General features: G+C 42.1%; 63 protein-coding genes and 1 other RNA gene (2 of these 64 running past the window's edge). 5 read left to right on the top strand and 59 right to left on the bottom strand.

All coding sequences use genetic code 11. From position 1 onward, the window contains the following. The 3 genes in view from ACFODW_RS08355 to ACFODW_RS08345 are tightly spaced (at most 56 nt apart) and all read right to left on the bottom strand, a layout consistent with a single transcriptional unit that may run on beyond the window. Positions 1 to 341 carry the 5' portion of a dihydrofolate reductase gene (locus tag ACFODW_RS08355; protein ID WP_390305203.1) on the bottom strand. 148 nt of this gene lie to the left of the window's left edge, so 341 of the gene's 489 nt are visible here — the first part of the coding sequence; its start codon is at positions 339 to 341; the stop codon falls past the left edge of the window. 50 nt (positions 342 to 391) lie between these two features. After that, positions 392 to 1,348 (bottom strand): thymidylate synthase, encoded by a 957-nt coding sequence (locus tag ACFODW_RS08350; RefSeq protein WP_390305202.1) that lies wholly within the window; start codon positions 1,346 to 1,348, stop codon positions 392 to 394. A gap of 56 nt (positions 1,349 to 1,404) precedes the next feature. Then, positions 1,405 to 2,004, bottom strand: coding sequence for an HD domain-containing protein (locus ACFODW_RS08345; RefSeq protein WP_390305200.1), 600 nt, complete (start codon positions 2,002 to 2,004; stop codon positions 1,405 to 1,407). 320 nt (positions 2,005 to 2,324) lie between these two features. On the opposite strand from ACFODW_RS08345, the gene ACFODW_RS08340 reads away from it, so the two are divergent. After that, a complete protein-coding gene (locus tag ACFODW_RS08340) occupies positions 2,325 to 2,525 on the top strand; it encodes a cold-shock protein (protein WP_375053123.1) in 201 nt (66 codons plus the stop codon). A 184-nt stretch (positions 2,526 to 2,709) separates the two neighbouring features. On the opposite strand, the gene ACFODW_RS08335 is transcribed toward ACFODW_RS08340, so the two are convergent. The 8 genes from ACFODW_RS08335 to ACFODW_RS08300 form a co-directional block, all read right to left on the bottom strand. Further along, positions 2,710 to 3,225 carry an isoprenylcysteine carboxyl methyltransferase family protein gene (locus ACFODW_RS08335; RefSeq protein WP_390305198.1) on the bottom strand — a complete coding sequence of 172 codons (516 nt, stop codon included), beginning with the start codon at positions 3,223 to 3,225 and terminating at the stop codon, positions 2,710 to 2,712. 1 nt (position 3,226) lies between these two features. Then, positions 3,227 to 4,312 carry a type III polyketide synthase gene (locus ACFODW_RS08330; protein ID WP_390305196.1) on the bottom strand — a complete coding sequence of 362 codons (1,086 nt, stop codon included), beginning with the start codon at positions 4,310 to 4,312 and terminating at the stop codon, positions 3,227 to 3,229. A gap of 411 nt (positions 4,313 to 4,723) precedes the next feature. Next, positions 4,724 to 5,860 carry a THUMP domain-containing class I SAM-dependent RNA methyltransferase gene (locus ACFODW_RS08325; RefSeq protein ID WP_390305193.1) on the bottom strand — a complete coding sequence of 379 codons (1,137 nt, stop codon included), beginning with the start codon at positions 5,858 to 5,860 and terminating at the stop codon, positions 4,724 to 4,726. Positions 5,861 to 6,010: 150 nt separating this feature from the next. Next, an RNA gene (rnpB, locus tag ACFODW_RS08320) (RNase P RNA component class B) lies at positions 6,011 to 6,388 on the bottom strand. A 73-nt stretch (positions 6,389 to 6,461) separates the two neighbouring features. Beyond that, positions 6,462 to 6,785: a cell division regulator GpsB gene (gene gpsB / locus ACFODW_RS08315; RefSeq protein ID WP_390305191.1), complete on the bottom strand. Its 324-nt coding sequence runs from the start codon at positions 6,783 to 6,785 to the stop codon at positions 6,462 to 6,464. Between the two features lie 103 nt (positions 6,786 to 6,888). Beyond that, a complete protein-coding gene (locus tag ACFODW_RS08310) occupies positions 6,889 to 7,296 on the bottom strand; it encodes a cytidine deaminase (RefSeq protein ID WP_390305189.1) in 408 nt (135 codons plus the stop codon). 27 nt (positions 7,297 to 7,323) lie between these two features. After that, on the bottom strand, positions 7,324 to 7,677 hold the full coding sequence (locus ACFODW_RS08305; protein WP_390305187.1) for a DUF1798 family protein: 354 nt from the start codon (positions 7,675 to 7,677) through the stop codon (positions 7,324 to 7,326). A gap of 22 nt (positions 7,678 to 7,699) precedes the next feature. Then, on the bottom strand, positions 7,700 to 7,939 hold the full coding sequence (locus tag ACFODW_RS08300; protein ID WP_390305184.1) for a hypothetical protein: 240 nt from the start codon (positions 7,937 to 7,939) through the stop codon (positions 7,700 to 7,702). A gap of 654 nt (positions 7,940 to 8,593) precedes the next feature. On the opposite strand from ACFODW_RS08300, the gene recU reads away from it, so the two are divergent. Continuing rightward, entirely contained in the window at positions 8,594 to 9,190 is a 597-nt protein-coding gene (recU, locus tag ACFODW_RS08295; protein WP_390305182.1) for a Holliday junction resolvase RecU, read from the top strand. Between the two features lie 18 nt (positions 9,191 to 9,208). After that, positions 9,209 to 12,085 (top strand): PBP1A family penicillin-binding protein, encoded by a 2,877-nt coding sequence (locus ACFODW_RS08290; protein ID WP_390305180.1) that lies wholly within the window; start codon positions 9,209 to 9,211, stop codon positions 12,083 to 12,085. 44 nt (positions 12,086 to 12,129) lie between these two features. On the opposite strand, the gene nth is transcribed toward ACFODW_RS08290, so the two are convergent. The 10 genes from nth to ACFODW_RS08240 all read right to left on the bottom strand — a co-directional run bounded on the left by nth (position 12,130) and on the right by ACFODW_RS08240 (position 22,973). Then, entirely contained in the window at positions 12,130 to 12,789 is a 660-nt protein-coding gene (gene nth / locus ACFODW_RS08285) for an endonuclease III (protein ID WP_390305178.1), read from the bottom strand. Positions 12,790 to 12,791: 2 nt separating this feature from the next. After that, entirely contained in the window at positions 12,792 to 13,472 is a 681-nt protein-coding gene (locus ACFODW_RS08280; protein WP_390305176.1) for a DnaD domain-containing protein, read from the bottom strand. A gap of 102 nt (positions 13,473 to 13,574) precedes the next feature. Next, positions 13,575 to 14,867: an asparagine--tRNA ligase gene (asnS, locus tag ACFODW_RS08275; RefSeq protein ID WP_390305174.1), complete on the bottom strand. Its 1,293-nt coding sequence runs from the start codon at positions 14,865 to 14,867 to the stop codon at positions 13,575 to 13,577. A gap of 39 nt (positions 14,868 to 14,906) precedes the next feature. Then, on the bottom strand, positions 14,907 to 15,428 hold the full coding sequence (locus ACFODW_RS08270; protein ID WP_390305172.1) for a cell wall elongation regulator TseB-like domain-containing protein: 522 nt from the start codon (positions 15,426 to 15,428) through the stop codon (positions 14,907 to 14,909). 224 nt (positions 15,429 to 15,652) lie between these two features. Continuing rightward, positions 15,653 to 18,454, bottom strand: coding sequence for an ATP-dependent DNA helicase DinG (dinG, locus tag ACFODW_RS08265; RefSeq protein ID WP_390305170.1), 2,802 nt, complete (start codon positions 18,452 to 18,454; stop codon positions 15,653 to 15,655). Between the two features lie 50 nt (positions 18,455 to 18,504). Next, positions 18,505 to 19,497 carry a biotin--[acetyl-CoA-carboxylase] ligase gene (locus tag ACFODW_RS08260; protein WP_390305168.1) on the bottom strand — a complete coding sequence of 331 codons (993 nt, stop codon included), beginning with the start codon at positions 19,495 to 19,497 and terminating at the stop codon, positions 18,505 to 18,507. After that, entirely contained in the window at positions 19,473 to 20,675 is a 1,203-nt protein-coding gene (locus ACFODW_RS08255; protein ID WP_390305166.1) for a CCA tRNA nucleotidyltransferase, read from the bottom strand. Before ACFODW_RS08255 ends, ACFODW_RS08260 begins: the two co-directional genes overlap by 25 nt. A 19-nt stretch (positions 20,676 to 20,694) precedes the next feature. Further along, a complete protein-coding gene (gene bshA, locus ACFODW_RS08250) occupies positions 20,695 to 21,816 on the bottom strand; it encodes an N-acetyl-alpha-D-glucosaminyl L-malate synthase BshA (RefSeq protein WP_390305164.1) in 1,122 nt (373 codons plus the stop codon). 12 nt (positions 21,817 to 21,828) lie between these two features. Beyond that, positions 21,829 to 22,620: a 4-hydroxy-tetrahydrodipicolinate reductase gene (gene dapB, locus ACFODW_RS08245; protein WP_390305162.1), complete on the bottom strand. Its 792-nt coding sequence runs from the start codon at positions 22,618 to 22,620 to the stop codon at positions 21,829 to 21,831. A gap of 29 nt (positions 22,621 to 22,649) precedes the next feature. Beyond that, positions 22,650 to 22,973, bottom strand: a complete 324-nt coding sequence (locus ACFODW_RS08240) for a nucleotide pyrophosphohydrolase (protein WP_390305236.1) — start codon at positions 22,971 to 22,973, stop codon at positions 22,650 to 22,652. Between the two features lie 146 nt (positions 22,974 to 23,119). Here ACFODW_RS08240 and ACFODW_RS08235 point away from each other — a divergent pair, with 146 nt between their 5' ends. Beyond that, on the top strand, positions 23,120 to 23,992 hold the full coding sequence (locus ACFODW_RS08235) for a YitT family protein (protein WP_390305160.1): 873 nt from the start codon (positions 23,120 to 23,122) through the stop codon (positions 23,990 to 23,992). A 69-nt stretch (positions 23,993 to 24,061) separates the two neighbouring features. Here ACFODW_RS08235 and ACFODW_RS08230 read toward each other — a convergent pair whose 3' ends face one another. The 36 genes from ACFODW_RS08230 to prsW form a co-directional block, all read right to left on the bottom strand. Beyond that, the gene (locus ACFODW_RS08230; RefSeq protein WP_390305158.1) at positions 24,062 to 24,748 is read right to left on the bottom strand and encodes a zinc metallopeptidase; all 687 of its coding nucleotides are present in this window, start codon (positions 24,746 to 24,748) and stop codon (positions 24,062 to 24,064) included. Between the two features lie 61 nt (positions 24,749 to 24,809). Continuing rightward, positions 24,810 to 25,073: a sporulation protein YpjB gene (locus ACFODW_RS08225; RefSeq protein ID WP_390305156.1), complete on the bottom strand. Its 264-nt coding sequence runs from the start codon at positions 25,071 to 25,073 to the stop codon at positions 24,810 to 24,812. Between the two features lie 67 nt (positions 25,074 to 25,140). Beyond that, complete coding sequence (locus ACFODW_RS08220) at positions 25,141 to 25,722, bottom strand: DUF1405 domain-containing protein (RefSeq protein ID WP_390305154.1); 582 nt, start codon at positions 25,720 to 25,722, stop codon at positions 25,141 to 25,143. Between the two features lie 81 nt (positions 25,723 to 25,803). Continuing rightward, positions 25,804 to 26,586 (bottom strand): menaquinol-cytochrome c reductase cytochrome b/c subunit, encoded by a 783-nt coding sequence (locus ACFODW_RS08215; protein ID WP_390305152.1) that lies wholly within the window; start codon positions 26,584 to 26,586, stop codon positions 25,804 to 25,806. 15 nt (positions 26,587 to 26,601) lie between these two features. Continuing rightward, a complete protein-coding gene (qcrB, locus tag ACFODW_RS08210) occupies positions 26,602 to 27,276 on the bottom strand; it encodes a menaquinol-cytochrome c reductase cytochrome b subunit (protein WP_390305150.1) in 675 nt (224 codons plus the stop codon). Between the two features lie 6 nt (positions 27,277 to 27,282). Then, entirely contained in the window at positions 27,283 to 27,795 is a 513-nt protein-coding gene (locus ACFODW_RS08205; RefSeq protein WP_390305148.1) for a QcrA and Rieske domain-containing protein, read from the bottom strand. Between the two features lie 158 nt (positions 27,796 to 27,953). Continuing rightward, positions 27,954 to 28,415 carry a YpiF family protein gene (locus tag ACFODW_RS08200; protein WP_390305146.1) on the bottom strand — a complete coding sequence of 154 codons (462 nt, stop codon included), beginning with the start codon at positions 28,413 to 28,415 and terminating at the stop codon, positions 27,954 to 27,956. Between the two features lie 89 nt (positions 28,416 to 28,504). Continuing rightward, entirely contained in the window at positions 28,505 to 29,080 is a 576-nt protein-coding gene (locus ACFODW_RS08195; protein WP_390305144.1) for a ReoY family proteolytic degradation factor, read from the bottom strand. Positions 29,081 to 29,122: 42 nt separating this feature from the next. Beyond that, the gene (locus ACFODW_RS08190; protein WP_390305142.1) at positions 29,123 to 30,388 is read right to left on the bottom strand and encodes a tetratricopeptide repeat protein; all 1,266 of its coding nucleotides are present in this window, start codon (positions 30,386 to 30,388) and stop codon (positions 29,123 to 29,125) included. Positions 30,389 to 30,535: 147 nt separating this feature from the next. Next, on the bottom strand, positions 30,536 to 31,825 hold the full coding sequence (gene aroA, locus ACFODW_RS08185) for a 3-phosphoshikimate 1-carboxyvinyltransferase (RefSeq protein WP_390305140.1): 1,290 nt from the start codon (positions 31,823 to 31,825) through the stop codon (positions 30,536 to 30,538). 26 nt (positions 31,826 to 31,851) lie between these two features. Continuing rightward, positions 31,852 to 32,949, bottom strand: coding sequence for a prephenate dehydrogenase (locus tag ACFODW_RS08180; protein WP_390305138.1), 1,098 nt, complete (start codon positions 32,947 to 32,949; stop codon positions 31,852 to 31,854). A gap of 49 nt (positions 32,950 to 32,998) precedes the next feature. Next, positions 32,999 to 33,364 carry a chorismate mutase gene (gene aroH / locus ACFODW_RS08175; RefSeq protein ID WP_390305234.1) on the bottom strand — a complete coding sequence of 122 codons (366 nt, stop codon included), beginning with the start codon at positions 33,362 to 33,364 and terminating at the stop codon, positions 32,999 to 33,001. A gap of 5 nt (positions 33,365 to 33,369) precedes the next feature. Continuing rightward, positions 33,370 to 34,437, bottom strand: coding sequence for a 3-dehydroquinate synthase (gene aroB / locus ACFODW_RS08170; protein ID WP_390305232.1), 1,068 nt, complete (start codon positions 34,435 to 34,437; stop codon positions 33,370 to 33,372). Continuing rightward, the gene (aroC, locus tag ACFODW_RS08165) at positions 34,437 to 35,606 is read right to left on the bottom strand and encodes a chorismate synthase (protein WP_390305136.1); all 1,170 of its coding nucleotides are present in this window, start codon (positions 35,604 to 35,606) and stop codon (positions 34,437 to 34,439) included. The genes aroB and aroC overlap by 1 nt, the downstream gene beginning before the upstream one ends. A gap of 419 nt (positions 35,607 to 36,025) precedes the next feature. Next, positions 36,026 to 36,472 carry a nucleoside-diphosphate kinase gene (gene ndk / locus ACFODW_RS08160; RefSeq protein WP_390305134.1) on the bottom strand — a complete coding sequence of 149 codons (447 nt, stop codon included), beginning with the start codon at positions 36,470 to 36,472 and terminating at the stop codon, positions 36,026 to 36,028. 74 nt (positions 36,473 to 36,546) lie between these two features. Then, a complete protein-coding gene (hepT, locus tag ACFODW_RS08155) occupies positions 36,547 to 37,518 on the bottom strand; it encodes a heptaprenyl diphosphate synthase component II (RefSeq protein ID WP_390305132.1) in 972 nt (323 codons plus the stop codon). Positions 37,519 to 37,545: 27 nt separating this feature from the next. Continuing rightward, a complete protein-coding gene (gene menG, locus ACFODW_RS08150; protein WP_390305130.1) occupies positions 37,546 to 38,250 on the bottom strand; it encodes a demethylmenaquinone methyltransferase in 705 nt (234 codons plus the stop codon). Between the two features lie 16 nt (positions 38,251 to 38,266). Further along, the gene (locus ACFODW_RS08145) at positions 38,267 to 39,040 is read right to left on the bottom strand and encodes a heptaprenyl diphosphate synthase component 1 (protein WP_390305128.1); all 774 of its coding nucleotides are present in this window, start codon (positions 39,038 to 39,040) and stop codon (positions 38,267 to 38,269) included. Positions 39,041 to 39,161: 121 nt separating this feature from the next. Next, positions 39,162 to 39,383, bottom strand: coding sequence for a trp RNA-binding attenuation protein MtrB (gene mtrB / locus ACFODW_RS08140; RefSeq protein WP_390305126.1), 222 nt, complete (start codon positions 39,381 to 39,383; stop codon positions 39,162 to 39,164). Between the two features lie 111 nt (positions 39,384 to 39,494). Continuing rightward, positions 39,495 to 39,767 (bottom strand): HU family DNA-binding protein, encoded by a 273-nt coding sequence (locus tag ACFODW_RS08135; RefSeq protein WP_390305124.1) that lies wholly within the window; start codon positions 39,765 to 39,767, stop codon positions 39,495 to 39,497. A gap of 386 nt (positions 39,768 to 40,153) precedes the next feature. After that, complete coding sequence (spoIVA, locus tag ACFODW_RS08130) at positions 40,154 to 41,632, bottom strand: stage IV sporulation protein A (RefSeq protein ID WP_390305122.1); 1,479 nt, start codon at positions 41,630 to 41,632, stop codon at positions 40,154 to 40,156. Between the two features lie 180 nt (positions 41,633 to 41,812). Then, positions 41,813 to 42,547, bottom strand: coding sequence for a hypothetical protein (locus tag ACFODW_RS08125; RefSeq protein WP_390305120.1), 735 nt, complete (start codon positions 42,545 to 42,547; stop codon positions 41,813 to 41,815). Between the two features lie 18 nt (positions 42,548 to 42,565). Beyond that, entirely contained in the window at positions 42,566 to 42,760 is a 195-nt protein-coding gene (locus ACFODW_RS08120; protein ID WP_390305118.1) for a DUF2768 domain-containing protein, read from the bottom strand. A gap of 354 nt (positions 42,761 to 43,114) precedes the next feature. Next, complete coding sequence (locus ACFODW_RS08115; protein ID WP_390305116.1) at positions 43,115 to 43,375, bottom strand: stage VI sporulation protein F; 261 nt, start codon at positions 43,373 to 43,375, stop codon at positions 43,115 to 43,117. Between the two features lie 59 nt (positions 43,376 to 43,434). Next, positions 43,435 to 44,472 carry an NAD(P)H-dependent glycerol-3-phosphate dehydrogenase gene (locus ACFODW_RS08110; protein WP_390305114.1) on the bottom strand — a complete coding sequence of 346 codons (1,038 nt, stop codon included), beginning with the start codon at positions 44,470 to 44,472 and terminating at the stop codon, positions 43,435 to 43,437. A 12-nt stretch (positions 44,473 to 44,484) separates the two neighbouring features. Next, on the bottom strand, positions 44,485 to 45,795 hold the full coding sequence (gene der, locus ACFODW_RS08105; protein ID WP_390305112.1) for a ribosome biogenesis GTPase Der: 1,311 nt from the start codon (positions 45,793 to 45,795) through the stop codon (positions 44,485 to 44,487). A gap of 86 nt (positions 45,796 to 45,881) precedes the next feature. Beyond that, positions 45,882 to 46,067 (bottom strand): capping complex subunit for YIEGIA, encoded by a 186-nt coding sequence (locus ACFODW_RS08100; RefSeq protein WP_390305110.1) that lies wholly within the window; start codon positions 46,065 to 46,067, stop codon positions 45,882 to 45,884. Beyond that, entirely contained in the window at positions 46,064 to 46,960 is an 897-nt protein-coding gene (locus ACFODW_RS08095; protein WP_390305107.1) for a YIEGIA family protein, read from the bottom strand. The genes ACFODW_RS08100 and ACFODW_RS08095 overlap by 4 nt, the downstream gene beginning before the upstream one ends. Next, the gene (locus tag ACFODW_RS08090) at positions 46,957 to 47,559 is read right to left on the bottom strand and encodes a YphA family membrane protein (protein ID WP_449366047.1); all 603 of its coding nucleotides are present in this window, start codon (positions 47,557 to 47,559) and stop codon (positions 46,957 to 46,959) included. Before ACFODW_RS08090 ends, ACFODW_RS08095 begins: the two co-directional genes overlap by 4 nt. Positions 47,560 to 47,832: 273 nt before the next feature. Next, a complete protein-coding gene (gene rpsA / locus ACFODW_RS08085) occupies positions 47,833 to 48,966 on the bottom strand; it encodes a 30S ribosomal protein S1 (protein WP_390305103.1) in 1,134 nt (377 codons plus the stop codon). Positions 48,967 to 49,085: 119 nt separating this feature from the next. After that, entirely contained in the window at positions 49,086 to 49,670 is a 585-nt protein-coding gene (locus tag ACFODW_RS08080) for a lysophospholipid acyltransferase family protein (RefSeq protein WP_390305101.1), read from the bottom strand. A 33-nt stretch (positions 49,671 to 49,703) separates the two neighbouring features. Continuing rightward, entirely contained in the window at positions 49,704 to 50,393 is a 690-nt protein-coding gene (gene cmk / locus ACFODW_RS08075; protein WP_390305099.1) for a (d)CMP kinase, read from the bottom strand. Between the two features lie 176 nt (positions 50,394 to 50,569). Further along, positions 50,570 to 51,217, bottom strand: coding sequence for a flagellar brake protein (locus ACFODW_RS08070; RefSeq protein WP_390305096.1), 648 nt, complete (start codon positions 51,215 to 51,217; stop codon positions 50,570 to 50,572). Positions 51,218 to 51,475: 258 nt separating this feature from the next. After that, entirely contained in the window at positions 51,476 to 52,867 is a 1,392-nt protein-coding gene (gene ypeB, locus ACFODW_RS08065) for a germination protein YpeB (protein ID WP_390305092.1), read from the bottom strand. Between the two features lie 15 nt (positions 52,868 to 52,882). Further along, complete coding sequence (gene sleB, locus ACFODW_RS08060; RefSeq protein WP_390305089.1) at positions 52,883 to 53,716, bottom strand: spore cortex-lytic enzyme; 834 nt, start codon at positions 53,714 to 53,716, stop codon at positions 52,883 to 52,885. A 148-nt stretch (positions 53,717 to 53,864) separates the two neighbouring features. Next, positions 53,865 to 54,533, bottom strand: coding sequence for a glutamic-type intramembrane protease PrsW (prsW, locus tag ACFODW_RS08055; RefSeq protein WP_390305087.1), 669 nt, complete (start codon positions 54,531 to 54,533; stop codon positions 53,865 to 53,867). 87 nt (positions 54,534 to 54,620) lie between these two features. Between prsW and ACFODW_RS08050 the strand changes: the two genes are divergently transcribed. Next, a complete protein-coding gene (locus ACFODW_RS08050) occupies positions 54,621 to 55,586 on the top strand; it encodes an asparaginase (RefSeq protein ID WP_390305230.1) in 966 nt (321 codons plus the stop codon). Positions 55,587 to 55,619: 33 nt separating this feature from the next. On the opposite strand, the gene ACFODW_RS08045 is transcribed toward ACFODW_RS08050, so the two are convergent. Together ACFODW_RS08045 and ACFODW_RS08040 are read right to left on the bottom strand one after the other, a co-directional pair. Beyond that, positions 55,620 to 56,600: a YpdA family putative bacillithiol disulfide reductase gene (locus tag ACFODW_RS08045; RefSeq protein ID WP_390305085.1), complete on the bottom strand. Its 981-nt coding sequence runs from the start codon at positions 56,598 to 56,600 to the stop codon at positions 55,620 to 55,622. Between the two features lie 107 nt (positions 56,601 to 56,707). Further along, positions 56,708 to 57,258, bottom strand: partial view of a Glu/Leu/Phe/Val family dehydrogenase gene (locus tag ACFODW_RS08040; protein ID WP_390305082.1) — the 3' portion only. It continues 727 nt past the right edge of the window; only the last 551 of its 1,278 coding nucleotides appear in the window; the start codon falls outside the window, past its right edge; it ends in the stop codon at positions 56,708 to 56,710.

Genomic DNA, 57,258 nt, shown 5'->3' with positions numbered 1-57,258 from the left:
TACATCCGATCGGCAAATTTGATGGCCTGCTCAAAAATGTGTCCGCCCCCGATGATAATGTATTCCTTATTAGGCCATTGGCGGTTCCAATCATTTACTACCGACAAGTCGTTGATAATTTCTACACCATCGGGAAAATCTCCTGCCTTCCTGCTTACCACCACATTTCGGCGATTGGGCAGGGCTTTCCCTATCGATTCAAAGGTTTTCCTTCCCATAATGATTGTTTGTCCGGTTGTCTTTTCTTTAAAGAAGCGCAGATCTTTCGGCAAATACCATGGCAAATCATCATTTAATCCAATTACATGGTTACGGTCCATAGCCACGAGCAGTGATTTCATTTTCTTTTCCCCCTTTTCATATCATTATTTAAAACCAAAACGTAAACGTTTTATACGGCAATCGGTGCTTTAATGGAAGGGTGTGGATCATACCCCTGTAAGTCAAAATCCATTAACTCAAAATCAAAAATCGATTTTTTATTTTTATTAATGGATAGCTGGGGAAGTGGACGCAACTTTCTTGCCAGTTGTTTCTTTACCTGTTCCACATGATTGGTATATATATGGGCATCTCCTAAAGTAAGAATGAATTCCCCTGGTTCCAGGCCGCATTCGTGTGCGATCAATGAAGTCAGCAATGCATAACTTGCAATATTAAACGGGACACCCAAAAAAACATCGCCGCTACGCTGATACAATTGGCAGGATAATCTGCCTTCTTCTACATAAAATTGAAAAAGTGTATGGCATGGTGGCAGCGCCATATTTGGTACGTCTTCAGGATTCCAGGCGGAAACAATATGTCTACGCGAATCAGGATTCTTTTGGATAGCTTCGATGACTTGTTTCAACTGGTCAATGGACTGCCCGGAAGAAGTTTTCCAGTCCCTCCACTGCTTGCCATAAACTGCTCCTAGGTCTCCGTATTTAGTTGCAAATTCATCATCGTTAAGAATCTTTTCTTTGAAAATTTCCATTTGTTCCTGATACTGTTGATTAAACCCAGCATCCTGCTGACTCCGAAGCCCGAAGTTTGTCATGTCCGGTCCCGTGTAATCTTCGCTCACCACCCACTTTTCAAACGCCCACTCATTCCAAATATTATTATTGTTTTCCAGCAGGTATCGGATATTTGTATCCCCTTTGATAAACCAAAGGAGTTCACTAGCTACTAGACGGAAAGGCACCTTCTTTGTAGTTAGAAGGGGGAATCCTTCCTGAAGATTAAAGCGCATTTGGTGACCGAAAATGGAATAAGTGCCAGTTCCTGTCCGGTCTTCTTTTTTTGTGCCAGTCTCCAAAATTTTGGTGCATAATTCCAAATATGCCTGTTCACTTGATTTCATCATTTATTCCTCCACTGTCCATGTTTGTGCATTCATTATTATAGCATAATTAAGAGTCACTCTCCCCCCTGCCATTCCAAGTGGAATTGTTCCAAAAACTTCTCCAAAAATTCATGCCTCTCAAAGGCAATTTTTTTGGCAGTTTCTGTATGGAGCGTATCTTTCAAATGAAGCAGTTTATCATAAAAATGCTGGACGGAGTTAGCCTTCTCTCCTTCATGGTATATAAGTTGTCCATTGGCACCGCCATAGGCAAATGTTCTGGCAATGCCGACTGCCCCAATTGCGTCGATCCGATCCGCGTCTTGAACAATTTTTCCTTCTAGTGAAGAAGGAATTAATCCTTTCCGATATGAGGTGTCCTTATAAGCCTTCTCAATGTCCTCTATTGTTTTACTAGGGATACCCAGTGAATGAAGGAAAATAAAAGCTTTTTCTGATGCCTGTTGAGGGTCCTTGAACAATTTATCGTCTCCTGCATCATGTATCCAGCCAGCCGCCTCTGCAATAAAAGGATCTGCCCCCTCATGTTCGGCAATCTTTCTTGCAGTGGCAGCTACCCGCTTCATGTGGAAAAAATCGTGGCCTGTTGGATCATCCCTAAATAAATGAAATATGTAATTGCTTAATTCCTTAAGAATCTTAGTCTCATCCATATTAATCCCTCTTTAACTTTGATATGTATTTATTATACAATATTGGGATCCTCTGGATGAAGAAATGGCCTTTACTGATTTGTATGAATATTTACTTTTAAATTATAAAAAACAGGTGTTATTTCTTGACTCCATTTATTAAATAAGCTATATTAGTGGCAAGCAAAGAAGATGTGCGGATTCATTAATAACAGGCAGCTTCTATAGAAGTAGGTGTATTATGGTCCTGCATTTCTATAGAGCTGCCTGTTTTTTGGTGTACCGTTAATCTGCTTTGTATTACCACGTTTTACGTGAAAGTTTCTAGGAGGATTATTTAAATGGAAAATGGAGTAGTAAAATGGTTCAATGCAGAGAAAGGCTACGGATTCATTCAACTGGAAGAAGGAAATGATGTATTCGTGCATTATTCTGCCATCCAGGAAGAAGGTTTTAAAACATTAGAAGAAGGTCAAGAAGTTTCTTTTGAAATCGTTGAAGGTGAACGTGGTCCTCAAGCAGCAAATGTAACTAAAAAATAAATGAACAAAAAAACAAAGCGGTAATCCCAAGGGATTGCCGCTCTCTTTTTTAAAAAGAAAAAAACTTCACCCGCACGCTCTGTAGTAGCGGCAGCCGGCCTATCAAAAATAATATTCATACAGACGTTGCTAACCATCCCTTGCGCTAAATAACTTTGTTTCCTTGACCGGTAGAACATGCCCTTTACTCTGGGTTCATCTCATTCAAAGCTTTTTCTTCGGCAGGAATTCGTATGGTCAATAACAAGATATGCAGTATGGGAAACAAAATAGCTGTAAAAATTGCTCCAAATAATAAAGGGATTACAAATAATTCTATACCTACTACCACATAATTAGGGTGTTGGATATATTTATATATACCTTTTGTTACGGGGGTGAATCGCGGGGAAACGATAATTTTCGTATTCCAAAATCTCCCAAGTGACTGGATACACCAGATCCTAAGTATTTGAGTCACCAAAAAAAAGAAAAACAGTGTATAACTCAATTCAAGATTGGATACATCTCGCACGATGACCTCAACTAGAATGGACACGAAAAACATGGCATGGACAATCACAAATAACTTATAGTGCTCTGCCCCCCGTTCTTTGCCCCCTCTGCTTTTCATCCAATTCTCATTTCTTCTGGCAACTACTAATTCGGCAAGTCTCTGGAAAACCAAAAAAATTAGTAACAACCACATGTATATTGGCATGCTATCCCCACTCCAATAATAAAAGTTCAGAACTAAAGCCTGGACCTAAAGCAGATAAAATACTTTTCTCGCCGGATTCTGCCTTCTTTTTCAGCATATCCCCCAATACATACAGTACTGTGGCAGAGGACATATTTCCATGTTTACGTAAAATCTCATAAGAAGATGAGAGTTTACTGTGCTGGGTTCCCAGCACCTCTTCCATTGCCTTAAGCACCTTTTTTCCACCAGGGTGGGCTATGAAGGAATGGATCTTTTCTTCCGATAACTCTGTTGTCTCAAGGAAGGTATCCACGTGTTCTTTCCAAAAAGAATGGACCAATGAAGGAATACTTTTAGCAAATATGACCTCAAGCCCTGTATTAGTAACCTCCCATCCCATTACACCCTGACTATTCTTCTTTGTTCTAGAATCAGTTTTTATTATCCTTGGTGCATTGCCTTTTACCTTTTTAAGCAAAGGTGATTTTTCTCCTATGGCCAGTACAGAAGCTATCCCATCACCGAACAGTGCTGTCCCCACAATATTACTCTTCTTAAGGTCGTGCTTTTGGAAGGTGAGGCTGCATAACTCCAGACAAACGACTAGAGCACTCTTCTCAGGGTGTGCACGGAGCCAGTCAAAGGCCCTGGCTAAACCGGTAGCTCCTCCTGCGCATCCGAGGCCCCATAATGGCATTCTGCTGATGTCTTCTCGAAATGGTAATTCATTGAACAGTTCAATCTCCAAAGAAGGGGTGGCTATGCCTGTACTTGATACAAAAATTATCATATCCACTTCAGAAGGTAGGACATCCTCTAACAGATAATTCTCATTCGAAAGACAATCTCTCACCGCATCTCCCATATGTTTTATTGCCAATCGCTGGTAGAGGTCGTTTCTGTCTTTAAATGAATGGTGTTGTCTGAACCAATCTGGATTATTGACAAACTGGCGGTTTTCAATCAAAGCATTGTCGAATACAGACAACAGTCTTCTTACCTTTCTTTCCGAAATTGAGAAAATGTCAGTTACCAGTTCTTTAACCTCTTCCTGACTGAGATTATGTTCTGGAACACTTATACCAACGGAGCTGAGATAGGCCATAGTGACATCCTTTGCTGTGTGTTTTGGGGTTATATTCTTCTTTAAGCGGGTAAACCGGGCTGGATTAGCGCTTAACATATATCTTCCATTTTTAAGAATTGATTAGATTTATGTAGGAGAGCATCCAAATGATTACGTCCTATGTCCTTATATTATGCGACAGTACTACTCTCCCGTAAAACGGTATGTCAAAACAAACTGAGATTGACAGGCATTATTAAATCTTTTTCTAAAAGCCTTTCCGACCAGATGTTTCTTTTTGGAACATTCCTCCATTAATATTATCTTTCAAAACAGTAATAAAATACCCCGATTTCCTGCGCAAAAAATAAAAGCTTATTCCATGGCATCAAGTTGCTATTTCCCTATAGTGTAGGAAGTGTGGTCCTCCAGCAAAATAGCTAAAGAAACTCATTCTACATGAACTTTTCTGCCAAAATACTGATAATAATCTGTTTTGATAAACCCATTGAACAACTTCCTTTTCTTGGTTGCTTTCTGTCCATAGTGCTTTTCAAATTGTTCATGAGCTGTCATGATATAGACACTCCAGCTTGGGTGGTCTTTCATAATATTACCGAGCTGCTGATACAGAGTGGCTGCTTCCTCTTGATCACCGAGCCTCTGCCCATATGGAGGGTTACCTATTATGTACCCATTTTCTCTTCGGATAAACAGATCACTCACTTGCATTTGTTTCCATGTGATTAAATCCGCCAAACCGGCCTCGACTGCGTTATCGTTAGCAATTTTTATCATGCTATGATCTATATCCGACCCGGTAATATCGAGTTTTTGATCATAATCAGCTTTATCCTCTACTTCTTCAAAAGCATCTTCCCAATGTTTTTGCCGGATAAAGTTCCATTGTTCTGAGTCAAACTCCCTGTTGAATCCTGGGGCAATATTCTGTCCGATAAGTGCCGCTTCAATGGCAATAGTGCCCGATCCGCAAAACGGGTCAATGAGCGGATAGTCAGGTCTCCAATTTGTCAGCATAACTAAGGCTGCAGCCAGGGTCTCTTTTAATGGAGCTTCTCCCTGCCCTACACGATAGCCTCTTTTATGCAGACCAGCACCTGAAGTATCCAGTGTGAGTAAAGCAGTATCTTTATGAAGAGCCACTTCGACTTTATACAACTCACCTGTCTCTGGCATCTTGGTTGCCATCCCGTATTTAAGCTTGAGGCGTTCAGCAATAGCCTTTTTAACGATTGATTGGCAATCAGGCACACTATATAATTTAGACTTTACGGATTTGCCACTAACAGGGAACTGCCCTTCCTCCGTAATATACTCTTCCCATGGCAAAGCCTTTGTTGACTCAAACAACTCATCAAATGTTTCTGCCGTAAATCTCCCTACAAGCAGCTTAACCCGATCTGCACTACGAAGCCATAAATTACACCGTGGGATAGCTGAAACTGGGGCATCAAAGATAACTCTGCCATTCTCTACTTCCACTTCGTATCCTAATTGTTTAACTTCCTCGGCAACAACCGACTCCAATCCCATGGCTGCAGTTGCTATTAGTCTTACATGTCGCATAATCCTAATCCCCTTCATTCTGAATTTAGATCCATTTTAGCTTATCATAACCCCTGCAGGGAAATGAAAACCCAAAAAAGTAAAAAACCTTTCTTTCGGCTGATTCAGCCAAAAGAAAGGTTTGTATCCGTAATATGAGACCGTTAAATACTCGATAAGCCATGTTCTGTGCCAATGTACTGCAAACGGTGGTCAACCTCGTACCTTGGTGGTAATCATCTATCTACAAATATAATTTGTCCCTCGTTCGGTTGAATTCCCTACTAAAGGATGCCCCTACCATAATTTTGGGTTGCTCACTCGCGGGGTTTACCTCGTTCCACCTGAAATGTTTCCATTTCAGCTCCGTCACTGTGGCACTTTCAAGGAGTGTCTTCCATATCCAGTAGGACTTAGGAATTCCTCCTGCCGTTAACCTGTTAAGGTTACCTTGACTTATGATTTCGTCAAGCACGAACACTACAGACATCTCAGTCTGTGTGAGCATGGACTTTCCTCTGTATTGACATACAGCGATTACCTGAGTATTTAACTTTGAACAGATACTTATTGTAGCACATCAATCATCATTATACAATAGTCGGAAAAAATTGGCATTCCTCTAACTTGATTCATTTGCATTGTTGGCATCAGCAAATTTCTTGCCAAAGACTGCCTTCTCAAGATTGGACAGTCTTTTAAGTACGTCATAGTTCACCTGCTGTGCAGGTTGGGAAGATCTCGTACGGGTATGCTCCTGGGTATTTTTTTTCAGCCGCTCATTCTCTTGTTGCAGCCGTTCAATCTCCTGTTTAAAAGCATCATAATCTTGGATGATCATATCTAAGAATTCATCGACTTCTTCCTGGTTGTATCCTCTCATAGCCGTTTTGAATTCCTTTTCCAGGATGTCTTTTCCGTTCAGCTGTACACGATTTAGACTCATCGGATATTCACCTCATATTTCCTCTGAAATGGTAAATGGAACATGTATTTGTATAAATTGTTGTTTCTCATCATTATATCATAAAAAAGGAAACTGAAAACATTCAGCTTCCGCTATCATTTAGGTCATCAGGTTGAAAAGAAAATGGCAGCAGTTCTTCCATCGCAAATGTTCTGGATACTCCATGTATATTGGCCAAATGAATCTTCATATCTTTTGGGAAGAATTCACTCATTACCTGTCTGCAAGCACCACATGGGGGTACCGGCCTCTTAGTATCTGCAGCCACTGCCATCTCTGTGAATTCTGTTTCCCCTTCGGATATTGCTTTGAATATTGCTACCCTTTCTGCACAGCATGTTACCGAATAGGCAGAGTTTTCAATGTTGCAGCCTGTGTAGAGTTTTCCTGACCTTGACAGCAGGGCAGCTCCTACCGGAAATTCAGAATAAGGCACATATGCTTTTGCCCGAATATTTACAGCTTCTTTCATCAATTGTTCCCTGTCCATTATTTACCCCCGCTTTACCTAGTTGTATTAATCAGCCAATTCTCTTAGTAATTGATCAAACACATAGTGGATGGACTTATATAATTCCATATACCTTTTTCGCCTAACATCAATATAATAACTATGGAGGAGAAGAAGCTCCATATTCTCCCGTGTAGAGGTAACCTGATGGGGATGTACATCTGCTTTTCTGTTTTTCACCAGATCAAGGGACTTCTCTTCCCATTCCTCCAAGATACTATAGATGGGAGTGGTCTCTTCCTTTACCTTAAAGAAGAAATCTTTATCCTTTTTATTATCCGGAGGCTGTTCTGTTTCAAACCTGGCTTTTAATCGGTCCAGGTGTTGCTTTAATTGCCTTGTCTGTGTCTCAAGTTCCATATAAAGTCGCCTTCTTTTTAATCTACTCTCCTTCTACTTTACCATGTTTGTTGTTAAATGACACTTCTTTTATCGAGGTTTGTGTGGTTGTTAGTTCATTTATCTGATTTCGGAAGTTCATCCATACTTCTGTATCCACTTGGAGTGTAAGCTGCTTATCGATCTGCCTGATTTGATCAGTAAGGGATTGGAGTGAAGCCTCTAACTTTTTCAAGTGTTTCTTCTCGTTCTCTGCGCCTGTCGGGTTAACTGCCAAATCCATCTTTATCACCCTCGCTTTTAGTTTATTACATGGATTCTCCAATGCTGTCACACTCTCCTTCTCGTTCGACAAAACTAGAAGTAAATGAACAAAACAACCGGAAAATCAAGTTTTCCCGCATTAAACGGCCCATAGCCAGGTTATATTTAAGGAAAACATTGCGTTATTTTTTTAAAGAAAACAGCCACACTAAAAATGAAGGAGGTTGAGAAAATGACCCATAAGAAAAGACCAGAAAAAAAGCCTGAAAACAAACGAGCACAATCCTTAAAAACTGGCGATAAAAAATTGGATGGTCCCAACAGACCCTCCGTATAACAGACTTCCAGAGGATCCACTGCCAAAGTGGGTCCTTTTTAGATGCATTAATTATTCGTAAGCAGTGCAACCGCTTCTGATCCTCTAGTTTCGAGGATGAACTTGACTGCCTTATTTCCGCGTATTGCTATATTGGTACTAGCACTTAGTTGCTATTCCTTCACAAAATCTCCATATTTACTGCTGTAGCCTTGTTTACAATATATGCAAATCTTGCTTTTCCCTATATTAATCGAGCACTTTATAATATAATTACATATAGTATTTTCATTTTTATTCACTAAAAATGCATGAAAGTACTGAAGAAATGTTTTAGGGATGCAGGAGGGAAATGTGGTGAAATATCCGAATGGAAGCAGGAGAGTTTCAGCAAGTGGAAGCAATCCACGCCGACAGCAGCTGGTTAACAAATACAGCAATAGGGGAATGACCTTGGAGGATGATATAAATTCCACCAACCAATTTTACTTGGAGTCAGACAAGGCAATCATTCATAAAAAGCCCACACCTGTCCAAATTGTAAATGTCAATTATCCGAAAAGGAGTGCTGCGGTCATAACAGAAGCCTACTTCAAGCAGTCATCCACTACAGACTATAATGGCTTATACCGTAATAAATATGTTGATTTTGAAGCAAAGGAAACAAAGAACAAAACCTCTTTTCCGTTGGCAAACATTCATGATCACCAAGTCAGACATATGGAAGCCGTAGTAAAACACGGGGGAGTATGCTTCCTGATCATTCGTTTCGCCGTTCATGAAGAAACATTTTTCTTTCCGGCGGAAAAGCTGTTTCCATATTGGAATGGCCAATTGACAGGCGGAAAAAAGTCGATCCCTTACGAAATTATTAATGAGGAAGGTTATCTCATCCCCTTTCAGTATCAGGCCAGGATCGATTACCTTCGAATTATAGACGAGCTTTATTTTTAGAACGGAGGAAGAAAAACGATGGCAGAAAACAGCCAATCTAGAACAGCAAGAAGAAAACAAAAGAAATCCAAAAATAAACCATTATGGAAAAGGGTCCTTTTTACTATACTCATCGTATTATTGACCGTGGGAATAGCCGGAGCCGGCTTGGTCACCTACTGGATTGCTACTGCTCCAGAGCTTGATGCCTCTATGCTGACCGACCCGTTCCCTTCCCAAGTGTTAGATGAGGATGGAGAGGCCTTTGCTTCCCTCGGGGCAGAGCAGCGGTCTAAAGTGACCTATGAAGAGCTTCCGGATATATTAATCGATGCAGTTATTGCAACGGAAGACGCAAGGTACTTCGAACACCCTGGAATCGATTTGAGACGTATAGGCGGAGCCATTATCGCTAATGTGACAAACGGTTTCGGGTCCCAAGGGGCAAGCACAATTACCCAGCAGGTAGTAGAAAAGTCTTTCTTATCACCTGATAAAAAAATAAGCCTGAAAGTCCAAGAGCAATGGCTGGCACTTAAGCTGGAACGGGAATATTCTAAAGAAGAAATCATGGAAATGTACCTTAACAAGATTTATTATGGTGCGGGAGCTTACGGAGTCGGAAAAGCTGCGGAGGTGTATTTCGGAAAGACAGATTTAAGTGAGCTTACATTGCCTGAGGCTGCGATCCTAGCCGGATTGCCACAGCGTCCTTCTGCATACAATCCATTTGAAAACCCTGATTTGATGAAGGAAAGAATGAACACTGTTCTCAGCTTGATGGTGAGACATGATAAAATCTCCGAACAGGAGGCTGAAGAGGCCAGAGAAGTAGATATACCATCTCTCCTAACTGATAAAAGGCCTGACCCTGTGAAATATGAGGCTTTCCTCCAACAAGTACGAGATGAAGTCAGCGGCAAGCTCGATGGAGCAGATATTTATACGGATGGGCTTAAGATTCATACAACACTGGATAGGGACGCGCAGGACCATGTAGAATATTTGCTTTCGGATGAATCCCCGGTGGATTATCCAAACGAGGCCATTCAGGCTGGAATGACTGTGCTTGATACCAAGACAGGTGCTATTAAAGCAATTGGCGGGGCACGGGGAGGCTTGGAAAATGGCGGGCTTAACTATGCCATCAATGTTACAAACCAGCCTGGTTCTTCCATTAAGCCAATTGTTGATTATGGGCCCGCAATAGAGTTCAATAACTGGTCAACATATCATCAGATACTTGATGAGCCGTATTCTGTAGGAGACCATGAATTTAATAATTTCGACCGGCAGTACCATGGATGGGTGTCCGCAAGAGAAGCTCTGACTCATTCATACAACATACCTGCCCTCAAAACGCTCGAAGAAGTCGGCTTAGATAATGCAGCTGAATTTGCAGGAAGATTGGGTATTGAACTAAAGACACGTCAGATTGGAGAAGCAATCGGTGGAACTTCCACTGAAGTCACCCCCCTGCAAATGGCCGGAGCTTACCGGGCATTCGGGAATGAAGGATTATACAATGAACCATTTGCCGTTACTAAGGTGGAATTTCCAGATGGGGAAACAGTTGAATTCAATCCCGAACCCGAAGCAGTTATGGCAGACTCCACCGCATATATGATTACAGATATGCTGAAAAGTGTCATGGCGGATGGTACGGGGCAATCAGCCAATGTACCTGGTCTTCCAATCGCGGGGAAAACAGGTACCACCAACCTTGTTGGCGGTGAAGCAGCAGATGCATGGTTCGCCGGTTATACTACTAATTACACCATTTCGGTATGGACAGGCGACCCGGATAATAACGCACTGGAAGATACTTCCCTTTCCAGGCAATTGTTCAAACTAACAATGGAGGAATTGTCAAAAGATATCGATACCCCCGATTTCGAACAACCGGATTCGGTAGTCGAGGTAGCTGTTGAAAAAGGATCCAATCCAGCAAAACTTCCAAGTCCTTATACACCGTCTTCGCAAATCGTGACGGAATTATTTATAAGAGGCACGGAGCCCTCCAATACATCTCAGAAGTTTGATCAATTGGATCCAGTCAGCAGTCTAAACGCGACATACAACGAAGAAAGTAATTCCATCGATGTCAGCTGGTCCTATCCTTCAAACACAGATGTCGAATTTGAAGTAAGTGCAAGCGAGAATGGCGGGCAGATGCAAGTGTTATCTTCAACCGCAGATACTTCTCTGACTATATCAGACGTTGAGCCTGGCACTGAATATAAAATTCAAGTAGTTGCTGTCGATTCTGATGACTCTTCTAATCGAAGTGAAGCAAGATCGACAACTGTCAATGCGTCTGGTGCTGAAGATAAGGAAGAAGATGAACAAGCAAATCTTGGCTCTGTCAGCGGTCTAGCCGGCAGTTATGATGCAACAAATCAACTGATTGACGTTTCTTGGCAATATAATGGCCCTCCTGCTTCTTTTGAAGTTGATGTGAATGGGCAGACCCAGACTGTATCTTCCAACGGCCTAGAAATCAGTGGGGCTCAACCTGGAGAAACTTACAGCATTGCCGTGACACCTATAGGTGAAAACGAAGGAGTACGAGGCGAAACACGAAGTACAGAAGTCACTGTACCACAGCCGGAGAGCAGTGAGGGTGAAAATAGCCAGGAAGAGAACCAGCAACCTGATCAAGAAGCACCCGATAGTGAAGGCAACACGAATGAAAATGGTACTGGTAACGGTAATGGAAATACAGACAATGAAAATAACGGTCCTGCCGGCGAAAGTGATAATGATGGTGGAAACACCAACAGCGGGAACGACGAAGAAAATGGAGAATCGGATGCCCAAGGCCAGTCAGAAGAAAACGGGAATAATAGCGAAGGTAGCAATAACGATGCCGAAACTCAAAGTCAAGACCAGAACGATAAAGAAAACGAAGAATGATTTAAGTAAAAGAGGCAGACCATATGAATATGGTCTGCCTCTTTCTATTTGTTAGATTCCGCTCTTTTCATCCGTTTCTTACCCTCCCGGCAAAGATCCAAAAGTGGGCATTCGGGACAATTGGGGTTTCGGGCCTTACAATGATATCTTCCAAAGAAGATCATTCTATGGTGGGTATCGCTCCATTCGTCTCTGGGAACCTTTCTCATCAGCGTTTCTTCTACTTCTGTAACCGAATCTTTCCACCGGCAAATCCCGAGTCTTTTGGACACCCTCTCTACATGCGTGTCTACTGCGATTGCTGGTTCATTAAAAGCTATAGATGCCACTACATTGGCTGTTTTCCTTCCGACACCTGCCAGTTTCATCAGTTCGTCCTTTGTCCTTGGCACTTCCCCATTATAATCATCCAGTAGTACCTGGCAAAGTTTTCTAATGTTTTTGGCTTTGGTTCGATATAAACCAATGGATTTTATATCATGCTGGAGTTCCTCTAGGGAAACAGACAGATAATCTTCTGGAGTCTTGTATTTCTGAAATAAATCTGCGGTTACCCTGTTCACTAATGCATCTGTACATTGTGCCGACAATAAGACAGCTATTACAAGTTCGAAGGGGTTTGAATGGTTCAACTCTCCCTTTGCTTCCGGAAACATTTCCTTCATGGTGTCCAAGCAATATCTGATCTGCTTTTTATTCAACATGGCTATTCTTCTCCCTCTAACCAGTTATAATAGAATGAAGTATCCCTTTGTTTTACAGGCTCTTGTCTTTTCTCCTGTTGATGGTGAAATTTTTTACTGGCTTCTCTTGCTTGTTCAACAGAATGAATTCCCTTCTTCTTCCACTCCCTTAAAATTCGGTCAATGTATTTAAAGTTGAGTTTGCCCATCAATACGGATTCTCTTAAACCAGCCTTGATCAGCGAAGGAGCAATTTGGTCCTCGTCCAGCCACGCATTGATGGTTTCTATTTCAAACGGGGATAGTGGCCGGCCAAACTCCTGTTCAAAGAGGATGAACATGGATCCATCTTCCGGCGGATTTTCGGGTGTCTTCTTTTCTGTAAAAAGCTTGCGCCAGAGGGGGTCAAGGGAATAAGCCTCGCTTAACTGGTTCATTTCATTTTGCTGCTGGTATATGGTAAGAAAGTCCTTTTGAATAAGTTTACGCAGTGTATTGGCACACTCCTTTTCACTAAGTGTCAAATGTGCTGCTATTTCAAAAGGAGTGGGAAACTCTTTTTTTTCATGGATGAACCGATGGATCTGCAGGACCACCATTACCTCTTTTTCATCTAGACCAAGGGAAGTAAACTCAGACAGCAGCTTAATTGGTATGGAAACCTGACCAACTAACAATTGCTGGTAGGAAATAGAATTGGACATAGATCAGCACCTCAATTTTGCATAACAGTCTTCTGCTGTTTTTCATGATAAAATCCCTTGCTCTAAGGTGGCAAGGGATTGATTTTTTTTCTTTTAACACACTTATGGATACAGACGGTTCAGCAGCCGAGGAAATGGGATGGTCTCTCGGACATGCTCTACCCCTGAGAGCCATGCTACCGTTCTCTCCAGTCCTAGGCCGAACCCGGAATGGGGTACACTGCCATATCGACGTAACTCAAGGTACCACTTGTAGGCAGGCCCTGTTAGACCATGCTGTTCATAACGTTCTTCCATTAATTTCAAATCATCAATTCGTTGAGAGCCGCCGATAATTTCTCCATAACCTTCTGGGGCGATTAAATCGGCACAAAGTACAACTTCAGGACGATCAGGATGCGGTTGCATGTAGAATGCTTTAATATCGGCAGGGTAATTGGTGATAAATACCGGTTTGTCAAAGCTTTCTGCGATAGCTGTTTCATGAGGGGCTCCAAAATCTTCTCCCCACTCGATATCCTCAAAACCTTTTTCTTTCAGCAGAGTAATCGCATCATCATAAGAGATCCGCGGGAAAGGCTCTTTTATGTTTTCTAATTTTGATGTGTCCCGCTCGAGCGCGTGTAGCTCCAGCTTGCAATTCTCCAAAACAGACTGCACGATAAAGCTGACATATTGCTCCTGGACTTCGAGGCTTTCTTCATGATCCATAAAAGCCATTTCCGGCTCGATCATCCAAAATTCAATTAGATGCCTGCGCGTCTTGGACTTCTCCGCACGAAAAGTTGGTCCGAAAGAAAATACTTTCCCTAAAGCCATGGCCGCAGCTTCCATATACAACTGGCCGCTTTGGGACAAATAAGCTTCCTCTTCAAAATACTTCGTATGGAAAAGCTCAGTAGTCCCTTCAGCTGAGGATCCCGTCAAGATAGGCGGATCTACTTTCACAAAGCCCTGCTGATTGAAGAACTGGTAGGTGGCACGAATAATTTCATTTCTAATTTTCATTACTGCATGCTGTTTTTTGGATCGGAGCCATAAATGACGATGATCCATCAGGAATTCCGTCCCATGTTCTTTAGGTGTAATCGGGTAATCTGTTGCCTCGTGAATTAATTCAATGTCGGAAACTTGCATTTCATAACCAAATGGCGACCGGGCATCCTCGACGATCTTCCCTGTTACATACATGGAAGATTCCTGAGTCATACCTTTTGCAAGCCGAAAAGTCTCTTCACTTACATCATTTTTTGCAACTACGCCTTGTATAAAGCCTGTTCCATCCCTGAGCTGTAAAAAGGCAATCTTACCACTAGAGCGCTTATTGGCTAACCATGCCCCTATTCTCACACTTTCTTCGACGTGTTGAGGTGCTTGAGAAATTGTTGTTTTCACGTGTAGTAACCTCCATATATAACTTAATAGCATATTGAATTATTCAAACATCGGATTTAGTCGATACATTTCATAGGGAGAGCCGTCGTAAATGGATACATAGTCAAATACATAACGTCCAGACTCATCCCAATATGTAATCTCCCACAATTCTTCCCCATCAATCAGGGAAGGCACTATCTGAACTAGTTTACAATCCATGCATCTGCTTTTCCATTCTTCAACTACCTTATCTTGCGTGATAATCTCACTGCGGTCCACAGTGGTTAGGTTCTTCTCTCTTCCTCCTAGAGGGTAGTAGATGATTTTCTCTTCATTTTCCTCATTTACCCCAAAAACCACATGATAGGATTCTGCACCATTGAATTGTTTGATATCTGTAATTTGCTGCAACGATGTGGCTTCTAAAAGTACCTTCTCCGTTTCTGCAAAAGCCTCTGTTCTTTCCTGGTGGATATTACTATAAAGCACTGCTGCCGAGATCAAGCATATCAATAGAATAATAACTATAGCAGCCGATCCCCATTTCAACCAGCCAGGCAGAGATTTATCTATCTTCATAATCCTCATCCAGCCCTTATATTTCAATATCATTTGTTGCCCTAGCATGAACGAAATATTCACAATCCCAGCTTATTTTAACGGAATATCCATTCAAATGCACACCATACATCGTACATAACATAGCAAGTGTATATTGGACCTTGCCAAATGGGAAATGCATGCCTTCCTATTATATACCGTAATCCTCCATAAAGCACCCGCATTCTATAATGATTTTATATTCAAAACCATTGCTCTGCTTTTTCCAGCAACCGTCCAGTGCTGTCATAGGTGATAGGTACATCCGGAATTGACTGTGTGAAAAACTTTCCGTAACGTGATTTGCTAATCCTTGCATCACAGACAAATACGATTCCTCTGTCACTCGTCGAACGGATTAACCTGCCAAACCCCTGTTTAAACCGAATGACCGCATTCGGAAGTGCCAAATCGAAAAAAGCATTTTTACCTTTGCTTTGCAGGAAGTCTGCCTTCGCTTGGTATACAGGGTGGTCCGGCGGTTGAAATGGAAGCCGTACAATCATCAGGCAGGATAAATCTTCTCCCGGTATGTCTACCCCTTCCCAAAAGGAGCTAGTGCCCAGCAGAATTGCCTTGTCATATGTTTGAAAGTTCTTCTTCAGCCTGCTCCTGCTTCCGCTCGAAATTCCTTGGGCGATGATGACATAATCTTGCGTATCCAGACTTTCTTTTAAAACTGAATGTGCTTTTCTTAGCATTTCATAGGAGGTGAATAAAACGAGCATTCGCCCTTCCGTTATCTCTGCCAATGAAATAATCGCTTCACATGTTGCATACACAAAGTCTTCCGTACTTCCATATTTGATATCGGGGAAATCATTGGGAATAAGCAACTGTACTTGGTCATCATAGGAAAATGGCGAGGTTATTTTCTCTGTTATCAGGCGCTCTTCCGGTACTCCAAGCCTCTCCCTGACAAATGAAAATGAATTCCTCATCGTTAGGGTAGCGCTGGTCAGAATGACACTATCTTTCTTCTCAAAGAAATCTTCGGACAGAAGATGTGACATATCCAATGGTTCACTATACAGATATACGGCATTCTTCGCTCCATATGCTTCTACTTCCATCCATTTGACAGTTTTATCTCCTTGATCATCCAGGAACAAATGTTCTACCCTATCGATGAAAGATTGTAGCTGCAGTATTTGCTTGGTAATTTCCTCGGCATCCCTTTTTTCCAGCGCTTTCCTGCTGTTGAAGTAATGCTCAATCATCGAAAGAATATGGATAAGATCCCGAATGAAGAAAATCAGTCGATTTGCCATTTCCTTAACAGTGGCCCATCTGTCTGTATCATCTTCTCCTTGATCAAATCGGTATTGAATGCGCCCTGTATCACTAAGGGATTTATTCTTCCTCCGCTGGTCGACGACATACTGGAAGAGCGTACGGAACAAGTCATCCATTTCATACTTGGCCTGCATAAGTATGCTATCCCAGTTTTCCAGAGGCAAGTCATCGGGATTGTAGGAATAGCCTCTGATTATTTTATTGAACTCTTTTGCCTCGTCTGAAGCACCAAGCTGATTGAAGACATATTGCATACTGACATAGTCAAGTTTTAATCCATAGTGCCGTGAAGCTGTTTCTTCCAGATGATGTGCTTCATCTATTATTAGTTTGTCATAAGATGGGAGGAATTGGTAATCATTAAACATATCGGTACACAATAATGAATGATTGGTAACAATGATATCGGCTTGCTGTGCCCTTCTGCGCGCATGTTGATAAAAGGAATGTTTGAACCAAGGTGACTGTGGGTCCATACGCCCTTCTGCCTCAGTGGAGATCTTTTTAAAAAAGAAATAGCCGCTTGAGGGAAGCTGGATTTCATCAATATCCCCTGTTTTTGTTTCGGTCAGCCATACAAGCAATTTAGCTTTTGTGAGGGCTGTGTCATAATTATTTTGGTCAGGATCAGACAGTTCCTGTTCAAATCTTTCCAAACTGATATAGTGCCCTTTCCCTTTTAAAAGCGCTGCCTGGAAAGGAACTGGCACTATATCTCCTACAAATGGGATTTCTTCGTAAAGAAGCTGGGATTGCAGCTGTGTTGTATGAGTGCTGATAATCACCCGCTTATTGGACTGAACTGCTTCATAGATGGCTGGAATCAGGTATGCCAATGATTTACCAGTCCCCGTCTCAGCTTCTATTAAAGCATGATGAGAAGTTTGAAAAGCATCATAAATGACCTCTGACATTTTCCGCTGCCCGATTCTCTTTTCATATCTGGCCATTTTACTTTCCATGGTTCCTTCTGCTTCGTATATATTATCAAGATAATCACCATAGGAAAGGGAGATTTCTTGTATTGCTTTATTCTGAGGCTCGAATTTCCGGAAGGCCAAGCCACGGTAAGTTTCAATATGCTGCGGTTCTTCTGTCGAGTAAGCAAGCTGCTGTTCCAACTTGGAGAGAATTAAGGACATATCCGATTTGAATAGTTTTTCTAACCCCTGCAGATGAGTAATTGTTTCATATGGTAATGAGGATAATTTTTCCTTAAGGTTGAGAAAAATTTCTGCAGTTACATGCGCATCTGATAAGGCTCGATGAGGGTCATTATGTTCCAATTCAAGATACTCCGCGAGCTGTCCAAGTTTATAGCTTGGAGCCATCGGATATAGGATACGTGCTAGCTCCACTGTATCAAGCACAGGATTGTGCAGCGGCTCATACCCGAGCCTTTGCAGTTCTGCATTTAGGAAACCTAAATCAAATGGGACATTATGTGCAATTAAATAAGCATCCTGGAACATGCCAGCTATATCTGCAGCCATTTCTTCAAAAGATGGGGCTTCCTGAACATCCTCATCCATTATCCCTGTAAGGCCGCTGATGAAGGATGGGATGGGTTGGCCAGGGTTGAGTAGTGTTGTGAAGTGATCAGTTATCTGGTCTCCTTCAATGACAGCAATACCTACTTCAATTATTTTGTCTCCCTTTTGAGGAGAATGTCCCGTGGTTTCCAGGTCGATAACGACATAACGATCCATGCACCATCCCTCCTTTTTCTCTATCAAAAATATTGATAGTTGTCTTTTTATTACTGCCCATTCCGTTCGAACCAATCTATTTCTGCGGAATATAATTGCTTAGTCTCTCCATTTTCAGTCTGAAGAATCAAAGCGCCATCCTCGGATATTCCCAGGAATTTAGCCTTCCAGCTGTCTTTGAGCGTTTTAGCGGTAATTTTCTCTCCTATTTTAAAACCGTATTTTTCCCATCTGTCTTTAATTGCCGGAAACCCGTTATCGATGTATTGTTCATATGTTTTTTCAAATGACTGTAAAATATCCTGTACAAGCTCTTTTATTTGCCATGTTTTCCCCGTTTCCAAATAGAGAGAAGTGGCTCTCCCCTGCAAATCCTCTGCTAAATCAGTTTCTTGATGGTTTACATTTAATCCTATCCCAATGACCACGTACTGAATCTGATCTTGCTCTGCCTGCATTTCCGTTAGAATACCAGCGGTTTTCTTTCCAGAAAGAAGTATATCGTTCGGCCATTTAATGAGTGGCTTTGTTCCTGTGTGTCTCCGTAAAGCATCTGCCAAGGCCACAGCTGACATTAGCGTTAACTGTGGAGCAAGATATGGCTGAATACCCGGGCGCAGGATGATACTCATCCATACTCCCTTCTCTTTGGCAGAATACCACGACCGGTTCATTCTGCCCCTTCCCTGTGTCTGCTCATCCGCAATTACCACTGTTCCGTGAGCAGCCATTTCCCTGGCAGCCTGATGTGCAACAAACTGGGTTGAAGGTGTGGAGCTTTTATGGATTGTATGCTGTCCCAGCCAATTTGTATGTAGCCCCCACTGCAACGTGTTAGAACTCAGTTTATCTGGGAAGCTTAGAATGCGATAACCCTTTCTAGGCTTTCCTTCAATCTCATAACCATCTTTCTCGAGCTCCTTCATATGCTTCCACACAGCATTACGGGAGATATTCAAAGCATCTGATAAAGCTTGGCCAGAAATATAAGAATCCCTTTCAGCTGATAATATCTTAATTAATCTCGTTCGGGTGGATTCCATTTTATCCACTCCTTTATATCGGATTTACTATTATTCAATTCACCCATAACAATCTTTTTTTCCACTTTCTGAATAGTTTCCTTCATCCAAGGTCCCTTTTTTCTCTCTGGGAATAATTCAGCAATTTCTTTGCCGTCAATGTCCATCTCCCTTGTAGATTGGATGGGCAATCTGTCATTTATTCGAGTGAAATCTTCCATGCCCAATTGGTCCCCAGGGTGAAGCGAGACCGTTAAACGAGTGAACGCTTCCTGATTAAATCGGCTAAGTCGGTAAGCTAGCCATTCATCTGCTCCATGGCTACGGTAATAACTGTAAGACTCTACCAACGCTTTTGCCTGGTTCTTGATCTGATTGGAGCATTTCCAGGCTTTTACCCATGTTTCGATTGGAATTTCCTCTTCCAAAATATGAAATAAGGCAAAAACCTCCCCCAGTGTGAGAAGAGGTCTCAATGATGATGGCAGTCGTTGGATAATATGCGGGTAATCCTTAATGACAGGCAGGTGCATATATACTCCTGTCTTCTTCAGATAGTGGATCCCTGTTTGCAAATGACTGCCGGCAAATAGTTTTTCCATTTCCGTGGCCAGTCTTTCTACGGCAAGCCCCTCCATATCATCTTTCACCTTGTACATTGCATCCAATGTCTCCGGATGAATGTCAAAGCCTAATTGGCTGCAGAACCTCAATGCACGGGCGATTCTTAATGAATCCTCTTGAAACCGCTGTTCACCATTACCGACTGTTCGAATCAGCTTTCTCTGCAGATCCTCTCTTCCATGGAACAAATCGATGATACTGCCATCCTTATCCATAGCTAGAGCATTGATAGTAAAATCCCTTCGCTCTAAGTCAAGTTCGATGTTGTCTATGAAGACGACGTCATCAGGGTGGCGCTTGTCTGAATATTTTCCATCAGTCCGGAAAGTCGTAACTTCGTATGATTCCTTTTCCCATCGTACAATGACTGTACCATGCTCAATCCCCACAGGAATGACTTTTTCAAAGATCTCTTGAATATTTTCCGGAGAGGCGGAGGTGGCAATATCTATATCGCCCATAGGACGACGAAGCAGCCAATCCCGCACACATCCCCCGACAAAATATGCCTCGTAATGGTGTTGTTCAAGTTTTTCGATTATAGGTCTGGCAGCTTGAAAGATCTCAGGAAGCATGTGATCACCTTGTTCTTATTTATTGTAATAACTCTTTGTAAGTATCTAAGTACTGCCCAACAATCCTACTGGAATGAAACTTCTCGCGAGCAACTTGAAGAGCATTACTCGAGAGTTCTCCCTGTAGGGATGGGTTTGTCAATATGTCCACTGCATAAGCCGCTGCTGTCTCTGTATCTCCGGGGTCTACAATGTACCCCGTTTCATTATGAGAAATAACTTCAGGTATACCACCTACGTTCGTACCAATAGCAGGCACCTGACAGGCCATCGCTTCCAGGATTACAAGCCCAAAGCTTTCTTTTTCGGATAACAGCAGTTTAAGGTCCGATATAGATAGCAAATCACTGATGTTTTTTTGTTTCCCCAAAAAGAGTACCTTATCAGCTATACCAAGCTCTTTGGCAAACTGCATAGCATTCGAGTACTCAGGTCCGTCCCCGACCATCACCAATTTGGCTTGCACTTTTTCCTCTACCTTATGGAATGTTTCAATCACATCTTCCACTCTTTTAACCTTACGGAAATTAGAAATATGGATAAGAACCTTATCTTCCGGAAGGATGCCAAATTTCTCCTTGACCCCTGGAAGGTTTCTCCTAAAATATTCTTTTTCATTGACGAAATTGTAGATGACTGAGATATTTTTCTTGATGTCCAGCATTTCTTTTGTCTGATTGACAAGACTTTTTGAAACTGCGGTCACCGCGTCCGATTCCTCAATTCCATGTTTGATGGTTTTTTTAAAGGTATGATCAATCCCCAACACTGTTATATCTGTCCCATGGAGGGTTGTAACGATTTTAACTTCATGTTCAGCCATATCCCGTGCAAGCATCGCACAAATTGCGTGCGGCATGGCGTAATGGACATGCAGGATATCCAGTTTCTCCTGATCGATTACTTCAGCCATCTTAGTGGCCAAAGCCAGATCATAGGGAGGGTATTGAAAAACCGGATAATGCCCGACCTCAACTTCGTGATAGTAAATCTTCGGGGAAACTTCAGTAAGCCGAAAGGGCAACCCTGAAGTAATAAAATGGATTTCATGCCCCTGTTCGGCCATAAGCATTCCCAATTCTGTAGCAATTATCCCCGACCCTCCCACGGTGGGATAACAGGTAATCCCAATCTTTAACATCCGGAACGCTCCCTATAAAATATTTTCCAGTCCATATACCAATTCATCCATCTCCATTGCCTTTTTCAAGGAAAAACGGATGCCGTCCATGAATGACTTGCGGTTATAAGAATCATGCTTAATCGTCAGGGTCTGCCCTGGCCCTCCGAAGATAACTTCCTGATGGGCCACAAGACCAGGCAGCCGTACACTATGGATGTGCATACCGTCATGGTCTGCTCCTCGGGCTCCGTCTATTGTTTCCTTCTCATGCGGATGCCCTTGTTTTTTGGCCTCCCTGGTTTTCTGAATCATTTCTGCCGTTTTTACAGCTGTTCCGGACGGGGCATCAAGCTTATTGTCATGATGCTTCTCAATAATATCCACATCTGGAAGGTATTTGGCAGCCATTTGGGAAAACTTCATCATAAGCACTGCCCCAATAGCAAAGTTTGGTGCAATGATTCCTCCAAGCTTCATCTCCCTCGATATACTTATCAGTTCACTTAGCTGCTCATCCGTAAATCCCGTAGTACCAACTACTGGTCGAATGTAATTTTGCAGTGCCGCTTTTGTATGTTCATATCCAACTTCAGGGACAGTCAGATCTACTAGAAGATCCGCTTTGACGTTCTGGAAACACTCTTCGGCATGGGCGAACACAGGTATATTAAGTGCCTGAACGTCCGGATTTTCATATCCCCTTTCATTATGTTTTCTATCTATACAGGCAACAAGCTCAAAATCAGAGTCCTCATTCACCATTTTTACTGCTTCTGAGCCCATTTTCCCCCTTGGCCCTGCGATGATTACTTTTAATGTCATTATGTATGTCCTCCTTGAATATTTCAGTCTTAGTTATCTTTATGTGTCCATCTATCTTTATCCCGAGTTTCGATTTTGTTGATGGCTATATCAAAAGCCTCCGACAAATCGATATCGAGAGAGTTTGCGAAACAGGACAGGACAAAGATGATATCGCCCAGCTCCTCTTCCACTGTTTTTTCTTCTTCTGTCGTCTTTTTCGGTTTCTCTCCATAATAATGGTTCACTTCTCTTGCCAGCTCACCGACTTCCTCAGAGAGCCTGGCCATCATGCTTAGGGGAGAGAAATATCCTTCTTTAAATTGTGAAATATACTCATCTACTCGTTTTTGTATTTGATCTGTGGTATATATAGGTGTACTGATGGTAAGTTCCCCTTTTCCCTAAATTAGTCTATTATAATGTTAGCTAATGTTAGGGATTTTGACAAATTATTTCCTTTCAAAATACAAAACCCTGAAAGAGATCAACTTACAACTGTACGGGAGGAGATGAAAAAATGATCTTTGGACTCAAGCTGAAAAACACCTTCTTTATCTTAGTAGGCTCAGCTATCTATTCGTTCGGTATAGTCCACTTCAATATGGAAAATAATTTAGGTGAAGGCGGGTTTACAGGAATTACCCTTCTTCTATATTTCTTATGGGGATGGGACCCAGCTATTTCCAATATCGTGCTGAATATTCCTGTTTTTCTGATCGGCTGGAAGTTACTCGGGCGTAATACGTTTCTTTACACTATTATCGGCACGGTGTCCGTATCTGTGTTCTTAGCCATCTTCCAAGCTAATAAGTTTACTATCTACTTGCAATCAGATATGACATTAGCAGCTCTCTTCGCGGGAGTGTTTATCGGAGCAGGACTTGGAATAGTCTTCAGATATGGGGGGACTACTGGAGGCGTCGATATTATCGCCCGCTTGATCAATAAATATGCAGGCTGGAGCATGGGTAGGACCATGTTTCTGTTCGACCTAGTGGTAATCTCTGCCTCCATCCTGGCAATTCTGGACCTTATCGAAGGTATGTACACTCTAGTAGCTGTTTATGTAGCGGCCAGGGTCATTGACTTCATTCAGGAAGGTGCTTATGCTGCACGAGGTGCAACCATCATATCCCCTTACAGCAGTGAAATAGCTGGTAAAATTAATAGGGATATGGACCGGGGCGTCACCATTTTAAACGGAAAGGGGAGTTTTTCAGGAGAAAACAGAGATGTTTTATATTGTATCGTAGCCAGGAATGAAATTATAAAGTTGAAAAGCATTATTACTTCCATCGACCCACATGCATTTGTTGCTATGAGTTCAGTTCATGATGTAATGGGAGAAGGGTTCACCCTGGATGAAAACAAAAACCCAATCCACGAGTAGGTTTGGTTCCATACATGCACAGAATAATAAAAGAGATGGAGGCTATGAGCATCCATCTCTTTTTAAAGGCTATTCGCGTTGTGCAAGGTAAATCATTACAAACCTCAACAATTCGGCTACTGCAACTAATGCAGCGGCAACATATGTTAAAGCTGCAGCATTCAACACTTTCTTTGTTTCGCGCTCTTCATTATTGCGGATGACTCCCGATGCAACCAGTTGGCCCATTGCACGATTCGAGGCATCAAACTCGACCGGAAGGGTCACCAGTTGAAACAGTACGGCGGCTGACATGAAGATAATTCCCAACAGCAGCATATTTGTCGCACCGAAGAAGATACCTGCAAGAATAAAGAAGAACGATATATTGGAGCCAAAGCTGGCAACAGGTACCAAGGCGCTCCTTAACTTCAGAAAGGCATATTCTTGCTGATCCTGAATGGCATGTCCAACCTCATGGGCAGCCACGGCTGAAGATGCCATGGACTGACCATTATAAATACCTTCCGAAAGATTAATTACCTTCTTTCTAGGGTCATAATGATCCGACAGGGTACCCTTGACCCGGCCAATCTGTACATCATACAACCCATTATCATCCAGTATCCTTCTGGCGACCTCGGCACCTGTCATTCCAGAGGATGTTGGCTTTTTGGAATACTTCTGGTATGTTCCTTTCACCCTCGATTGCGCCCATATAGGGATGATCATCAAAAGGGCGATATAAATTAAATAACCACCTAAGCCACCTATCATTTGCATTCCTCCATGAGATGTTTATCCTTTCTTAAGGTCAATTTTAGTCAAAGACTAGGCTTTAGTCAACTGATTTGTCCTTGTTTTCCCGCTCTTCCCTTTCCTTCTCCCCCTTATATTTTCTCCAACTCACATAGGATAATGTAAGTGCTATACAGCCGCCGATTATTCCAGCAGCCCAATACAAAATGGTTAGGTCAGGTCCCGATGTATAAATGACAGTATTTTTTGCGGCAGCAGAAGACGCAGGAAGATGTGAATGGGTTACGATCACTATGATGATAGCTGCAGCTGTGAGCATCTGAAAGAAGAGTTTCTTTGCCATAGTGGATCACCTCACATATTATTACTTCCTACAATATATGAAGAGACCACACTAGTTATAACATCGACTACTTATTCAGCTTAGAATTCCGTCCCACCGTAAGCTGATACGCCAGAAAAATACAAAAGATGCTGAGCCAAAATGTAAAATATCCTATTTCTCCCATATACTTAGTCAGTGATGAATAAACAGGCATCATGCCGAAAACGTAGTCAATAACATCATTGTGCAACGTCCAGACAGCCGCCACTACTATATGCCTCATTCTAATCTTGTAATATGGAGTATAAAGCAGGGCTTGGACCGCCATAGCCCCATGTGAAGCAATCAGCATATAACCCTGCCAGCCAATATTCCCATCAATCATCAAGGTGAGTATATTCATTACTACTGCCCATACCCCATACTTGACAAGGGTAATCAGGGCAAGTGCCTCAATATAGGGTACATTCCTGTTAAATATGAAAAACAGCAGAAAAACGGTAAAAAATAAACTTGCCGTAGGGCTGTCGGGAACAAAAATGAGGAAAATGTCCGGTGTAACTGACAGTTGGCCTCCATACCACATATACCCATAAATAGTCCCGAAAAAATTTACGAAAAATAAAAGGATGAGGAAGCGTTTATCTAATAGTATATATTTAAGCATGGTATTCCCCCTGTGTAAAAAATCTATAAAAAGCACCTTTACCATCATGGCAAAGGTGCTTTTTAACAAAGACAGAAAATACTATTCCGACGTATCTTCATTTACAGAAATAATGAAATCAACTAATTTCTCCAGTTCTTCCTCAGAACCGGTGAATTGGCCAGCAGGCATAGAACCTATACCCTCTTGGGCGATAGTTGCAATCTCTTCAGCAGAACGATCGATGCCGATGAGTGAAGGACCTGCAGCTCCCCCTTCGAGATTTTCTCCATGGCATGACATACAGTTATTTTGATAAATCTCATACCCTGCATGATCCGTGTCAATGGCCACTTGCTCCCCTTCAGGAATCGGCTTATTAGCTTCTGCACGGGCCTCCCAATCAACGTGAGATGCTGATGTGTAAGTCAACCAGATAACAGATACCAGCCCTAAAAGCATCATACCTACCGCCACAGGGCGCTGATGCGGCCTTCTGCCTGGTCCATTATCCAGAAACGGAGCAAGAAGAAGTGCGCCGAATGCCAGGCCTGGAATGACAAGGATGCCCATTAATGACCAATCAGCACTGGCGTATTCATATTTCAGCAGTTCATATAAGAATAGGAAGTACCAATCCGGCAATGGTATATAGGCTGCATCTGTCGGATCAGCAACACCTTCAAGTGGAGAAGGATGTGCTAAGGTCAAGCACAAGAAACCGACAAGGAATACAGACCCCGCCAACCATTCTTTTAATAAAAAGTTAGGCCAGAATGCTTCCGTTCTTCCAGGATATTCAGAATAATCTTTTGGTATATGGGGATTTCGTTCGGCGGAGATCCGTGAATCACCGACGAACTTCATTCCTTTTCCCTTCTTCACAGCTTTCCCTCCTTTTTATAGTGGTCCGGAAATACCTTGTTTACGGATTAAGATAAAGTGTATGCCCATCAATGCAAACAGAGCTGCTGGCAGGAAGAACACATGGATGGCGAAGAATCTTGCCAATGTCTGGGCTCCTACAATGTTTTCATCACCGGCTAGCAACGTCTTCAGCTCGGAACCAATGAAAGGCACCTGCTCGGCAATTTCCAATCCAACCTGGGTTGCAAAGTATGCTTTATTATCCCAAGGAAGGAGATAACCGGTAAAACCAAGTCCAAGGATGACAAAGAAAAGCAGAACACCAACCATCCAGTTGAGTTCACGCGGTTTTTTGTAGGCACCTTGGAAGAAAACCCGGCAAGTATGTAATAAAAGCATTACTACCACTACACTTGCACCCCAATGGTGCATTCCACGAACAATTTGGCCGTGTGCTACCTCTGTCTGTAGATAGTAAACGGATTTCCAGGCATTTTCAATATCCGGTACATAATACATTGTTAGAAACATCCCGGACAATATCTGAATGACTACCACGAAGAATGTCAAACCGCCGAAACAATAAACAAAAGCGGAAAAGTGGTGGGCCGGGTTCACATGTTCTGGAACTTCATGATCTGCGATATCCCGCCAAATCGGCGTAATATCTACACGTTCATCAATCCAATCGTACAACTTTTGCAGCATAAATTATTACGCCTCCTCTCTTGGTACAGGCTCGCCTAAGAATAGCATGCCATTTTCAACTTTCATTTCATATACGTCCAATGGTGCCAGCGGTGGTGTGCCCGGTACGTTTGTTCCGTCCTTATAATAGCGGCCATTATGGCATGGGCAGAAAAATTCATTTGGATACTCTTCGCTTCCCTCCCAGGAAACAACACATCCCAAGTGTTTACAGATAGGTGAAAAGGCTTGTATCTCGTCATTTTCATCTATAAATACCCATGCAGACCGGCTAACTTCAGACGTGTACCAGCCGTCCACCTGTTCAACAGTCCAGTCTACACGCTGCGGTTCTGTAGTAAGTTCGTCTACAGATATACCGACATTTGCCATATCCCCAGCAGATGACTCCTGCAGTACCGGGTCCACTGCCATTCTTACCATCGGCATCATTAAACCGGCTGCCATAAATCCGCCTAAACCAGTCAGCGTGTAATTAAGGAACTGCCTGCGGGATACCTGCTGCTTCTTTTCGCTCATGATTTTCCCCCCTCTTGTACAATAATCACGGACAATTATTATTTAATCATATTACTAGGACAATACAATGATAGCGTAAACTTTTTTTCCGGTCAATAAATAACGATATGGTTCTCCATAATTATCCGGGTTTCTGTAAGAAATTTTGACAAAAACCCTTATGACCAATAACTCCTAATCAACTCTGTAATCTGACCAACCTGGTCACGTATCTGCCGTTTCATTTCATTAGAAGAAAGATCCCCTGATTGGCTTCCGGGGAACCATAGGACACTTCCATCCAAGGTGTTTTCTGCTTTTTTCCAGGTGGAGTCGAAAGTAATAAAGAATATATGGTTGAAGGGTTGCTCCCTGACTTCCTCAACCCAACCATTCAGGCGTACAATTTCGCTTTCTCCTACACTTGTTTCCCTATAATGGTAAGGGGGGCTAAGCATCATCCTTCCAGTCAGTTCTTTTTCAATCTCATTGGCAAGGATGGAAAGAAGTTCATTCTGAAAGGCTACCTTCTCTGTGGTTTTGTCATTAGACAGTTGGAAAGGGATCAAGGGTATCATTACAGTATCTATGTATTCTTTCGCCTCTATGTATCTTGGTAAATCTGCTGCGGACCATTTCATCCTTTTAACACTCCTTCTCATTCTTTCCCAATTGGGTAAAATTATGCTATCTTCAGTAAATGGTATGTAAAATGCAAAAAAAAATCAACCTATTGCTTTTGCAATCCAGGTTGATCAACATAGGATTCTTCCAATTGATGCAATTTACGAACCAGCTTGTCAAACCTTTTGCGGTCCATATCATCCAGCGCTCTATCAATTTCGGAGAGCAGGCGATTCTTCTGAAAAGCAAATAAAGAATCTTCCAATAGGCGGACTGCAGTAAGTCTATCTTTTTCAGTAATATCTTGACTATCAGGCTTAAAGGGGTTTTCCTCCATGACGGATACATAATATGCATTTTGATGAGACTTCTTGAAGTTAAGCTGTAAATATAACGGCTCTTCTGGATTTAATCTGATATCGTGGAATGATTTCTCGGCATCTGTTGTCACCAGGTGATCTTTATAAAACCGGAAAGGCGTATCCCCCGAGCAATGAGTTGTCATTAGGATCCCTCGAGGGCAATACTTTACGTCTCTGACAAAATGGACATGCTTCAATATACTCTGATGGTTAAGCAGGTAGTTCAGAATCCAGACACTTTCTCGTTTTTTGAGTTGATAATGGTCAAGAAACCACCGAAGAAACTTTCTCTTCTCCTCTGCGGATACAGGGGTCTGCATAATTAACCCTCCTCATATTGGACATTGTCATCACAGGTCGATTTATCTGCTTTCATTCTCCATTTTCAACCGGCTGAGGAATTCTTCAATGTCTGTATCTGAAGGCTGATGAATTAAATACGCTTCAAAGATAGGTATTGCTGCACCGATCCTCCCTTCTTCTGTCAGAAAATAGCCATATTCTTTCAGGAAGTCAGCATCCTCTTTTAATCCATTGTATGCTGTGTTGTAGGAGTTTAATGCATCCTCATATAATTCCTCTTCATTATAAGCCCGGGCAAGTTCCCAATCATATAAGGAATCGTCGGCTCCGGTACTTTTCAATTCTGTAATTAGGTCAATAATTTTAGTAGAATCTCCGGATGTCTTGAACATTTCGATCAGAAACAGAATAGCTTCTTTATAGTCAGGGTCTAAAGCAATTGCTTCCCTGACCAATGTTTCACTCTCGTCTTCTTTTTCCAATTGATGTGCTAATACTCCGGCAAAATAGAATAATTCTTTGTTGAACTCATCAATTTCCAGCCCTTTTTTAGCTGTGTCATAGGCTTCCTGGGTCCTGCCATCTTCCTCGTATACTTTTGCCAACTGGTAATACACCGTATGATAGTATGGGTCAATCTTGATAACATGCTCCCATGCTTTTATCGCAATATCTGAACGGTTGGCTTGTTTTGCAGTAAAACCGTATTTGAATAAAGTATCAGGGTGTTCACTTTCTATATCCTGGTAAAATTGTAGTGCTTCTTCATATTCGCCTGAAGCAGCATGTGCTTCTGCCAGCCGGTCATTAATTGATATGTTTGCCAATTCCTTTGTCTTCGGCAGGATTTTTTCATAGTAAGTAATTGCTTTTCGGTACTCCCCAATGGAGAACAGTAATTCTGCCAGGGCTAAATCCACTACCGGCTCATTAGGCTCATGCTGTTTTGCGGTAAGCAGTTTCTGCTCTGCCACTTCGAAAAGCCCCTGCGCCTGATAGAGATCGGCCAGTTGGATCAATGTCTGTACATATGCTTCATCATCTTCATTAATTTCATTCAATAAATTAATGGCAGCCTCATCATCTTCCAATTCCACATATATGTCAGCAAGCATCACCTTCAGATCACTTTCTTCCGGATATTGCTGCAACAAGCTATTCAGTATTTCGCTTGCTTCTTGAAGGAATCCCCATTGATTATATAATTCTGCAATGGTGAACTTCTCCTCTTCGTCGGCCTTTGGCAAATAGTTTTCCAATAATTCTATGGCCTTTTCGGTTTGATTGCTCTCTACTAGTTTGACAGCTTCCATAATGGTGTCCATTCCGAACATCCTCTCTTGCCTATCCGACTGGATTTAGTTAATATGATACATTTAATCATACCGAAATGCTTTTATATGTTCAAATAAAGAGGGATACAAGCATGCTCAGTGAAAAAAGGAATCTGCAAGCAGCAGATTCCTTTTTGTTCAGTTCATTACTTTTTTGAGATCGTCAAAGAAGCCTGGATAGGAGATTGCGATGGAAGAATCGTCGTCAATGGTTACTTCCCCATCGGCAATTAACGAAGCAACAGCACTCATCATAGCTATCCTATGATCATTATAGGCGGATACTGCGCTTCCGGAAAGTTGTGATTTACCCTTGATGATCATGCCATCTTCCGTTGCTTCTATATCAGCCCCAAACGAAGAGAGAACGTCGGCAACAGCTGCGATTCTATCCGTTTCCTTTACTCGCAGTTCCTCCGCATCCCTTATTACAGTGGTACCTTCCGCCTGTGTTGCCAACAACGCAATTACAGGGATCTCGTCTATAAGCCTTGGAATGATATCCCCCTGTATTTCGACAGCACGGAGAGCCGTGTATGCCACTGTCAGGTCTCCTATCAACTCTCCGCCTACCTCTTCCTGATTGCTTATTTCTATCTCTGCACCCATTTTATTAAGTACATCCAGAATCCCCGTCCTGGTAGGGTTTAAACCGACATTCTTCAAGGTAATACGGCTGTCTGGGACAATTGCCGCTGCTGCAAGAAAGAATGCTGCGGACGAAATATCCCCAGGAACATAAATATCCGTCGCTTGCAACTCGTTCTTGTTGGTTATGGTTGTGGTGTTACCATCAGTGGTTATATCTGCACGAAAAGCTTTCAGCATGTTCTCTGTATGATTCCTTGTCTGCGTCTTTTCTCTGACTGTCGTGGTTCCTTCAGCCAGCAGCCCTGCAAATAATACAGCCGATTTAACTTGAGCACTTTTTACAGGCAGCGTGTAATCAATTCCTTGCAATTTGGTTCCTCTTATGGAAAGCGGCAGATAACTGCCCTGCCCCCTCCCGTCAATAACTGCACCCATTTCCTTTAATGGGAGAACTACTCTGTCCATTGGCCTGTTTGATAAGGATGGGTCTCCCCAAGCAGTAGTAAAGAAAGGGAGCCCTGCTAACAAGCCGATCATTAGGCGGGAGGTCGTTCCTGAATTTCCAAAATAAAGTGGTTCATTCGGTTCTTTCAATGCAGATATGCCTTTGCCTTCAATAACTAGAGAGTCTCCCTCCCGAAAGATGGGCACCCCCATATTCTGGAAGGCACGGACCGTGCGCATACAGTCTTCTCCGTCTAAAAAATGTGTTACCTTTGTCGTACCTTCTGCAAGGGCTCCAAAAATGACCGCCCTATGGGATATTGATTTATCTCCTGGCACCTCAATTATTCCCTCTAAAGGTCTTGAAATAGGTGATAAGACCAGTTTACTCATCCGCTTCACTTCCTCTGCTAGTATAATTATTGCATCATGACTTCATATCCATTTCTTTGAAGAAGCTGGTAACTCTCCTTTTGCTGTTCCTCTGCGGAAAAGCTCAACAGTAAAGCACCGGTGATCCCTTCGCGAATCTCAAGAATTTGTATATTTTTAATACTTATTTCTTCATCTGCAAGCATCTGGACAACAGTAGCAAGCGATCCTGGCTTGTCCTGAATGTCAACATACAGATCGTAAAAGGCCGGGATTGCCCCTTTCTCCGATTTTTCCAGACCATCACGGTATGTCTTGGCCTGTTCCAGGTATGTAATCATCTTTTCTTTTTCATTTTCTTCCACTAATTCTTTTAATTTAGCCATTTCCTTTATCCACTCGTCCAGCAGCTGAGACATCTGTGATTGATTATGATGGAAAATATCCTGCCACATTTTCGGATTGCTTGAAGCAATTCTGGTAATATCGCGAAACCCACCTGCTGCCAGATTTGGAAGAAATGAGTGAGTATCAGCCCACTTTTTGGCCTGCTGAACCAGGGAGGAAGCTATCAAGTGCGGGAAGTGGGAGACTACCCCTGTCATCTCATCATGCTCGCTCGGCTGTAATGTAATGAATTTGCTTTCCGTCCCCTTTAATACCGCTTTAAGTTCCTCTACCTTGTCTTCTTTGCATTTAACCGTCGGTGTAAGTACATAAATCGCATTTTCAAATAAATGCTCTTTTGCAGCCTCTATTCCTTTTTTGTGGGAACCTGCCATCGGATGACCACCGATAAAAGTAATATTCCTGTTTGTAAGATTGTTTGCTTCTTCTAGGATGGATCCTTTAACAGAAGCCACATCCGATACAATAATTTCCTTTTCCAAAGGGAGTTTGTCCAGCTTTTTCATTAATTCAATAGTTTCTGAAATAGGAGCCGCCAATATGACGATTTCTGCCTCTAGAGCTCCCTCTGTAAAACTGTCTGCTGCTTTATCAATTATTCTGTGTTCCTGTGCATATTCCAGGGTCTCTCTGCTGACATCATAGCCGATCAGCTGATGATCGCCGGATGCTTTGATGCTCTTGGCGAGTGACCCTCCTATTAATCCTAACCCTGCAACTAATATTGTTCGTACCACTATGAAAACCCCTTGCTATTTGATTTGACTTATTTGATTTGTGATGTGATTACTTCTCTGCCAAATCAGGGCGCAATTTTACAGCATCTTTATGGAACACATGCTGAATATCTCTTTGGTCGATAGAGGTGTTTACCACCATCATTACACGTATACAGCTAGGAAGGCTGTTTTTCACATCTAACTCCCTCATGCACATCACGGGAACATACGTCCAACCTTCCAAATTTCTTAGAGCCCTCGCCGGAAATACTGCATTTATCTCCTCTGTTGCCGAAATGAAAATATGAGAGATATCTTCCGGTTTTACATTATTTTTGAAAGTCATTTCTTCAATGAGCTTCTGTGTATTTTCAAGGATTTCCTTTTCCGTGTTCTCTTCAACCGTAGTGGCACCTCGTATACCCCTTGTCATGTAATTCACACCAGCTTTCCTATAAAAGTTTTTAAGTATTCTTTTAGTTCTTGTTCAGGAACCTCCTCCGTGGTGAGGTCGCCTGTGCCCCGAAGAAGAATCATCTGTATATTGTTTCCTATGTTCTTTTTATCTGATTTCATCCGTTCAATTAATGCTTCCGGCGAGGTTTCGCCAACCTGCAACGGATATCCGTTAGTATGAAGCCACTCCAATAGCTGTTGGTATGGCAGCGATCTGCCATATACCTGTTCACTGATGAATAATGCGAATAACATACCAACAGCCACTGCCTCTCCATGAGCTATCTTGCCGTAGCCATTCTCCGCTTCAAGTGCATGGCCAAGTGTATGGCCAAGGTTAAGGTATTTTCGTATACCCGCTTCTTTTTCATCTGCCTCTACAATAGCTGCTTTCACTTTGATTCCATTGTACAAATGTTCAGTCAGCTGTGTGCTGCTAAGGTCCCCCAGCTTGATACTGAAAAGTTCCTCCAGAAACTTTTCATCCCCAATGAATGCTTCTTTCACCAGTTCAGCATATCCTGAACGGACTTCCTTCCCACTGAGAGATTCCAAGGTCTGAACATCATAGATGACAGCTTTAGGCGGATAGAAGTTTCCTATCATATTTTTTCCCATATGATGGTTGACAGCAACTTTTCCACCTACACTGCTGTCATGTGCAAGGATTGTAGTAGGAACTTGGATGTAATCAATTCCACGCATATAAGTTGCTGCCACAAATCCTGCCAAGTCTCCAATGACTCCGCCGCCCAGTGCAATGATTAAAGAGCGGCGGTCCAATCCGAATTCCATCGCTTTACTGTGCAGCTGATAGAACTGATCAATATTTTTGGATTCTTCCCCGGCTGGCACCAGGGTATAATACAGGTGGCTATGATTAATGCTTGCAAGAATATCTTCCAAATAAAGCTCTCCAACTGTTTCGTCGGAGACAACCATAATGGAAGAGTATTCTTCTTTTAAAAGACGTCCTACCTGAAAGCGAAGATTCTCGCCGACATAGATGGGATATGAATGAGAACTTGCTTGTACTTTCATTTCCTTCACTAGAAGCACCTGATTTCTTCCCGATAGTCTTCGATGGCCTTCTGCAGTTTAGGAAATTGATCATGCGGGAATTGTTCCAGAATTGCTTTCGCCAATTCAAATGCTACAACATGCTCCATAACAACAGATGCTGCAGGCACAGCGCAGGCATCCGACCTTTCTACCGTGGCCTTAAAAGGCTCTTTTGTTTCAATATCCACACTTTGCAGGGGTTTGAGCATCAAGGTAGGAATCGGCTTCATAACTCCCCTGACGACAATCGGCATACCTGTTGTCATGCCGCCTTCGAATCCCCCTAACCGATTGGATGTACGGTAATACCCCTGGTCTTTATCCCATGCAATTTCATCATGGACCTTGCTTCCGTTCTCCCTGGCTGCTTCGAATCCTATCCCGAACTCTACACCCTTATAGGCATTGATACTCACCACACTGCCGGCAATTCTGCTGTCAAGCTTGCGGTCATAATGGACATAGGACCCTATACCGGCTGGCATTCCTTCCACATAGACTTCGGTGACACCGCCTATGGAATCTCCTTCTTTTTTGGCAGCATCGATGGCATCCATCATTTCTTTTTCCACATTTTTATCCAGAACCCTCACAGGGGAGTTTTCAGAGGCGTGTTGCTTCTCCTCCATGGTTAATGAAGTCATTTCTTCGGCTCTTATTCCAGCAATCTCTTTAACGAAACCACATACTTCTATACCCAAATGTTTCAGTAAAGTCTTAGCTACTGCACCGGCAGCCACTCTTGCCGCAGTTTCCCTTGCAGAAGAACGCTCCAGTACGTTCCGCATATCCCTATGCCCGTATTTTAAAGCACCATTTAAATCTGCATGGCCAGGCCGTGGTTTAGTAACAACCCTTCGCATCTTGGATTCATCGTCCATCGGATCTTCACCCATAATATCCGTCCAATGCTTGAAATCATCATTATGTATAACCAAAGATATAGGTGAACCCAGTGTATAGCCGTGGCGCACACCACTTGTAATTTCTGCCAGATCTTTTTCAATTTGCATTCTTTTTCCTCGGCCGTGCCCTTTTTGCCGGCGAAGCAAGGAATGGTTGATATCTTCCTTCAATAGAGGCATTCTGGCCGGCAGCCCCTCTATAATGGTAGTAAGTTGTTTCCCATGCGATTCTCCTGCAGTTAAATAACGCAATGAATGATTCCCCTTTTCAACAATTAATTTTTCTCATAACTATAACATATTTATGTAACATTTTGGTGAAAAGTTGCGAAAAGATTGATTAATTCTACCTTACTTATCCAATATACAGCAAAACTCCAATATTCTTCCAGTTAGGAATGCGCACAGCACTTGGCCTTTGTTTGCTTTTTAAGGAACGGAATAAAATAGGGCCTGCCTTTTAACCGAACTAGCTAAAATCAACCTTTCGCCTGACTAGTAAAATAGTTAAGAGCATCCTTGCAGGGCACTTAACTATTTTCGTTTAATGATTATACATTTTAAAAGAGGTGCAAATCCATTTCATCTTATGATTATTGAAAGAACATCTAGGAGCCCTTGATTTGCCATACAACGAATAAGCCCCTCTGCGGCTGCAGAGGGGCTCAACATTAATAAATCCACTCACTGTCATGCTTTGAATAAGAGAGGATCTCTTCTCTATCAAAGAACAGACCAATCTCCCTTTCAGCACTTTCTGCTGAGTCAGAACCATGGATGATGTTTTTCCCGACAGTTAAACCATAATCTCCTCTCACCGTACCGGAAGCAGCCTCTTTCGGATTCGTTTTGCCCATCATGGCCCGGGCTGTCAGAATGACATCTTCACCCTCCCATACCATAGCAAAAACCGGCCCGGAAGTAATGAAATCTACCAGTTCTCCAAAAAATGGCTTGTCCTTGTGTTCCCCATAGTGCTTTTCGGCAAGTTCGTCAGAGATGGTCATCAGCTTGGCGCCGACAAGTTTAAATCCCTTTGCCTCGAACCTTGCCACAATTCCCCCTATTAGATTACGCTGAACGCCATCTGGTTTGATCATCAAAAAAGTCTTTTCCATTCTCGCACCCCACATATATGTATTTTTTGTAACCGATATCATTCTATCAAAGTTCACAAAAAATAACAATTATTCTAAGAGCGTCTCTTCCCAATATATTTAGCAATGTCCTCTAATGTACGCTTAGCCTGATTGTCCGGCAGACTGCTGACAGATTTCAAAGCTTTTTGTAAATATATCTCGCTTAATTGATAGGAACGTTCGACTGCATCTGATTGTTTGAGAGCTGTGATCAGGTTGTTCATCTCTTCTTTCTTGACTTTCTCGGGTTCCTGGAATGTTTCTCGAATCAATTGGCGGAACTTTACGTCCTCCATTGCAAATAAAACAGGCAGAGTAATGTTGCCTTGAAGAAGATCATTCCCGACTGGTTTGCCTAATTCCTGCTCTGTAGAGGTGAAATCAAGAATATCATCGATGATCTGGTAGGACATCCCTATATAATAACCATACTGATATAACTTTTTCGCCTTTTTTTCGTCAAGTCCGCTTACCAGCCCGCCCAGTTTGCAGCTTGTAGCGATCAATAGGGCCGTTTTCCGTTTGATCCTTCTCAGATAGTCTCTGAGGTTCTGATCCCAGTTGTATTTATCCTTTATCTGCTCAATTTCACCTATACTTACCTCTACTATCGTTTTTGCCAGCAGGCGATGGACATTAGCCTGTTTAATAGTAGTTATTTCTTCTAGTGCACGGGCAAGTATATAATCACCGGTGTACATAGCGACCCGGTTATCATAAAGGCTTTTGATTGTAGGTTCTCCCCTTCTCAATGCAGCGTCATCGATCACATCATCATGGACAAGTGTAGCCATATGAATCAGTTCCAGAGATACAGCTGCCTTTTTCACCCGTTCAAGGTCATAGTTACCCATGTGGCCTGCTAGTACAACAAAGACAGGACGGATTCTTTTTCCTCCTGCCTCCAATAAATGTGTCGAGGTCTCACGCAGCACAGGATGCTCGGCTTGAATGACTTTATTCAGCGAGTCTTCGACGATGTCCAAATCTTTTTTTAAATATCCATAAATTTTAGCTATTTTCATCTGTGTCACCTTATTTTAAAACCATTATTATTTAATTCCCATATGCATGGCAGCTACTCCACCCGTATAGCTTTTTACATGGACCGTTGAAAAACCCGCATTGTAGAACATACGCTTTAACGTATCCTTATCCGGAAAGTTCCTTGCCGATTCGTTTAGCCAAGCATATTCTTTGTAGCTCTTCGCCATGAGCCTGCCAATTGCCGGCATAATGAACCGAAAATAAAAGTAATATAGTTGCCGATATCCAATAAGAGTAGGCTGTGAAGTCTCAAGACACACTACGAGCCCCCCGGGTCTTACTACACGATACATCTCTTTAAGAACTGTCATATAGTCGGGCACATTGCGCAATCCAAAACCTATCGTCACATAATCAAATGAATTATCAGCAAAGGGTAGTTCCATTGCATTTCCGTGCACTAATTCTAGTTGATCCAGGGAGGAACGTTCTTTCTTTTCTTTCGCTACTGACAGCATATTCTGACTGAAATCCAATCCTACTACCTTCCCGTTCTCACCTACAGCCTCCGCCAGGGATATGGCCCAGTCGCCTGTGCCACAGCATACATCCAGAGCTGACGCCCCTTCTCTGACTTTCATCTTTTTCATCACATCTTTCCGCCAGGATTTATGCCTCTGGAAAGAGATGATAGAATTCATGGAATCGTATTTGGTATATATTTTTTCAAATACATGATGCACACGTTCTTCTTTTGAGCGTTCTGACATGATTATTTTTCCTCCGTTACCGAGCTTTATTATAATTATGCATATTAACAACTGCTAGAAGATACTCTTTATAAAGCTGGTGCGGCTCAGGTATCCCCTCTGATAACCTTTCCAGTTGCAGTAGGTTCTCCTGTACGGTCTCATTCGCTGCATGGGAAAAAGGAACCTCCAGTAAATTGACAGCCTGGCCCATCCAGACATCCGTAATGGATAACTCTCCTGTTTGTTTCAAACTGTTCATGTTCTGGAGCAATTTATGAGTCACCAGCCATTTGCCGGCAATATACACAGGAAAAGGATCGCCCAAAAACTCGGCAATATGGCGAATGATAAGGGATTCTACTTCTTCCCTCATTTTCATGAGGTCATTAAAAGTACCTTCTTCCGTATAGTAGAGCTGCATCTTTACCTCGTTCACTTCTTTTATGGCTGATGCAAGAATATGTATAAATTCAAAATCATCTATTTCTGATAGGAGGAGATAGTATAGACCGCTATAATAATCGCCTGCTAGCACTTTCAGCTGATTGCCAATACTCCACCCATTTTCCATATTATAGGCTGGAACGGTGTCATGGGTATCCAACGCCGTTTGAGCTAACATGGCAGTTAGAACATACCGCTGTTTCTGTCTATCGGAACCCCCTGAGTTATTTAGAATTGCCACTAATATCTTAAGTTTTTCATCGTCAATGACGGGCTTAGGTATATATTTGTCCAGAAAGGCATGCTGGATCTTGTTTTCTATTTGTGCCTTGTAAGGCCGAATGTCTATACTAGATGTTTCCAAAATAAATCACCTGGGCCCTTTCATCAAATCCGTAATCGCTGTAGTTATTATAGCATAAGTTCAAGGGGGATCGATAACAAACATTTTCAATATGAAGAAGGAAGTTCAGCATCTCAACTCTCTAGTTTTCCAATTCTCCATGGCTTGTTTGAATGATTGCTTTGCCCCTCACTTTTACAGCGGAGGTATGTTCCGTAAATTGGGCAATCATCACTTCATCCTTATCCAATTTTTCCGAATGGTGGAATTTCGTATTGCTGCCCCTGGTGAGCCCAATCACATTCACTCCGTCTTCCAACGCTTTTATTACAAAGAAATCCGATTTAAGATTTGAATTATCCATGATAAGCCTCCTGTAACCATTTACTTTAAATATCGTCGATTTCTTCTTCTATGTCAATAAACGCATAAAAAAAGGGCGCGCATACGCACCCCTTTTTAAGCCCTATGTAGATTATTTAACACTGTCCTTAAGGGCTTTACCTGGTTTGAAGGCAGGAACTTTGCTTGCAGGAATCTCAATTTCTTCTCCTGTTTGCGGATTGCGGCCTTTTCGAGCTGAACGCTCACGCACTTCAAAGTTACCAAAACCGATTAATTGTACTTTTTCACCGTTTTTAAGGGAATCCATGACAGAATCAAAAACTGCATCAACTGCTTTAGTTGCCTCTTTCTTGGAAAGATCGCTCTTTTCGGCTACAGCATTTACTAAATCTGTTTTGTTCATGACATTCACCTCCTCCCAATTACTTCAATCGACTACTTTGGAACAAATAGATGGTTACCAACATTTGTTTACCAATTTGTCAGCTTTTATACTAAGTTATCACCTAACTCATTAGATGACAAGGCTTATCTTAACTGAGATTGCAGCAAAATTCAACAATAAGTACCCATTTTTACCATATTTATTAAAAACGCAATTCCATTCAGCCAAAAATGGACTTTTTTATTGAAAATTCAATGAAAACTTGTCCTGTCAACCTACAGCAGTTCGTATATTTACGGGAATTTTTATAATACTCCCGCAGTTTTGATCGTATTCCTATAGACTATAAGCAGGGTTAAGGATAACTGTTTTTCATAGCAACAAAAAAGCAGCTGTATCAGCTGCTAAAGAATAATCGCTATAAGACCGCCTGATCCTTCATTGATGATCCGTTCTAGAGTATCTTTCAGTTTATATCTGGCATTTTCAGGCATCAATGATATTTTACCTTGAATACCTTCCCTGACGATGGAACTCAGTGATCTTCCGAAAATATCTGATTCCCAAATGGAAAGCGGATCCTCTTCAAAATCCTGCATTAGATAACGGACAAGCTCTTCACTCTGCTTTTCCGTTCCTATAATTGGGGAGAATTCCGACTCCACTTCTACTTTGATCATATGAATGGAGGGGGCCACTGCTTTCAATTTGACTCCGAACCGAGATCCCTGACGGATGATTTCCGGCTCATCCAGGATCATATCTTCCAAGGAGGGTGCAGCTATGCCGTACCCTGTCTGCTTCACCATTTGCAACGCCCCTGAGACCTGATCATATTCCCTCTTGGCATGGGAGAAGTCCTGCATTAATTCCAACAAATGATCTTTCCCCCGTATTTCTTCCCCGACGATTTCCTTTAACACTTGGTCATACAAGTGGTCCGGTGCATGCAGGTCAATCTCAGCGACTCCTTCACCCATTTCCATACCAGCTATATTTGCTTGGTCGATGTAGTCGTATTCGGAAAAATCTGTAACAATCTGATCCACATCTCTCAGCCTTCTTATATTTTTCACAGTAGTCTGGATGGCGTCTTGATAATTCCGTCTGAGCCAATGATTTTCTTTGAGTACCATTACCCAGCTTGGAAGGTTGACATTCACTTCCAAAACAGGAAATTCATACAGGGCTTCCCTTAACACTCTATAAACATCATGCTCTGTCATAGATTCAATACTAACAGCCACTACTGGTATATCATATTTCTCGGAAAGGTCCTGACGCAGCAGTTCGGTTTCATGACTGCCGGGATTAAGGGTATTTATAATCATAATAAACGGCTTGCCCACTTCTTTTAATTCATCCACTACTTTTGCTTCTGCCGTAATAAAATCATCTCTCGGAATATCTCCAATACTTCCATCTGTAGTAACTACTACTCCAATAGTGGAATGCTCTTGAATGACCTTCCTGGTTCCTATTTCCGCTGCATCATGAAATGGAATAGGGTCTTCATACCATGGTGTATGGACCATTCTAGGACCGTTCTCATCCTCAAAACCTTTGGCACTTTCTACTGCATACCCTACACAATCAACAAGGCGCACATTAACATCCAAGGCATCCTCTACATTTACAGATACTGCTTGATTGGGAATGAACTTTGGTTCGGTAGTCATAATCGTCTTACCAGCAGCGCTTTGCGGAAGTTCGTCATGCGCCCTTGCACGCTCACTCTCCTCTTCGATGTTGGGCAAAACTACCAATTCCATGAATTTTTTAATAAAAGTCGATTTACCAGTCCGGACAGCACCCACTATACCAAGATAAATATCTCCATTAGTCCGTTTGGAAATATCTTTAAAGATATCAATTTTCTCCAAAAGATCCCCTCCCGATCCTTGTACTAACGATATAAATAATCTGCGAATAATTGACATTACAATTCTATGATGTTGTCCTATCACATTATGACTTAATTATGATGGAAAAGAGCAAAGACAGGGTGAAAATAATAAACCCTTGAAACAATATATGTTTCAAGGGTTTTAATATGCAGGGTTTTATTCATTTGCCTCCTCAAGTAAAAAGGCCGGCTCTCCATCCTGAATGGTATATGGAAGGGAGTATGCAGGTACAAAAGGAGTATTCTCGGCAAGCAGCCATCGAATATCATCTCCTTTTGAATAATTATGCTCATACTTGTCCAATGCATTTTTTAAATCTATTCGATAGTCAATATACAACTGGCCCTCTACATCCATCACAATAGGAAGATTCTCACCAGAGAAAGGACTAACAACTGTAGGCATTGCATCATATCCCAGCGACTCGTAATCCAAGGTGTATACACCTTCTGCTATTTCCCTGCCATAAGGAGGGTAGATATGCTCATTTCTATAGCCGTTTAGCTGTACGTTTACACTGCGGATTGATTCTGTATTTCGTAGGTCAATCAATTTCACTCTTGGATTGTCCTCTGGAGTGATAAGAGTATATTGATAATAACCTCCGCCTTCATACGCGTTAGGCGGTATTTCCGACAGGGCGTTCGCCTCTTTCAGGGCGGTAAAATCAACCAAATACTTTTGGAAAATCGGTGTATCATTTTCTTTGGTTTTGATTGGCAGCAGCCCATTATTCTGTTCTCTGAATTCTTCTATGGCATTTTGAACAATGGCAAGCTGTTGCTCGTTCGGCTGCTTGTTCTCAGACCTTTCGCTGTCTGGATATAAACACCCGCTGAGAATCAGCACAAGCAGCAGACCTAAGATAATCCGACCATATGTATAAGCCATTGACACAGCCTCCTTTCATTACATTGTAGGCCCGCTGAATACAATGTAGAAAATAATTAACGCACCTAAGATGAATAGTAAGTAAGCCACAGATGCAACAATGACAGCTGGTAATCCTTTCAATCTATGACGGCTCCATAAAATCAGGGCCATTGCGACAATCAAGAAGCCCATCCCGGCAAATGACACCCACATTTTATCCATAGCGCTCATATACTTCACTCCCGACTGATAAACTATTAATTCGACATCAGGTATTATACCATAATGGTTAACGATAGCGCAGAATAAAAACAGTAACTGGGCCTCTATACCGTGCTGTCTGATTTGAAATTTGAGCGCAAGCTCCTCTGACGTTGGATTGATTCTGCGCTTTAAAAAGCAAGAGAAAAAATACCCTTGAAAATCAATTAATTCTCCAGCCAAATAAAAATCCGAAATGGAGGGGGCTCTGCTCCATTCCGGCTTGACTAAATAATATCCACAGCAACTCTATTCCAAGAATGCTTGTGCGATTTATTTTATGCATCAGGCTGCAAGAATGCATCCTCACTTGCCCAAGCGACACTACTTTTTGAACAATTGGTTTAATGAATTGATATCTGCTGGCATCTTATTTTTGGTAATAGACTCTACGATTTTATCCTCTTTTTCCCTGGATATAGGTTTATTCGCCATCCTTGCTAATTGGCGGACAAGTCCTCGTACCGTTCGTTCATCGGAAAAATCGGCATTCTTCACCGAGTCAGCAACTTTATATACCTCATCTGGGGTTATATTTGCATTTTGTTGAAGTTTGTCGAAGAGACTTTTCTGAAATTGATCCACATTCCTTCCTCCTTGCTAAGTTACTTCAACACATTATATGCAAGGAGGGAGATTACGTGTTAATGGGAATAGCGTTCCGTCAACAGTTTTGCAAGATCATCCATCTCTTCTCTTTTGGTACGGTTCATCAACTGCTCAACGACCTCTTTGGGATTCTTTTCCTCAAAGAGGATCTGGTACAACCCCGAAGTAATCGGCATCTCTACCTTTTGTTCCAGCGCAAATTGATGCGCGGCTTTCACTGTACGCACTCCCTCAACGACCATCCCCATTTGATTAAGGACCTCTTCCAGTGAACGACCTTTGCCCAGCAAATTACCCGCTCGCCAATTACGGCTGTGGGTGCTTGTACAAGTTACAATCAGATCTCCGACACCGGACAGCCCTAAAAAACTGAGTGGATTCGCACCCATGGACGTGCCTAGTCGGGAAATTTCGGCGAGCCCTCTGGTAATGAGGGCTGCTTTTGCATTGTCTCCGTATCCTAACCCGTCCGAAATACCTGCACCAAGGGCAATGATATTCTTTAACGCCCCTCCAAACTCGATCCCTAGCAAGTCTGTACTGGTATAGACCCGAAAAGATTCATTTATAAATAAATCCTGTGCATGTTTAGCCTTCTGTTCATTCAAGGAGGCTACAGTAACAGTGGTAGGCTGCCTCCATGCAACTTCTTCAGCATGACTGGGACCGGAAAGTACCACAATATCCTCGTAACTATAATGAGGCATTTCTTCACTAATCATCTGTGACACCCTTTTTAAAGTACCTGGCTCAATACCTTTTGAAGCATGAATAATATTTGTAGTGGGGCCTGCCAGCCCATCGAGCTCCCTGGAGACTTCCCGAATTGCTTTCGTCGGGACCACAATTACAATGGCATCTACATCTGCAACGGCTTCTCTCATATCTTCATAAGCTCTTACACCATCAGGGATGGGGGCATCCAAATAACGGTCGTTCCTGCTCGTCTCATTAATAGCCTGTACTTGATCTGGACGGTGCGACCATAGCCTGACTTCATGTTTGTTATCTGCAAGGACAATACTCAAGGCAGTTCCCCAGCTGCCAGCACCTAATACTGCTACCTTAGCCATAAACCTCTCTCCTTATTGTCTTCTTCGAGCAAAAATTTTGATAGGAGTACCAACAAAACCAAAAGCATCCCGAATTTTATTTTCCAGAAACCTTTCATAAGAGAAATGCATTAAGTCTGGATCATTCACAAATACCACGAAACTCGGCGGCTTGACAGCCACTTGGGTTGCATATAGCACTTTCAATCGCCTGCCTTTGACCGTTGGAGTCGGATTCATAGCTAAAGCATCCATGATGACATCATTCAACACATTGGTTGGTATTCGTTTGGAATGGTTTTCGCTGGCAGAAGTGACCGCTGGAAGGAGTGTATGCAGCCGTTTCTTCGTCTTAGCAGACAGGAAAACGATCGGTGCATAATCCAAATATTGGAAATGCGCTCGGACCTTTGTTTCGAATTCCTTCATTGTTTTTTCGCCGGCATGGACAGTATCCCATTTATTGACGACGATAACGATCGCTCTTCCTGCCTCATGTGCATATCCCGCAATTTTTTTGTCCTGCTCGCGAATTCCTGTTTCTGCATCTATAAGAACCAATACGACATCAGAACGCTCAATTGCCTTCAATGCGCGCAGTACACTGTATTTCTCAGTTGCTTCGTATACTTTCCCGCGTTTCCTCATGCCCGCTGTATCAATAATGACAAACTCCTGATCACCTTTTGTTAATCGTGTATCTACAGCATCCCGAGTTGTTCCTTCTATCTCACTTACTATTACACGCTCTTCATTTAAAATAGCATTGACGAGGGAAGACTTCCCCACATTGGGACGGCCTATGAGACTAAAGTATATGGTCTCCTCATCCCCCTCTTCCTCTTCAAGCTGCGGAAAGTGACTGACCACTTCGTCCAGCATGTCACCCAGGCCTAAACCATGGGAGCCTGATATTGGAAAAGGCTCTCCAAAACCAAGGGAATAATATTCATAAATATTTTCCCGCATTTCCGGGTTGTCAATTTTATTGACCCCCAGGACAATCGGCTTATTGGATTTAAAAAGAAGTTTGGCAACTTCTTCATCCGCTGCCGTAATGCCCTCTCTTCCGTTGACTAGGAAGATGATGACATCTGCCTCATCGATAGCTATTTCAGCCTGATGGCGCATTTGTACGAGCAAAGGCTCATCTCCAATTTCGATGCCGCCTGTATCAATGAGATTGAAGGTGTGGTTTAGCCAATCGGCTTGTGAATAGATCCGATCACGGGTCACACCCGGTATATCCTCTACAATAGAGATCCTCTCTCCGACTAATCTATTAAATATTGTTGATTTACCAACATTGGGTCTGCCGACAATGGCTACTACTGATTTCCTCATGAAAGGAACATCCTTTCTCTGTTGCGTTCTATATAGACTGACTTTATTCATTCTAGCAAAAGTAGAAGATATTAACAATTTATTTTTTAATGCTTGACGATAATAAACAGTTCATCACTGAGGGCATGTGCAATCCCATCAGTAATTGCTTCCAGATTAGCTGCGACGGATTCCAATTCCTTTTTGTCATCACATACAAAAATAGGAGCACCGCCCGTAATCTTGGATTGATTAGTTGTAATCACTGCCAATACAGCCTTTTCGAGCATCATTTCTTTTTCCCCTCCTCTTGATGGATAGTTGAATCGGACGGCATACGGATAGCATTCTCCAGTACCGGTACGGAGCCGATTATTTCCTTAGCTTTCTCCACGTTCCTGATTTGCGGGAGAATGAATACTCCTATCCGCCCGTCGTCCAAATCTCTTTTTATAAGCGGAGTCAGGGCCGGGGTACCCGAATCTCGGAAAACCCCTAGTGATACAGATACGTCATGCAATATTGCTTGCCTTTGCCCAAGATTTGCGATGGTTGATACCACATTCATGTTTTTCGGCGTCAACACAAACCCCATACCATATTTTAAAATCTCCTCTTGCCGCTCCGGCAGACCGATATTCATAATGTAGATATTATCCACATAAAGGCCCGCTCCTTCAAAATGAAGTTCATGGTAATCTATCTGAACAATATCTTTGATCGTCGAACCGCTCATCAGCAACCTTCCCACCAGGATGGAAAGGATTGCTCCCACGAAGGCGGCATAAACGTTCCAAACGAGAAAAAACAAAGTTCCAATAAGCGCCGTAAGTATCACTAGGTAATTTCTGCTTTCAAAAGAAATGGCAATACCTTCTATATATGTCTTTCCTCTTGACACAAGCTCGAAATCATCTACTTCTGTCAATGTATTTCTTTCCATATTGCGGACATCCCTGAACTGTGTAGCTGCAACTGTAAGAAGGGTAACCGCGGTGAATTCTTTTTCCATTACTGCGGGAACTGCCATGGCCCCCAGAGCAGCTGCAATGAATCCTAATGATATGTGAATGATTTTACCATGCAGATATGTAGGATATTGACGGTAATCTGTGCGGAGCATTAATATTCTCGATAAGGTACCTGCAATGATACCGAATAGGATCGGCAGTATATATTCATTCATTTTGCCACCTCCATGCTGTGTTTTGTATGCAGGGAAGCGTATAGTTTAGCCCTGCCTATTTTTAGTAAATGAATACCGGTTAGAATCCCCAGGGAGCACAGCAATAAATCCAGAAATGCCATTTCTCCAATAACCATCTGAAAACCATAGCCTCCAACCGTTATATGAAAAAGGATTTCCCCGAACGAAGTGCCCAATAGGCAGACTCCGATCTGGCTATAGAAATCCTTAACCATTAATAAAACGAGAAAAGTAAGCAAAAAGGAATAAATCACATACCGTGGGAGGATAAACCATACTGGTGTTATCTGTTCCCAGTATCTCACTGCTGAATAGCCGATCATTAAGGTAAAAGATGAAAATAAATGATATACAAGACTTCTGCATTTGCCCAGCAAATAAATTGCACCGCCAATAATCAGTAAAAATACAGCAGAAAAGGAATAGAAGTAGAGATGAATAATCCATTCTGCGAATATAATACAAAGCAGGATCCATATGCCCATAACCGTCCTTCTTGGGCTCTTATCCATGAAAAATGTAATTAGAGTCCATAATAACCACGCCAGCCAATAAAAAATCAAACCGCTCAACTTCATCATCACCTTCCCCTATGCATTATTGCAGGAAAAAGCTTCCTTTATACTTTTAAAAAGCTTAACTCGAGTAGCTGAAAGGTTATAATCGCAAGTAAAGCATGCATTTATTGGCATATTTGGCGGTGGGTAAGGAAACCTCGCTATCCGTTTGGCGCTTGAACCGGAAATCCTTTTACCCGTTAACGGCTATCCGCCACCCCCAGGCAATATGTAGTATCCCCCAATAGAAAAAGCTCTTCCCAAAAGGAAAGAGCTTTTCATTATTAGATGAATTTATTTTTTATACTTATCTAAGCTGTCACCAAGCAGATCTCCAAGCTGGAAACCAGTTTGTTCTTCATCTTTCTCATACTGCTTGTAATCCCTGGCTGCCTCTTCTTCTTCCAATTCTCTGATACTCAGGGAAATACGTTCTTCCTGCTCATTGACATCCAATACCTTCACCTTTACCTGCTGGCCTACTTCCAGGACTTCCTGAGGAGTTCCGATGTGTCTGTTGGCGATTTGTGAAATATGGACAAGCCCTTCAACACCAGGCAGCACTTCCACAAATGCTCCGAAGTTTACCAGGCGTTTAACGGTTCCCTCGAGCACATCCCCGGAAGAAATCTTTTCGCTGATATTCGTCCAAGGTCCGGGCAGTGTATTCTTATGGGAGAGTGAAATCCTTTCATTATCCAAGTCGACAGAAAGAACTTCCACCTTGATCTTGTCTCCCTCGGAAACAACATCTGAGGCGTTTTCGACATGTTCATGGGCCAATTGGGAAATATGGACAAGCCCGTCCACTCCTCCGATATCCACAAAGACACCAAAACTTGTCAGACGCTGAACAGTACCTTCCAGAACCTGTCCCTCTTCCAGTGATTGAAGAACTTCATTTTTCTGCTTTTCAGCGTCTTCCTCTACCACTGCACGATGAGAAAGGATGACACGGTTCTGCTCTTTGTTAAGATCTGCAATTTTGACGGTCAATGTCTTGTTTTTATAGTCGGAAAAGTCATCGACATAATAAGTTTCAACCAGGGAGGCAGGAATAAATCCACGGACTCCTACGTCTACAACCAAACCTCCATTAACAATTTCTTTCACTTCGGTTTCGAAAACTTCTCCGCTTTCAAATTTCTCCTCAAGGTCTTTCCACGCATCATCAGCGTCCACTGCCTTTTTGGACAAGATGATATCGTCGTCATCGACTTTTTTGACTTTAAGGGTAAGCTTATCGCCTTCCTCCACTACATCACTGGTCTTCTCTACATGCAGACTGGATAATTCACTGATAGGGACAATGCCTTCAGTCTTATAGCCGATATCTACAAGGACCTGTTTTTCTTCCACTTTGACAACAGTTCCTGTAATTGTGTCCCCTACATTCAGTTCGGTTAATTCATTGTTCGTTTCGCTCATATACCATGCCCTCCTAAATACAGTTCAAAAATCTCCATGACCAGTTATTGATCATTAAGATTAAAAATCCCCTTTTTTATAACTTCTAATAATTACAATAATTTGTCAAGTAAAGTAGTTCAGGATGAATGATTTTCCTTCAATAATTTAATTTCTTGCATAATCGCGTCAGCAGTTTCCTGTGCACTGGCCTTGGAATGCCTCAATTTTTCCATATTCATAGGTGGTCCATAGACGACTTTCAGCTTTTTCCCTGGTTTATAGGGGCCAATAATTGCACACGGTATAATGGCCGCTTCTGACCGCAGAGCAAAAAAGCCAGCTCCTGCCAAGGGTCTTCCAAATTCCCCGGTTTTACTCCTAGTGCCTTCCGGGAACAAGCCCAAAGTATTTCCTTCCTTCAATATCTCCAGCCCTGTTCGCAATGCATTTCTGTCTTTCATTCCGCGTTTGACCGGAAATGCATGTACCTTTAATAATAATTTACCCAAAAATCGTTTTTCAAACAATTCTCCTTTAGCCATAAAGTATATATCCCTTGGCGAGGTGATTCCGACTACTGGCGGATCAAAGTTTGATATGTGGTTCGAGCATATGATAACTGGCCCCTGCCCTGGTATATTCTCTTTCCCGATTACTTGGATTCTGAAAACAGGAAAAAGAATGGCGGCCAGTACATTTTTTGCAAATGTATATAAACTCATCTTCGTACCTCCCTTTTTATGATTTGGCTGCTATCATCGCTCTTGTTGTGCAATTGCTTGGGAAGCCTCTTCAAGTATTCGTTCAGCCACCTGTTCGATGGTTAAAGAGGTGGTATCGATCTCCCGTGCATCAGGAGCCTTTATTAATGGAGAGGCGTCCCTTTCAGAGTCTATCTGATCTCTTTGGGCGATTTCTGATTTCAATTCCTCCATATTGGACATAAAGCCTTTTTGAAGATTTTCTTCATATCGCCGTTTGGCCCTTTCCTCCACAGTGGCAACAAGAAAAATTTTCACCTCGGCATCCGGGAGGACATGCGTGCCGATATCCCTTCCGTCCATTACTACACTACGATTGGATGCCAACTCTTGCTGCCTTCTTACCATTTCTTCCCTTACTTTCGGGTGTTTTGCTATAAACGAGACATTATTTGTCACTTCATTTGTACGTATATCTAATGTTACATCAAGACCATCTAACAGAACGACCTGTCCATTGTCACTTTGCCTTAACGCGATGGACGTTTGGTCAAGAAGTTCTACAAGACCGCTTTCTCCTTCCAGATGAACCCTATCCCGGAGAGCTTTCAATGTCAACGCACGATACATTGCTCCTGTGTCTATGTATAAATATCTTAGCCTTTCAGCCACCATTTTTGCCACCGTACTTTTTCCCGCAGCTGCAGGGCCATCAATTGCTATCGCTATTTCTCTCTGGTTCATTGCTCTGCTTCATTCCTCTCACTATACAAGAAATTGATTTAGCACGTAAAAAACTTGGCGTTTCATTGCCAAGTTTCTGTTTAATATGCTCCTTTTAAATAATAACATACCTGTTAGAGAATAGTATAATTTCTACTATAACAACTAAAAGCCAACTAAAAATTGCATGGGGATTTTTAGAGTAGTTCTTTTTTTCTTGTCTCCCGTTGCTTTTCAAAACAGAAGCGAATAATTTCCTGCTGATCTGCCGGGTGGATAGAGGTAAACTTGGCTGAGGAGGTAGTGACACCCTCATGATCAGTTCTTGAATGGACTACTTCGGCGTTGGTACGAATATATTTGTGGCCAGAACCATTAATTAAGACAATACAAATGTCTAGTGTCTGTCCGGCATCCAAATGTACATTCTTAGGCAAAAAGAAAGAAACGCCTCCACCACTAATATCACCAGTTACTGTAACAAAAGTGTTATTTTCCTTTCCCAATATATGGACAGCCATATCGGCAGCTGCTTCTACTCTTACAAATTCCCTCCTCTGTATCCTCTTGACCGTCAATGGTTTCTTAATGGAAATGGCAGGAACATTCCGGTTTACTTTTGCAATAATTTCAGTTGAGAATTGGTAAATGCAGTCATCTCCACCCTTATATGTTGCTAGGAAAGCAGCACCCCTCGGAAAGATAGATGTTCTCTTTGTTTCCATTCTGATGGGATAATCTATATATAAATTCTCTTCATCTGCATCAATGAGCTTACAGTAGTAATCTTCCGGTTCTCCTTCTGCCGAATTGTATTCAAGTGTAAGAAATGTTCCTATTTTCATGATTGACCCCCCTGGCCCAACATTTGGAAATGATTCGATATACCCATTATTACAGAAAAGTAAAAAAAGAGAAAGGCGCTAGGCCCTCTCTTTTTTAATTTTTGGCTACCTTCCATTCACAAACAGGTTACTGGCTAACAGAAGTCACACGAGAAAGATATCAATAACTCAGCGTCGACTCAAAATTCTACTGGAAGGCCCACTGCAATTAGACAAGAGGAAATGGCGGCATGTCCCTAATTGAAGGGTCGTATTCCTTTAACTGTCTATATTAAATCCGGACATAGCCAACCGCGATCCTACACCTGCGTTATCTAACGCATAATTAATTTCCTTGCCATCCAATTTTTCCACTTTCTCTTCGCTGCCATCCATGGCATTGATGAATATCCTATAGGTTTCATTGTCTAAGACACCGAGGAATTCGTAAGTTAATACTTCTTCTCCAAGGTCGTTTTCAATAACAGACAAGAACTCCTCTTGAATATCCACCCCAGGATTCACCTCTGCTTTGGCCTCTTCCATAGAAATTTCCGGCTCTTCCAAACCTCTGTCTGTATGGTTCATGAAATAGTTCTGAGCGGTAAACCCTACAATATCCCCATTATCCAAGGCAACTTTTACTTCCATCGAATCTGGGTATATCCGCACGTCATCTTCCATATAGAGGAAAGAATATACCCCGATATTATTGTATTCACTGCTTTGGAATACCGTCATATTCTCAAAACCGAACTGATTAATATATTCCTCAGCTTTCTCCATCCCTTCATGCAGGCTCAGTTTTTTCTCTTGGATTGGCCTGTCTACTAAAACTGTTAAAGGATATCCTCCCTGCACCGACATATCCATATAGCCGTTTTTCTCCTCATTACGGTAGGAAAGGCTGTACATTGGTATATCTGCTCCATCTCCAGTACGGGTAATAGTTAAGTTTTCTTCTTTATCTGCTGCAAAAATATCTCTTGCCCTCTTTAAGGCCTCATCCTCATCTATCTTTTCGCCATTCAAGTATTTATACTCATGCTCGCGAGTAGAAACCCCCGTTATGGAGGAATTTGCATTGCTTTCGGAGAATTCCCCTGCGGCTTTGTCTACGGTTTTTAGTCCATCAATAATCGTATTATCCGCCGGCTCTCCCTCGTCTGCTAATGCCATTTGAACATCCATCCAACGTAAATTATTCTCTAATGCCACATGCTGGACTTGCCTTAGTTCATTCTTAATTTCCCCTGATTGTTGGTAAAGTTCTTTCAGAAGCTTTGATTCCTCTTCTGTTAACGGGTCATTTTCCAAGTCCCTCACCGCAGTTCGGTAGGTGAAGTCACCGATATCGGAAAGAAACTCTTCCGTTTTATTGAACGGCAGCAATCCAAGAGGGAGTTGCCCTACATCTGACAATGCCTCCGAAGTCAGCCTCCAGATATCCACCAATTGCGGCGACAGTTTGGTCGGGGAGTTCATTGCTACCGCTGTACCTATTTCATCGTTTAATAGGTCCATTCGGTAAGTAAGTTCGTGGAATGCACGCTGGTAGCTATTTTCTGCCTGTATTAATATTGCATTCTTTTCCTGATGTTCTTGATACCCCCAGAAGGCTGTACCGGCTATACCAGCTGTTAATACTGCTATGATAATCCACCTGATCATGTTGGTCCCACCTTTCTATTTGCAGAATATATGTTTACCTATTTTTTTGATTTGCGGCCTGGTCCATATCCATCCGGAGGTTGCTGTATCAGGATTAAAGTAATACTCAGCATTTCCTGAAGGATCCCAGCCATTGATAGCATCTAGGACAGCTTCTTTTGCCCTTTCATTTGGTGTAAGCCAAATCTGTCCATCTGCAACTGCTGTGAAGGCCCTTGGTTCAAAAATCACACCGGAGACTGTATTTGGAAAAGTGGAGCTCTCCACCCGGTTTAAAATAACAGCTGCCACGGCAACCTGTCCCTCATACGGCTCTCCTCGGGCTTCCCCGTATACCGCATTAGCCATTAACTGTATATCATTTTGAGAATACCCTTGGGGAACATTGACCGCCGCCGTATCGGTCCCACCCTGATCTCCTTGAGCTCCCGTATCCTGCCCGGCACCATCTTGCGCTTGCTGAGATTGGTTTTCCGTGCCGCCATAATGGGTGAATTTCCTTCCTTGGTTCATTTGTTCCTTTACATACGCCTCATCGTACTCACTTGCAGATACAAGCTTTTCTTTCGTAGTGGGTCCTGCCAAACCGTCTATTTCCAATCCAAATTCATATTGGAAATTACGGAGTGCCCAATAAGTGCCCCAACCGAACACACCATCTATCTGGCCATTATAAAAGCCTAGATATTGTAATCTGGATTGCAGCTCTATCACATCGTCCCCAATGGCACCCTGTTGAATTACTTGTTCGCTGAAAGCGCCTGCTTCTTTCATTGGATGTGAGGTTTGCAATCCTATAAAGATAAAACACAAAATCATACTGATACATGCCAGCTTCTTATAGGTCATATTGAATCCTCCTGCGTTTGCATTTTATTATGGTACTATTTTTAGGATATAAGCCTTTTTTATTCATTATCTTAATAAATGTCTCTCAACTACTAATTTCTGTGAAACCTTCATTTTTATACCCCTCCAAATAAAAAACCGGCGGCATTTAAGGATGCCGGCCGGTAAGGTTGATTGATTGGTCCGTAGTTGCAGATTTTACCCTTCTTAAAGCGATAATCCATAGAACTACCATAAAAGGGGCTAGTAGAACCAACCAGTTGCTCGTTAAAGTTTCCAATATATAATTATACGTTCCATGCAATATGAAAGGGAGAAATAAAGCTAAGGCAATATTCCTATTTTCTTTGCGTTTCAATACTTTTGCTATGCCAAAATGATATCCCATGATGACGCCAAATAAGGCATGGGATGATACGGGAAAGACAGCTCTCACAACCGCATATTCGACACCGTTAGTAATAAGGTAAAGAATATTTTCCACAGAGGCAAAACCCAGGCTGATAGCAACCCCGTAAACAATGCCGTCATAATGTTCGTCAAACTCAGAATGATGGTAAATGGTATAGACAAAAATAAACCATTTAAAGAATTCTTCTAAGAGAGCCACATATAAGTACGAATGAACCAGTCTGCTGTCACTTATTGCTTCTGTTTCCAATACGTATTTGATGAACATAATAGGAAAAACAAGTAAAGCACCATATATAAATGTTCGAAATATAAGAAACAGTGGATCGGAAAAACGGTCCTTCAAATAAAAAAAAGACATTAAAGCCATCACGGGTGCCAATCCAGCGGAAAATATAGCAAACATTTCACAAACCTCTTTCCATCCACGTTTTATTTATCGTATCATTAAGGTCAAGTAATGAAAATAACTAGAAAGAAATTGGTGATTAGTATGAAAAACATCCTTATAATCCACACCGGCGGCACCATCTCTATGCTTGAAAATAAAGAAACTGGAGAAGTAAACCGTACAGGGAAACATCCCTTAACAGATGTTGCCGAGCATTTCCGAAATACAGCAAATATTGATGAAATCATGGCATTTGATCTTCCTTCTCCGCAGATAACTCCAAGACATATGCTTCAACTGGCACAGACGGTGGAAAGGAATACCCGTCATTTTGATGGAGTGGTTATCACCCATGGAACAGATACACTGGAGGAAACAGCTTATTTCTTGGACTTGGTTGTCGATACCAATAAACCGGTAATTTTGACCGGTGCCATGAGATCCAGCAATGAAATTGGATCTGATGCGTTATATAACCTCATCAGCGCTGTAAGAGTGGCTGCGGATCAGAATGCCACCGGAAAAGGCATCTTGGTAGTCATGAATGATGAAATCCATACGGCAGCAAATGTCACTAAGACCTCCACAAGCAATGTTGCAACATTTAAAAGTCCTCAACAAGGACCTATAGGCGGTATCACAAAAGAATCAGTTCTCTTCCACCACCCTACTTTCCCGAAAAAGACCAAGCCGGTCAGCAACATATCCAAGCAAGTTCTGTTGTTAAAGGCATATGCAGGAATGGATCACCAGATTCTCGAAGCTGTATTAAAGACAAACCTCGATGGCCTGGTCATTGAAGCATTTGGACAGGGGAATCTGCCCAGGGAGACAGTTGATCCGCTAAAAAGCATGATAGATCGAGGTATACCAGTTGTGCTGGTCTCACGTAGTTATCAAGGTGTAGTTCAGCCAATTTACGGTTATCCAGGTGGCGGAAGGAATTTGCGTGATATGGGAGTTATTTTTTCGAATGGCTTGACAGGCCCCAAAGCGAGAATAAAACTTTTGATAGAATTAGAACATACGCAAGATTTTTCTGTTCTTCAAAAATCTTTTTTGGAATAGCTAAAGAGACAGCTGGTTACAGCTGTCTCTTTCTTATAATTTATGTTGGGCATTTAGCCTACTAGTGATCGTTTCAGCAATGAAACCTCCATGAAATCGTCCGTTTTCAATGAAAATCTTATTGTTGTTATAACCTGCTGCTACTACACCAGCTATAAACATGCCAGCGACATTCGTTTCCATTGTGTTTTTATTATAAAATGGCTCACCGGTTTCTTCGTCAATGGAAATCCCTACATTTTTCAAAAGCTGATAGTTTGGCTGATAACCAGTCATTGCAAATACAAAGTCATTGCTGATTGTAGTGGTCTTTCCTCCCGCGGTGTATGTCAGTGCGTCTGTTGTAATCTTTTCTACAGATGCATTGAATTCCATATGCACGGCATCTTTCCTTACCAGTGAATCAAATTCGGGCAATATCCAGGGTTTAATGCTTTCTGAATATTCACTGCCTCGGTAAAGCACGGTAACCTGTGCCCCCGCTTTATAAAGTTCCAAAGTAGCGTCTACCGCAGAGTTCTTTCCTCCTATAACAGCAACCTTTTTATTGAAGTATGGATGAGCTTCCTTAAAATAATGCATAACTTTATCGAGCTCCTCACCCGGTACTCCCATTAAATTGGGTTGGTCATAATAGCCCGTTGCTATTATGACATTATCAGCCTGAAACTCACCTTTTTTGGTATTTACAAGAAAAGAACCATGGGATTTATGAATACTCTTTACCTCGTCATATGTACGGATTCTCAAGTTCTTTCGCTGAGCCACCGTTCGATAATAAGCCAATGCTTGATTTCTTACAGGTTTTTGTTTTTCCGTAATGAAAGGCACTTGTCCTATTTCCAATTTGTCACTGGAACTGAAAAAGGTCTGATGTGTCGGATAATTGTATATTGTATTTACTACATTTTTTTTCTCAATGATTAATGGATCCAGTCCGCGTTGCTGAAGCTCAATGGCACAAGACATCCCGCAAGGCCCAGCCCCAACAATAATTACTTTTTCATGTTGCAAAAATATCCACTTCCCTTTCTTTTACATTTCACTAGGTATCAAACCAGAAAAAACTCTTATCTGGCAAACTAGATAAGAGTTTTTTGGCCTATCCTATTCATCGATTCCTAAACCCAACCGCGGAACCTAGAGGCTTCCGCCATTTTTCTAACTCCCACCATATATGCTGCGAGCCGCATATCAACTCTCCGAGTCTGGGCAGTATTATAAATGGAATTAAATGATTTCACCATGATTTCGTTCAGCTTTTCGGATATTTCCTCTTCCGTCCAGTAATATCCCTGATTGTTCTGAACCCATTCAAAATAGGAAACAGTAACTCCCCCGGCTGAAGCTAAAACATCCGGCACAAGAAGGATTCCTCTATCTGAGAGGATCTTCGTCGCTTCCATGGTGGTAGGGCCATTAGCGGCTTCGACTATGATACTTGCTTTTATCTTATCGGCATTTTCTTTGGTGATTTGGTTTTCTACGGCAGCTGGAACCAGAATATCACAATCAAGTTCCAACAGCTCCTCATTGGAAATCGTGTTGTTAAATAATTTAGTCACTGTTCCGAAGCTGTCTCTTCTATCCAGAAGATAATCGATATCGAGACCATCCGGATCATGTAAAGCTCCATAGGCATCAGAGATTCCCACAATTTTGGCCCCAGCGT

It is taken from the genome of Virgibacillus sediminis, assembly GCF_042643265.1.
Lineage (GTDB): Bacteria > Bacillota > Bacilli > Bacillales > Amphibacillaceae > Virgibacillus_O > Virgibacillus_O sediminis.
Note: the sequence above shows the minus strand (reverse complement) of the source record. Positions and strands in the feature narration are given on the sequence as shown.

What these genes read in the sequence shown, in the direction of transcription:
- ACFODW_RS08350 (WP_390305202.1), bottom strand. Translation starts at nt 1,348, where the DNA reads ATGAAATCAAGTGAACAGGCATATTTGGAATTATGCACCAAAATTTTG.
- ACFODW_RS08345 (WP_390305200.1), bottom strand. Translation starts at nt 2,004, where the DNA reads ATGGATGAGACTAAGATTCTTAAGGAATTAAGCAATTACATATTTCAT.
- ACFODW_RS08340 (WP_375053123.1), top strand. Translation starts at nt 2,325, where the DNA reads ATGGAAAATGGAGTAGTAAAATGGTTCAATGCAGAGAAAGGCTACGGA.
- ACFODW_RS08335 (WP_390305198.1), bottom strand. Translation starts at nt 3,225, where the DNA reads ATGCCAATATACATGTGGTTGTTACTAATTTTTTTGGTTTTCCAGAGA.
- ACFODW_RS08330 (WP_390305196.1), bottom strand. Translation starts at nt 4,312, where the DNA reads ATGGCCTATCTCAGCTCCGTTGGTATAAGTGTTCCAGAACATAATCTC.
- ACFODW_RS08325 (WP_390305193.1), bottom strand. Translation starts at nt 5,860, where the DNA reads ATGCGACATGTAAGACTAATAGCAACTGCAGCCATGGGATTGGAGTCG.
- gpsB (WP_390305191.1), bottom strand. Translation starts at nt 6,785, where the DNA reads ATGAGTCTAAATCGTGTACAGCTGAACGGAAAAGACATCCTGGAAAAG.
- ACFODW_RS08310 (WP_390305189.1), bottom strand. Translation starts at nt 7,296, where the DNA reads ATGGACAGGGAACAATTGATGAAAGAAGCTGTAAATATTCGGGCAAAA.
- ACFODW_RS08305 (WP_390305187.1), bottom strand. Translation starts at nt 7,677, where the DNA reads ATGGAACTTGAGACACAGACAAGGCAATTAAAGCAACACCTGGACCGA.
- ACFODW_RS08300 (WP_390305184.1), bottom strand. Translation starts at nt 7,939, where the DNA reads ATGGATTTGGCAGTTAACCCGACAGGCGCAGAGAACGAGAAGAAACAC.
- ACFODW_RS08290 (WP_390305180.1), top strand. Translation starts at nt 9,209, where the DNA reads ATGGCAGAAAACAGCCAATCTAGAACAGCAAGAAGAAAACAAAAGAAA.
- nth (WP_390305178.1), bottom strand. Translation starts at nt 12,789, where the DNA reads ATGTTGAATAAAAAGCAGATCAGATATTGCTTGGACACCATGAAGGAA.
- ACFODW_RS08280 (WP_390305176.1), bottom strand. Translation starts at nt 13,472, where the DNA reads ATGTCCAATTCTATTTCCTACCAGCAATTGTTAGTTGGTCAGGTTTCC.
- ACFODW_RS08270 (WP_390305172.1), bottom strand. Translation starts at nt 15,428, where the DNA reads ATGAAGATAGATAAATCTCTGCCTGGCTGGTTGAAATGGGGATCGGCT.
- dinG (WP_390305170.1), bottom strand. Translation starts at nt 18,454, where the DNA reads ATGGATCGTTATGTCGTTATCGACCTGGAAACCACGGGACATTCTCCT.
- ACFODW_RS08260 (WP_390305168.1), bottom strand. Translation starts at nt 19,497, where the DNA reads ATGGAATCCACCCGAACGAGATTAATTAAGATATTATCAGCTGAAAGG.
- ACFODW_RS08255 (WP_390305166.1), bottom strand. Translation starts at nt 20,675, where the DNA reads ATGCTTCCTGAGATCTTTCAAGCTGCCAGACCTATAATCGAAAAACTT.
- bshA (WP_390305164.1), bottom strand. Translation starts at nt 21,816, where the DNA reads ATGTTAAAGATTGGGATTACCTGTTATCCCACCGTGGGAGGGTCGGGG.
- dapB (WP_390305162.1), bottom strand. Translation starts at nt 22,620, where the DNA reads ATGACATTAAAAGTAATCATCGCAGGGCCAAGGGGGAAAATGGGCTCA.
- ACFODW_RS08235 (WP_390305160.1), top strand. Translation starts at nt 23,120, where the DNA reads ATGATCTTTGGACTCAAGCTGAAAAACACCTTCTTTATCTTAGTAGGC.
- ACFODW_RS08230 (WP_390305158.1), bottom strand. Translation starts at nt 24,748, where the DNA reads ATGATAGGTGGCTTAGGTGGTTATTTAATTTATATCGCCCTTTTGATG.
- ACFODW_RS08225 (WP_390305156.1), bottom strand. Translation starts at nt 25,073, where the DNA reads ATGGCAAAGAAACTCTTCTTTCAGATGCTCACAGCTGCAGCTATCATC.
- ACFODW_RS08220 (WP_390305154.1), bottom strand. Translation starts at nt 25,722, where the DNA reads ATGCTTAAATATATACTATTAGATAAACGCTTCCTCATCCTTTTATTT.
- qcrB (WP_390305150.1), bottom strand. Translation starts at nt 27,276, where the DNA reads ATGCTGCAAAAGTTGTACGATTGGATTGATGAACGTGTAGATATTACG.
- ACFODW_RS08205 (WP_390305148.1), bottom strand. Translation starts at nt 27,795, where the DNA reads ATGAGCGAAAAGAAGCAGCAGGTATCCCGCAGGCAGTTCCTTAATTAC.
- ACFODW_RS08200 (WP_390305146.1), bottom strand. Translation starts at nt 28,415, where the DNA reads ATGAAATGGTCCGCAGCAGATTTACCAAGATACATAGAGGCGAAAGAA.
- ACFODW_RS08195 (WP_390305144.1), bottom strand. Translation starts at nt 29,080, where the DNA reads ATGCAGACCCCTGTATCCGCAGAGGAGAAGAGAAAGTTTCTTCGGTGG.
- ACFODW_RS08190 (WP_390305142.1), bottom strand. Translation starts at nt 30,388, where the DNA reads ATGGACACCATTATGGAAGCTGTCAAACTAGTAGAGAGCAATCAAACC.
- aroA (WP_390305140.1), bottom strand. Translation starts at nt 31,825, where the DNA reads ATGAGTAAACTGGTCTTATCACCTATTTCAAGACCTTTAGAGGGAATA.
- aroH (WP_390305234.1), bottom strand. Translation starts at nt 33,364, where the DNA reads ATGACAAGGGGTATACGAGGTGCCACTACGGTTGAAGAGAACACGGAA.
- ndk (WP_390305134.1), bottom strand. Translation starts at nt 36,472, where the DNA reads ATGGAAAAGACTTTTTTGATGATCAAACCAGATGGCGTTCAGCGTAAT.
- hepT (WP_390305132.1), bottom strand. Translation starts at nt 37,518, where the DNA reads ATGAAAATAGCTAAAATTTATGGATATTTAAAAAAAGATTTGGACATC.
- menG (WP_390305130.1), bottom strand. Translation starts at nt 38,250, where the DNA reads ATGTCAGAACGCTCAAAAGAAGAACGTGTGCATCATGTATTTGAAAAA.
- mtrB (WP_390305126.1), bottom strand. Translation starts at nt 39,383, where the DNA reads ATGGATAATTCAAATCTTAAATCGGATTTCTTTGTAATAAAAGCGTTG.
- ACFODW_RS08135 (WP_390305124.1), bottom strand. Translation starts at nt 39,767, where the DNA reads ATGAACAAAACAGATTTAGTAAATGCTGTAGCCGAAAAGAGCGATCTT.
- ACFODW_RS08125 (WP_390305120.1), bottom strand. Translation starts at nt 42,547, where the DNA reads ATGGCTTATACATATGGTCGGATTATCTTAGGTCTGCTGCTTGTGCTG.
- ACFODW_RS08120 (WP_390305118.1), bottom strand. Translation starts at nt 42,760, where the DNA reads ATGAGCGCTATGGATAAAATGTGGGTGTCATTTGCCGGGATGGGCTTC.
- ACFODW_RS08110 (WP_390305114.1), bottom strand. Translation starts at nt 44,472, where the DNA reads ATGGCTAAGGTAGCAGTATTAGGTGCTGGCAGCTGGGGAACTGCCTTG.
- der (WP_390305112.1), bottom strand. Translation starts at nt 45,795, where the DNA reads ATGAGGAAATCAGTAGTAGCCATTGTCGGCAGACCCAATGTTGGTAAA.
- ACFODW_RS08100 (WP_390305110.1), bottom strand. Translation starts at nt 46,067, where the DNA reads ATGATGCTCGAAAAGGCTGTATTGGCAGTGATTACAACTAATCAATCC.
- ACFODW_RS08095 (WP_390305107.1), bottom strand. Translation starts at nt 46,960, where the DNA reads ATGAATGAATATATACTGCCGATCCTATTCGGTATCATTGCAGGTACC.
- ACFODW_RS08090 (WP_449366047.1), bottom strand. Translation starts at nt 47,559, where the DNA reads ATGAAGTTGAGCGGTTTGATTTTTTATTGGCTGGCGTGGTTATTATGG.
- rpsA (WP_390305103.1), bottom strand. Translation starts at nt 48,966, where the DNA reads ATGAGCGAAACGAACAATGAATTAACCGAACTGAATGTAGGGGACACA.
- ACFODW_RS08080 (WP_390305101.1), bottom strand. Translation starts at nt 49,670, where the DNA reads ATGAGTTTATATACATTTGCAAAAAATGTACTGGCCGCCATTCTTTTT.
- cmk (WP_390305099.1), bottom strand. Translation starts at nt 50,393, where the DNA reads ATGAACCAGAGAGAAATAGCGATAGCAATTGATGGCCCTGCAGCTGCG.
- ACFODW_RS08070 (WP_390305096.1), bottom strand. Translation starts at nt 51,217, where the DNA reads ATGAAAATAGGAACATTTCTTACACTTGAATACAATTCGGCAGAAGGA.
- ypeB (WP_390305092.1), bottom strand. Translation starts at nt 52,867, where the DNA reads ATGATCAGGTGGATTATCATAGCAGTATTAACAGCTGGTATAGCCGGT.
- sleB (WP_390305089.1), bottom strand. Translation starts at nt 53,716, where the DNA reads ATGACCTATAAGAAGCTGGCATGTATCAGTATGATTTTGTGTTTTATC.
- prsW (WP_390305087.1), bottom strand. Translation starts at nt 54,533, where the DNA reads ATGTTTGCTATATTTTCCGCTGGATTGGCACCCGTGATGGCTTTAATG.
- ACFODW_RS08050 (WP_390305230.1), top strand. Translation starts at nt 54,621, where the DNA reads ATGAAAAACATCCTTATAATCCACACCGGCGGCACCATCTCTATGCTT.